This window comes from Taklimakanibacter deserti (assembly GCA_003574785.1).
The window spans coordinates 1-56,475 of sequence record QORU01000019.1 but is presented as its reverse complement, the minus strand read 5'-3'; the positions used below and the strand labels follow the sequence as shown (position 1 = coordinate 56,475).

Genomic DNA, 56,475 nt, shown 5'->3' with positions numbered 1-56,475 from the left:
CACCTGGATGTCGGGATATTGCTTGAGCACGTCGTTGAAGCCGCCGCCGCGCAATTGCGCGACGTTCTGGGCGAGATTGCCGGTGATCTCCAGCACCTTGCCCTTGGGCGCGCCATGTTTGGCCTTGAGGAATTCGACCGTAGCCTCGCCCGACTGCTTGCCGGCGAGATAGTTGTCGGAAAGGACAACCATGTCGATCTCGCAGCCCTGCGGCGCGCGGTCGATGGTGTAGAAGGGGATGTTGGCCTCCTTCGCCGCCTTGACCGCCTGGCATACGCCCGCCGAGTCGTCCGGAACCGCCACGATGGCGGAGACCTTCTGGGCGATGAAGTCATTGATGTCGTTGAGCTGCTTCTGGGCGTCGCCGCCCGAGGTGGTGGTCACGACCTCCCACCCCTTGGCCTTGCCGGCATTGACGAGGCCGGCCTGGATCTGCGCCTGCGCGCCGACGAGGCCGGGTGCCGAATAGCCGATGGTCACCTTGTCCTGAGCCGCGGCCGCCAATGTCATGGCGGCGCCGAGAAGAAGGCTCGCGGCGAGTATTCGCGTCACTGCTTTCATGGAATCCTCCCAATTCGTCCCTTTTCGCCGGGTTCTGGGCCCAGTCCGGGACGGCGGAACAGTAGTTGACTTGCACAAGTTTGGCAATCAGCATGTTATGTAGTTAGGTTGTTATACCAATAAGGAGTGACAGACCGATGGGAGAGCGCAAGGAAGTGGCGATTGGCATGGTCGGTTGCGGCTTCTATGCGCAGAACCATCTCCATGCCTGGTCGGATTTGGCACCCGAGGGCGCCCTGCTCACGGCGGTGTGCGACCGCGACCCCGAGAAAGCGCTAGCCGCCGGCACCCGGTTCGGCGTGCCTCACTTCACCGACATGGCGCGCATGCTGGATGAGGTGAAGATCGATCTCGTCGACATCGCAACCCGCATGGACAGCCACAAGGAGCTCGCCCAGATCGCCGCGGCGCGGGGCGTCGGCGCCGTCGTGCAGAAACCGCTCGCGCCCAATTGGGAGGACTGCGTCGCGATCGTCGAAGAGGCGAAGCGGCGCGGCGCCTGGCTCGCCGTGCACGAGAATTTCCGCTTCGCGACAGCCATGCGCAACGTGAAGAAAGTACTGGCGCAAGGAACGATCGGCCGGCCGACATGGGCGAGGCTCTCCTGGCGCACCGGCTTCGACGTCTATCGCGGCCAGCCCTATCTCGCCGAAGAACAGAGGCTGGTGGTCCAGGATGTGGGTATCCATGTCCTCGACCTCGCCCGCTATTTCCTGGGCGAAGTGGAGCATCTAACTTGCGAGACGCAGAAGCGAAATCCGAAGATCAAAGCGGAGGACACCGCCACCATCATGATGCGCCATGTGTCGGGCGCGGTCTCGCTCGTCGAGGCGACCTATGCCGCACGCCGCGGCGATGACCCCTTTCCCGAGACGCTCATCGAGATCGAGGGCGATGGTGGCTCGCTCATCGTGAGCAAGGGCGAGAAGATGAAAGTCACGACGCAGGGGCTGACCTTCGAAGATGAGATCGGCGGACCGCTTCTCGCCTGGACGAGCCGACCCTGGCATGTATCGCAGGAGGCCGTGCTGCACACCAACCGCCATATGTTTGAGCGCTTCCGCGACGGGCTTGCCGCCGACACCTCGGGCGAGGACAATCTCAAGACCTATGCCCTGGTCGAGGCGGCCTATGAGTCCGCCCGCACGCGCCAGGCGGTGAAACCGCGCAGGTGAGGATCACCCGCGCCCGCGCCACTGCTGGCAATGGCGATAAGTATCCTCAATCCAGTATCTCGCGGCTGGCGGATTGTCCTCGGCAATGCAGAGAGATGCTCTCGATGTCGGCCTTGGCTTTTGGCCGAAGGCGAAAGCTCACGACCGAGTCCAGCCTGGGATTTTAGCCTCAAAGCTTTTCCGTAACTGAGCGAACGCTTCTTCGCCATCGCTCGCCGGTCCGCTCGCTATGCCTTCATCCCATAGCCGGCGAAGCTCTTCGATTGCCTGCTCGCGCTGTGCTCTGCGGAACTTCCATTCGCGCAATGCTTCCCGCACCACTTCGCTTACGGACGCATATTCACCGCTTTCAACAGCCTCGCGCATCGCCGTAGCCATTTCCGGCGTGACGGCCACGCTGACTTTCTCGACATTCGCCATCGCCGGTTCTCCTTTCAGAGTAGGCAAGTTTACTACCAATCGCAAGATGGATGCCGTTTGGGATTATTCAACGGGTTCTGGCACTCTTCTCGATCAGCGCGATGAGCCCCTGCAGCAGGGCCGTAGGACTGGGCGGGCAGCCGCGAATATGGAGATCGACCGGTACCACCTTCGACACGCCCCCGATACAGGCATAGCTTTCGCCGAAAATTCCGCCATCGAGCGCGCAGGTCCCGACCGAGACGACCCATTTCGGACTGGGCGTCGCATTGTAAGTACGCTCCAGCGCCTCACGCATATTGTGGGTGACAGGTCCGGTCACCAGCAGCACATCGGCATGGCGGGGCGAGGCCACGAATTTGAGGCCGAAGCGCTCGAGATCATAGAACACATTGTTCAGCGCATGGATCTCGAGCTCGCAGCCATTGCACGAGCCGGCATCGACATGGCGGATCGACAGGCTGCGGCCGAGCGCGCGGCGCGCCATATCGTCGAAGGACCGCGCGAGCTGGGCGAGCGCCAGGTCCTCCACTTGCGGCGCCGCTTCCGTCAAAGCCGGGCTCAGCAGATTCTTGAACAGGAGCTTGCGCATGATCGTCAGGGCCTCACATGTCGACGCCCGAATAGGAGCAGTTGAAGGATTTGTTGCATAGCGGGAAGTCGGCGACGATGTTGCCCTCGATCGCGGCCTCGAGCAGCGGCCACTGGAACCAGGACGGATCGCGCAAATGCGCCGCAGCGACCGTGGCGTCGGGATTGAGCCTGACCCAGGCCAGGACATCGCCGCGGAATCCTTCCGTCAGCGATACGCCTTCACGAGCCCCTCGCGCCCGCTTCACGCCCCTCATGTCGAACCGGATCGCGCCATCGCTGAGATGGTCCAGGATCTGGCCGATGATCGCGAGGCTCTGCCCGACCTCCTCGATGCGGATCCATACGCGCGCATCCACATCACCGTCTTCGCGCAGCGAAATGTCGAATTTGACCTGCCCATAGGGCGCGTAACCCGGCCAGCGCCGCGCGTCGAACTCGCGGCCGGAAGCGCGGCCGACAAAACCGCCGGCGCCATATTGGCGCGCAAGCTCGGGTGACAGAATACCCGTGCTCACGGTGCGGTCCTGGAGCGAAGTGGTTTCGTCATAGAGTTCCACGAGCTCGGGGAAAGTGCCCTTGACGGTGGCGATCAGAGAGCGGATCCGGTCCCCACCGCCGTCGGTGATGTCGCTGGCGATCCCACCCGGCACCACGCAATCCATCATCAGGCGATGGCCGAAACAGGCATTGGCGACGCGCAGGACATGCTCGCGCAAGGCGCCGAAATGCGCATGCAGCAGCGAGAAGGAGGCATCATTGGCGATGGCGCCGATATCGCCGAAATGATTGGCGAGGCGCTCGAGCTCGGCCATCACGGCACGCAGATATACGGCGCGCTGCGGCACGTCGATGCCGAAAGCCTGCTCCACCGCTTGCGCGAAGGCGAGCGCATAGGCCACCGTGCTGTCGCCGGAGAGGCGTCCCGCGAGACGGGCCGCCTGATCGAGCGTGGCACCCCGCAGCAGCGCATCGACGCCCTTATGCACATAGCCCAGGCGCTCTTCGAGACGGACGACCGTTTCGCCATTGGCATGGAAGCGGAAATGTCCCGGCTCGATGATGCCGGCATGGACCGGCCCGACCGGAATCTGATGCAACGGCCGTCCCTCGGCCGGATGGAAGACATAATCGACACCGTCTGCCGGCACCTTGATCGCCGGCGCCAGAGGATGCCGGACACCCCAGCGTCCATGATCGAGCCAGGGCCGCGGATCGGGACAATCCTCGGGCTCGAGGCCATGGAGGTCGCGTAAGGCACGCTCGAGCCGCAAAGCGGGCGGATGCGTCGCGCCGACCGAGGGGAAGCGCCGGTCGGGACAGGCGAGGCTCACGACGAGAAGCGCGTTCGCTGCCACATCGGCGAGCCCCATATGAACCGCTTCGCCGTCGCTCCACAGCCCCAACAGCGTCGCCTCGCCGGAAGCGAGCCCGGCAATGGCATCGCGCCAGACATCGCTGTCGACCACGACGCGCGGCCAGGGCCGGTGGAGCTTGATCGCCTTCCCCCTCTGCGCCAGCGCTGCAATGAAGCTCATGACCCGTCTCCTCTAGCCCAAGAGCCGCGCGACATTCTGGAACCAGGCGACAAGCGGTCCCGGCAAATAGATGCCGGCAACGAGCACCAGTGCGAGATGCGCGAAGAGCGGCACATAGGACGCCTTCACCCGCGTGACATCGCCCGAGGCCTCACCGAAAGCCGCTTCGCTCATCCTCAAGAGCAACGCGCCAAAGGCGATGAGAAGGCCGATCACCACCAGGACGGCGAGGATAGGCTCGCGCGCGAAGGTCGAGCTCACGATGAGGAATTCGGTCATGAACAGGCCGAGCGGCGGCAGTCCGGCAATCGCCACGACACCGAGCACGAGCCCCCAGCCGAGGACGGGATGGCTTTCAGTCAGGCCGCGAATCTTGGTCAGATCCTGCGTGCCTTTGGCCTGGGCGATATGGCCAACGGTGAAGAAGATCGCCGACTTGGTCAGGCTGTGCAGTGTCATATGCAAGAGGCCGGCGAAATTGGCGAGTGGCCCGCCCATGCCGAAAGCGAAAGTGATGAGGCCCATATGCTCGATCGACGAATAGGCGAAGAGCCGCTTGATGTCGCGGCGGCGATAGAGCATGAGGCCTGCGAAAATCAGCGAGATGAGGCCGAGCGTCACCATCAGCGGCCCCGGGGCAATGGCGCCCGGATTGGCCGCGAGCAGCATCTTGAAGCGCAGCACGGCATAAAGCGCGACATTGAGCAGCAATCCGGACAGCACCGCCGAGATCGGCGTCGGACCTTCGGCATGGGCGTCGGGCAGCCAGGCATGCAATGGCGCCAACCCCACCTTGGTGCCATAGCCCAGCATGAGGAAGATGAAAGCGACATTGAGCAGTTCCGGGCTGAATTCCTTGGCCCGCACGATGAGCGCCGTCCACACCATGGCGTCCTGGCCTTCGCCGATCACCGGCCGCGCCGCCATATAGACCAGAATGGTGCCGAACAGCGCCAGCGCGATGCCGACGCTGCCGAGAATGAAATATTTCCACGCCGCCTCGAGCGCCGCCGGCGTGCGGTAGATGCCGACCATCAGCACGGTGGTCAGCGTCGCCAGTTCGACCGCCACCCACATCAGCCCGATATTGTTGGCGAGAAGGCCCAGATTCATCGCGAACATCAGCGACTGATACATCGCGTGATAGAAGCGCAGATAAGTGGGCGTGAGCTTGCCCGTCTCGATCTCGTGCTCGATATAGCTGGCGCTGAAGGCGCTGGTGGTGAAGCCGACGAAGGTCCCGAGCACCACGAAGACGACATTGAGGTCGTCGACAAAGAGATAGTCACCGGGGGCCGGCCGTACGACGAACAATGACAGCGAAGCGAGAAAGGTGAGGAGCGCCGCCAGGACATTGAGGCGCGACGTCAGGCGGTAGCCGGGCAAGAGCGCCAATATCGCCGCCGACAGTGCCGGGATGGCGAGCAAGGCCGTCATCGGCGTGAACTCCACCGCCGTCATGGCCGTTCTCCGCGTGATTCATCGAGCGCGTGGACATCGACGGAATCGAAGCGCTCGCGGATGCGGAACAGGAAGACGCCGATCACGATGAGGGCGACGAGCACCGAGAAGGCGACGCTGATCTCGACGACGAGCGGCATGCCCTTGGCGCCCGTGGCTGCCAGGATCAACCCATTCTCGAGCGACATGAAGCCGACGATCTGACTCACCGCATTGCGCCGCGTGACCATCATCAGGAGGCCGAGGAGGACGACCGACAGGGCGAAGGCCAGGTCCTCGCGCGCCAAGGGATCGGCGGCGGCGGTAGCCCGCAGCATCACCACCATCGCCAGGGCGACGAGGCCCATCCCGAACAGCATGGTGAGGCCGATGCCGCCCACCGTCTCGATATTGCGATGGATGCCGAGCCGGACGACGACGCGGCGCAGCACCAGGGGGATGATGATGGCCTTGAGCACGAGGGCGATCGCCGCGGTCACATAAAGATGCGGCGCCGCCTGGACATGCGCCTGCCAGGCGACGGAGGCGGCGAGCACCAAAGCCTGCAGCGCGAAGACATTGAGCAGGCTGAACATCCGGTCCTGATAGAGCAGCATGAAGCTGACCAGCACCATGAAGCCGGCGAGCATATGAGCGAAATCGAGAACAAACCTGTCCATCAGAAGGTCCGTGACACGAAAAGGAGCAAGGTGCCGAGGAGACCCAGCATCAAGGCGGCGCCCAGGAACTCCGGCACGCGGAAGACCCGCATCTTGGCGATCGAGGTCTCGAAGAGCACCAGGAGGAAGCCGCCGATGGCGAGCTTGATGACATAGGCGGCAACGCCCAGGGCATAATCGACAGGCCCGCCGCCTGCCTGCGCCATGCCCCAGGGAAAGAAGATCGCGGCGATCAGCGAGATGTACAGCAGGAGCTTCAAGGCGGCGGCGAATTCGATCACGGCGAGATGGCGGCCGGAATATTCGAGCAGCATCGCCTCATGCACCATGGTGAGCTCGAGATGGGTGGCGGGATTGTCGACCGGGATGCGGGTATTCTCGGCAAGGGCCACGATGATCAGCGCCACCAGAGCAAGCGCAAGCGACACGCGCAGGCTGGCATGGGAGAAGACGAAATTCGCTACGTCCGAAAGCTGCGTCGTTCCGGCGACGAGCGCCAGGGTGAAGACGATCATGATCATTGCCGGCTCGGCGAGAGAGGCGAACAGCATTTCGCGGCTCGAGCCGATGCCGCCGAAGCTGGTGCCGACATCCATGCCGGCAAGCGCCAGGAAGAAGCGCACCGATCCCAGAAGTGCGGTGATGACGATGAGGTCGCCGGTCCAGCTGAATTCGAGCCCGATCGCGAAAGTCGGCACGAGCGACGCCGCCACCCAGGTCGCGGCGAAGATCATGTAGGGTGCCGAGCGGAAGAGCCATGAGGCGTTGTCGGCCAGCACTACCTCCTTGCGCAAAAGGCGCAGGAGATCGCGATAGGGCTGGATGACGGGCGGACCCTTGCGGCGCAAGAGATCGGCCTTGACCCAGCGGGTGAAGCCGAGGAGCAGCGGTGCCAGGCCGAGCACCAGTAGCATCTGCAGCCCTTGCAGGAGGAGATCGCGCATCATGACCATATCGCGACCACCAGGAGCAGGCTGACCAGCGCACCGAAGACCAGGCTCAGATAACGGCGGATGGTGAGGAACTGCAGAGCGTTGAACTTTTCGCCGGCATAGCCGATGCCCTGCGCGATGGGCGCATAGATCGTCTCCCATAGGATGTCGCGCAAGCTCACCTCGAGCCGGGCCGGTCTTGGATCGCCGGGCCGCGGCATCGTCACCTTCTCGCGTGCCCGGAAAGCGACGTCGCCGAAAACCCGACGCAAGGGCTGGGCAAAGCTGTCGCCGCTATATTGCGTGAAGGGGCTCGCCAGCGGAAAGCCGCAGTCCCAGGCAGGGCCGCGGCGCGTGGCGCGCGAGGCCAGGCGATGGATGGCCTGCACGGTGAAGAGCGTTGCGAACGTGATGAAAGCGAAGATCAGGAGACCGTTGTAGGAGCTGCGGCTCTGCTCGACCGGCACGATCGAGAGCCACGGTATGGCGGCTTGCACGGGCATGGACTGGCCGACGATTTGCCGCGCCACGGGCGCCAGCCAATCGATGACATAGCCCGGCAGCACACCCGCCAGGAGGCAGAGGCCGAGAGCCACGAACATCGCCGTCAAGGATAGGCGATCGGTCTCATGGGCTTGGGCGGCAGCGTCCGATCGCGGCCGGCCGAGGAAGCTGATGCCGAAGGCGCGGACATAGCAGGCAGCCGACAGCGCTGCGGCGAGCGCCAGCATCGCGCCGACAGCTGGAATGGTGAGCTTGAGCCCCCATTGCGGCAGGTTCGGACTGCCGAGGATCGCCTGCAGGATGAGCCATTCCGAGGCGAAACCGTTGAGCGGCGGCAAGGCCGAAATGGCGAGACAGCCTCCCAGGAACAGGAATGCCGTCTGCGGCATGCGCCGGATGAGGCCGCCGAGCTTCTCGATGCTGCGCTCGCCGGTTGCGTTCAAGACGGCGCCGGCCCCGAAAAAGAGCAAGGATTTGAACAGCGAATGATTGAGAGCATGGAACAAGGCGGCCGTGAATGACAGAGCGGCGAGCCCGGCCATGCCGTTCGCCTCGAAGGCGAGAGCAAGGCCTAGGCCGATGAAGATGATGCCGATATTCTCGACCGTGCTGTAGGCCAGGAGACGCTTGAGATCGCGCTGGACGATGGCATTGAGGACACCGAGCACGGCGCTCAAGGCTGCGGGAATGAGCACCACGATGGCCCACCACCAGGCGGGAGTCCCTAGAAGATCGAAGACGATTCTGACGAAGCCATAGATCGCGACCTTGGTCATGACACCGCTCATCAGAGCGGAGACATGGCTCGGTGCCGCGGGATGGGCGAGCGGGAGCCAGACATGAAGCGGCACCAGGCCCGACTTGGACCCTGCCCCCAACAGAACCAGGATGAGGACGAGACCCGGAAGCCAGGAGGCATGAACCGCGATCCGCATGTCGGCAAAGGCATAGCCGCCCGCCGGTCCCGCCAGCAGGCCGAAGGCGAGGAGCAGCGCCAAGGTGCCGAAGCTCGCCATCACCAGATAGACATAGCCGGCGTGCCGGTTCTCGCTGTCGCGATGATGCGCCATCACCAGCGCCCAGGAAGTGAGCGACATGAACTCCCAGGCAAAGAGGAAGCTGAAGGCATCAGCCGAGAGAAGGACGAGATTCATGCCGGCAAGGAAGGCCGCATAGAACGGCAGGACGCGCTGCGGCGCTTGCTCATGGCGGCCATAGCCCAAGGCATAGAGGCTCGTGAGCGCCGCGCCGAGATTGATGACGACCAGGAAGAAGGCCGAAAGGAAGTCGATGCGGAAATGCGCGCCGATCCACGGGAGGCCGACAGGCAAATGCATCTCAGCTGGCGGGGCCGCACTGTCGAGCAGCTGGCCGCCCGCCATCACCAGAATGATCGCGCATATGACGAAGCATCCGCCATAGACCAGGCCGCTCGCCCATGACGGCCGGCTGCGGGTCAGGACAGCCAGCAAGGCGATGACGAGCAGAGCCGCCACACAGGCCAACACGACCGACACATTGTTCATGTGTTGCCCATGCCCTACGTCCTCAAGCGAACCCCGCGGCCGCCGGTCTGACTCACGGCGCCGTCGCCGATCAGTTCGATGCCGGCCTCGTTCAGGGCCGCGATGAGTTTGGTGAGAGATTCGACATTGCCGCGGACGACGCCTTCGCTCGCCTCCATGCGCTGGATGGTCGGAAGCGAGAGATCGGCCATTTCGGCGAGCTTGCGCTGGTCGATCCCCAACATCGCGCGCGCAGCCCTGAGTTGTCCCGCAGTCATCATGCCTGAGACATCTGATATAATGTTCCAAACATCATATCAGATAGAACAGGCATCTGTCACTACCCTGTCGTCACAAGGGTGGCTGGCGGCCGACGCATGGCGGACCACTCTTATTATTATGTGAGATCCCGGGGGAGGCTCAGATCCAGCTTTCGAGCCTGGTGTTCATCACAAGCTCGGCCACCGAGGCGGTGTTGGGGAGCCGGAGCAGGAAAGAGACCGTCTCGCCAATGGTCGCGGGCGATATCCGGTTGGCCGAGGGCGTGACGCCCGGAACCGCGGCGACGAAATCGGTGTCGACGGCGCCCGGACACAGAGCGGTGACGCGCACGCCCTTTTCCCAGCCGGCGAATTTCGCGGCATGGGTTAGAGCCAGCACGGCATGCTTGGTCATCGCATAGGCGACCGATACGGTGTCGCGATAGCGCTTGCCGTCGGTCGAGGCGATATTGATGATGCGGCCATTGCCCGATTTCTCGAGATGAGGCAGCGCCATGCGGATCAGACGGTACGGCGCCTTGACATTCACCGCCCACATCTCGTCGAGCACGCTCTCATCGCCGCTGCGCAAATCCAAAGGCCGCAAGATGCCGGCATTGTTGATCAAGGCATCGATCCGGCCGAAATGGGCCAAGGTCGCCTCGATCCATAAGGCCGCCGTTTCCGGCTGCGCCGCGTCGAAATGATGAATGAGCGTCTGGGCGGAATCCAATTCCGCCAGATCTTGGGGCCGCCGCACACCTAGCGACAGGAAATAACCCTCTCGGAGCAGGCGCTGCGCAATGGCGCGCCCGATGCCGCGCGAGGCGCCCGAGATCATGACCACCCTGCCCTCGGGTCTCAGCATCTCGTCTCTGGGCGGTTGCTCGACCATGGTCTCAGAACAGCCCCTGATAGACGCCGCCGTCATTGACGATGTTCTGCCCCGTCATATAGCCGTTCTGGGCGCTGCACAGGAAGGCGATGAGATCGCCGCATTCCTTTGGGCTCGCGAAACGGCCGGCTGGCGTGCTCTTGAGACGGTCGGCGACGATCGCCTCATAGGTCGTGTTGCCGCGCGCCGCATGGGCATGAAGATTGGTCTGCAGCGCATCGGTGTCGAAGAAGCCCGGCAGCACGCTGTTGATTACGACATTATGTGCGACCAGCTCCCGCACCATCGACGCGATGGCGCCCGCCAGCGCCAGCCGGGCAGCGTGGCTATGGCCGAAATTCACTTGCGGAAACTTGATGAAGCTCACCGAGATATTCACAATCCGGCCGAATTTGCGCTCGCACATGCCGGGCACGATGGCGCGGATGAGTTCGAGTGCCGCATAGAAATGCGCTTCCATCCATTCGTCCCAGTCGGCGCGGCTCAGGTCACGAAAATTGTCTGGCGTCTGCCGCTTGCCCGGATTGGTGATGAGTATGTCGGGATCGGGACAGGCCTTGAGCACGGCCGCGCGGCCTTCGGGCGTCGTGACGTCGGCGGCGATGACATCGACCTTGACGCCGGTCTCACCGCGGATTTCGGCGGCAGTCTTTTCCAGCGTTTCGAGATGGCGCGCGATGAGTGTCACATCGACACCCTCGCCCGCCAGCGCGCGCGCCGCCGCGCGGCCGAGCCCCTTGCTGCCGCCCGAGACCAGGGCATGTCGCCCTTTGATACCGAGATCCATGATCGCCTTCCTTAAAGCAGGCCGAGCTCGACCAAGCCCTTCTTTAACCCATGAAGCGGCTCACCTTCGAGGGCCCGCAGCGGCGCGCGCGGTCGGCCGCCGCCCGGCAGGCCCTGCATGTCCATCGCCGCCTTGGTCGCCGGGTAGAGCGTGCGGCCACCCGAGGTGCAGAGATCGGTGAGCTTGCGACCCAGCGCCTGCAGGCGCCTGGCTTCGGCTTTGTCGCCGCGCTTCGGAGCGTTGTAGAGATCGAGCCCGCCCGGCGACCACATATTGGGAAAGCAGTCGATCGTACCGTCGGCGCCGAGCTCGACCGCCGGCACGCCGAAGACCGAGGATGGGCCGCAAAAGACCCTGAGCTTCTGGTGCGCCGCGAGATAGGTCGCATAATAATTGTTCCAGTCGCCGGAGCTTTCCTTCACCGCCACCACCTTGTCGAGCCCGGCAAGGCGCGCGACCAGTGCCGGGCTCAAGGCGTTCACCGCATTGCCCGGGATATTGTAGAGGATGATCGGCAGGCCGACGGCCTTGCTCACATCGGCATAATGCGCGTGGATCTCATCATCCGTCAGCTTGACGAAGTAAGGCGGCAGGATTAGCGCCCCGTCTGAGCCCGCCTTCTCGGCGGCAAGGGTCAGCGCCACTGTCTCCGCCACCGTGACAGCACCCGTGCCGACGATGAGGGTGCCCTGTCCCGCCATTGCCTCCTTGGCGACCACGAACAGCCGCTTGCGCTCGTCATGGTTCAGGGCCCAAAACTCGCCGGTGCAGCCGCCGACAACGACACCGGTCGAGCCCGCTTTCATCAGCCGCTCGACATTCTCGGCGAATTCCGCTTCGTCGATGCGCCCGTCATCGTGAAAGGGTGTGGTGATGGCGGGCATCGGCCCTGACCAATTGACGCTCGTTCTATCCATGACTGTTGAGTCTCCGGCCGCTGACTTGATCAAACACGTGAATATTGTCGCGGCGCAATTCGAAAGGCACGGTCTCGCCCGCTTTGAGCCGCCTGTCGCCCGGCACGCGGGCGGTGAAAGTGACGCCGCCCGCATTCAGCGTGACGATCGATTCATGACCGGTCGGCTCGACGATGCGGATCAGCGCTTTGTCGTCGCCCGTCCCGATCAGGACATCCTCCGGCCGCACACCCACGGTAACCTTCTCCGAAGCCTGTTTGAGATCGAGCGCCCGCAACGGCAATGCGATCGCGAGCTCACCCACATGCAGTACGTGCCGCTGATTGTCCATTGCGACGGCGCCCTCGACCAGCGTCATGGCGGGTGTTCCGATGAAGCTCGCCACGAAGCGGTTGGCCGGCCGGTGATAGATCTCGGCCGGCGTGTCGAATTGCTGCAATTCGCCGCCCTGCATCACCGCGATGCGCGTCGACATGGTCATCGCCTCGAGCTGGTCATGGGTGACATAGACCATCGTCTTGCCGAGGCGGCGATGCAACTCGATCAATTCGGCCCGCATATGGGCCCTGAGCTTGGCGTCGAGATTGGACAGGGGCTCATCGAGCAGGAAGACCTTGGGCTCGCGCACCAGAGCGCGCCCCAGCGCCACGCGCTGCTGCTGGCCGCCCGAGAGCTGCCGGGGCTTACGGTCGAGGAGCGGTCCCAGCTGCAGCAGGTCTGCCACCGCTTTCACCTTGGCCGGGCGTTCGGCCTTGGGCACACCGCGCTTGAGCAAAGGGTAAGCGATGTTCTCGGCCACCGTCATATGCGGATAGAGCGCATAGGACTGGAACACCATGGCGATATCGCGCGCCGCCGGCGGCTGGTCGTTGACCACCCGATCGCCAATGAGGATGCGCCCGCCCGACGGCTGCTCGAGGCCCGCCAGCATGCGCAAGGTCGTCGTCTTGCCGCAGCCCGAGGGACCGAGAAGCGAGACGAACTCGCCGGAGCCGATGGCGAGATCGAGCGCCGGGATCGCCACCACGGATCCGAAAGCTTTACGGACTTTGTCGAAGGTTACGGCGACCAAGAACGATCCTTTCGTTGTTCAGCCCTTGACCCCGCCGGCGCCGAAGCCGCGGGTGAGATGGCTCTGCAGGAAGGTGAAGATGATGATGAGCGGGATGCTCATCATCACGGAGGCCGCCATCAAGAGCGACCATTCGATGTTGAAGGAGGTGATGAGCATGTTCATGACGCCCGTGGTGAGCGGGCGCGCCTGGTCGGAATTCACCAGCACCAGGGCATAGAGATATTCGTTCCAGGCGAGGATGAAGGTGAAGAGTGCCGTCGAGATGATGCCGGGCAGCGCCTGCGGCAGGACGACATCCATGAAGGCACCGATGCGGCTCGCGCCGTCGACGAGCGCCGCCGATTCGAGGTCTTCCGGGATTCCCGCCATGAAGGAGCGCAACAGCCAGAGCGCATAAGGCAGCGCGAAGGTCGTATAGGCGATGACGAGGCTCGGCAGCGTATTGGCGAGGCCGATCTTCACCATCAGCAGATAGAGCGGCAGGATCAGCACCACCGACGGCAGGAGATAGGTGAAGAGCACCAGCGTCGCCAGCGTCTCGCGCCCCCTATAGGTGAAGCGCACCAGGCTGTAGGCGCCGAGCGTCCCGATCAGCACCACGAGTGTGGTGGTCGAGACGGCGAGGATCATGGAGTTGCCGAAATAGCGCAGGAACGGCGTCTCCCACAGCATGCGCGCATAATGCTCGAAGGTGATGCCCTTGGGGATGAGCGACGGCGGTATGCGGATGAGCTCGCTTTGCGGGCGCAGCGACGTCACCACCATCCAGATGAGCGGGAAGGAGATGACGAGGACCAGCGCCCAGGCCAGGAGATTGACGGCAATGGTCCTGATGGACTGGCGCGCGGTCATGCCGGCCGCTCCCGCGCGCGATGCAGATAGATCAGCATGAAAGCCAGCATGATCAGCATCATGGCCACCGCATAGGCGGCCGCCATGCCCATCCGGTTGAGGCCGAAGGCCTCCTGATAGACGATGAGCGGCAAAGTGCGGGTGTTGTTCAAGGGCCCGCCGCCGGTCAGGAGGAAGATGAGGTCGAATTCCTTGAAGTCCCAAATGGTGCGCAGCAGGATGACGATCGTCAGCACGTCCCTGAGCTGCGGCAGAGTGATGTCGAAGAAGCGACCGATCGGCCCTGCCCCGTCCATGGTCGCCGCCTCATAGAGCTGCTCGGGGATCGTCTGCAGGCGCGCCAGCACGGCGATGACCACGAAGGGGAAGAATTTCCAGGCGCCGACGGCGATGACGCTCACCATGGCATTGGGCATGCTGCCCAGAAAGTCGAGCGGCATGTCGATGATGCCGATCTTGATGAGAATGAAGCTCAGTATGCCGTAGAGGTCGTTGAAGATCCAGCGCCAGGCCAGCACCGCCACCACGGTCGAGATGAAATAGGGAAACAGCACCAGGCTCCTGGCGAGCGAGCGCAGGAAGATGTTCTGGTTGAGGATGACCGCCATCGCCACGCCGAAGACGATCTGCAGGAAGAGCGTGCCCGCCGTCCAGATCAGCGTGACGAAGAGCGAGAACCAGAAGGTGCCGGAGCCGAAGACCTGGGCATAATTGTCGAGGCCGACCCAGTTGCCTTGCAAGGTCGGCGTATAGATCGAGAACAGCGACAGATAGATGGCAAAGAATAGCGGATAGACGATGACCGCGCTCAGGACCAGCACGGTCGGCGCGATCAGCAGGAGACCCAATAGGCTGTAGCGTCTCTCGAGCGAGAGAGAGGCCTTCGGGAGGCCGTCCCCCCGAAGGCTAGTCTGGCTGTCAGTCATTGCATCAAAACGATAGCACGTTATCCAGGTTTCCCCCTCGCCCGTGCGCTAGCATGGGAGAGGGTGGCCGAAGGCCGGGTGAGGGCTCTTTGTCTCAGCAAGGAAGGCTCGTTGAGATCAGAGCACACTGCGCGAAAGAGCCCTCATCCGCGCTTCGCGCACCTTCTCCCATTGCTTCGCAACGGGAGAAGGGGAAGTTGTTGATCAGCCCTTCATCAGGCCTTCGAGCTTCTTGGCGGTGTCGCCGACCACCTGCTTTGGATCCTCGCCATTGAGCACCGCGCGCTGCACCAGCTCGGCTATGACATTGCTGGCGATGATCTCATTGGCCTTGAGATTGGGCTTGTGCTTCTCGGTCTCGTAGCCGAGATTCTTGCCGCCGGCCGCCGCCTTGGCCATCAGTTCGACATCGGCCTTGTGCTTCTGGATGATGGGATCGGCGAGATAGGCCGGATCCTCGGCAATGGTCTTGAGCACCGGCAGGACGTGGCCCGGTGCCGCATGGAGCTGCGGGATATAGCCCTTGGGCTCGAACAGGAAGGCGGCGAAAGCCTTGCTCTCCGGCAGATTGGCGACGCCCTTCGGAATGAAGACCGAGGGGAAGTCGTTGAAGGTCCAGCTCGCCACGTCCTTGGATATGGTCGGATAGGTGACGCAGGTGACCTGGTCGGCGATCTCGGGATTCTGCTTGGTGACATTGGCGAGCACGCGCCCGGCATAGATGCCGGTCGCCGTGGCGCCCGACACGAAAGCGGTGAGGCTCTCGCCCCAGCTATAGCCGGTGGCGCCGGGCGGGCAGAATTCGCGCATCGACTTGTAGAATTCGATCGCGTCATAGGTCGGCTTGCCATCGATCGCGACAGCAAGATCGGGCGAGAAGACATCGCCGCCGGCGCGATGGATGAAGCCGATGAAGATCAGCGAGGTCATGCTGTTGAGGCCATAGGGCAAGGGCGCGCCATAGATGCCGCCGCCCTGCATCTTCTGGCAGGCTGTCCTGAGCTCGTCCCAGGTTTCCGGCGCCTTGTCGATGCCGGCCTTCTGCAGGAGATCGCGGCGCAGCCACAGCATGTCGGCCGCGGTATTGCCGATCGGCGTGCCGCAATAATGACCGTCGGCGGTCTTGTAGACGTCATTGGCGCCGGGGAAATAATTGGCCGGGCCAATGGCGTTGATGACGTCGTCCATCGGCTCGAGCAATCCTTGCCCATAATAATTCTGCGCGGCGAAGGACGGCAGATGGGTGACGATATTGGGCAATTGCTTCGATGAGAAGGCGGCAGCGAACTGCGCCGGATAGCCTTCATCGGATGTCGCCTCGAACAGCACTTTCACATCGGGATGAGCCGCCTCGAAGGTCGCGATCTGCGCCTGATACATCTTGAGCTGATCGGGCGAGGCCTGCGGCGACCACCAGCGCAAGGTGATGGGATCGCCGGCACGCGCGCCGCTTGCGAAGGATGCCGCACCTGCCGCCAGAGCGGCGCCACCAACAGTTTTCAAGAGGCCGCGGCGCGAAAGGGCTCGGCCGGCCGGATGTGTCTGAGTCATGGGCTGTTCCTCACCTGTCTGGAGCAATTATTCGTATTTCGCACTAATGTTCGCAATCTGGCACCCACTCCCCGACATTGCAAGCGAAACCTGCGCCAACTCACGAAGGGCTGGCGAAACGGTCGGGCGAATAGGGCTTCAGATCCTCGTCCGGCTGCTTTCCGGTCATCGCCTGCGCCACGAGATGAGCCGAGTAAGGCCCGAGCGTGTAGCCGGCATCGCCCGGAATGGCGGCGAAGAGGCCAGGAATTGCCTCGACCGCGCCGAGCACGCCCTTGCCGTCGACGGCGGTGTTGATGCCGGCCCAGTTGCGGATGACATGCAGAGGTGCCAAGCGCGGCACGATATGGCGGGCGAGCGCCAGATTGCCGATGATGCTTTCGAGCTCGACCGTCGGATGGCGCCTCTCCCCCACAAGATGCGCGGGCCACCCGCCGCCAATGACGATCTGCCCAGTGCCGAACTGTTTCAACGTGATCATGCGGTCGGCATGCTGCACCAGATGGCCGATCAACGGCGCCGTCGCTTCGGTAATGTTCATATGCAGCGGCTCGGCTTCTGCCGGAACGTTGATCCCCAGCATCGCCGCCAAGGGCTTGCTGCCCGATGCGGCGGCAAGCACGACTCGCCCCGCCTTGATCGAGCCCCTCACCGTGGAGACCGCAAACGCCGGACCGGCGCGCGCGATCCTGTCGACCGTCGCGCCGGCGATCACCTTGACGCCCGAAGCCAGAAGCCAGCGATGAATGGCGGCGTTGCACAAAAGCGGATTGAGCTTGCCTTCATTGAAGCAGAGCTCGGCGCCCACCACCGCCGGCCCGAAATAGGGCGCGATGCGGTCGAGCGCGGTGCGGTCGAGAATATCGACATCGAGCCCTAATGCGCGCTCGCGCCTCGCCTTCAACTCGAGGAAGTCGAGCTGGTCCCGGCTTTCCGCCACCATGAGACCGCCGGTGAGCTTCAGATCGAAATCGGCGCCGAGCTTACGCTCGAAAGCCTGCCAGAAGGCGACGGCCTTGGGATAGAGCGGCAATTGCCGTTCCATGCCCGGCACGTTCTGCGGATAGAGCCGCATGAAACGGCTCTGCAACTGGACATGGAGGCTGCCGGCATTGGCGTTCGTGCCGCCGATGCGGCCATCGTCGATGAGGGCGACGCCCAAGCCTTCCTCGGCCAGGAAGCCCGCAAGGCATGACCCGACAATGCCGCCGCCAATGACGGCGACATCGATCTCTTCGGGCGGAGAATGACGCATGCTCAGCCGACGAGATCGGCGATGCTGACCGGGCGCGCTGGCGGCCGTGGCGCAAACCCTGAAAATTCAGCGCGCGCGCGGCCGCAGCGCTCGGCCAGCATGGCATCGAGAATCGGCGCGCAATAGCGGCCCTGGCAGCGTCCCATGCCGAGGCGGGTGCGCCGCTTGACGGCGCCGATCGCTTGCAGATCCTCGGCGAGCGCCGTCTCGATCTCAGCCAAGCTCACTTCTTCGCAGCGGCAAATGAGCGTGTCGGACCGGGCGAGCTTCGCCGTCCATGGCGAGGCACGATAGATGTGCCACAAAGCGCGCTGGAAGCGGCGATGGCGCGCGAGATTGGAAGCCGCCTTGGCGCGCAGATCGGCCGCTTGCGTGGTGAGCGCATGTCCCAAAGCGGCAGCGGCGGCGAGCCCCGAAAGCGTGCCTTGCGCCAAAGCGATGCGCACCCCGCCGAGGCCGGTGCAGTCGCCGAGCGCATAGACATGGGCGATGTCGGTAAGTCCATTGGCGTCGCAGCGCGTCACCAGCTGCCGGCGCTCGGGATCGTAGTCGTGACCGGCGCCCAGCATCCGCAGCAATTCATTCGACGGCTCGAAGCCATAGCCGAGGCACAGGACATCGACATCGAACACCTCATCGGAATCGAGCCGGACCCTGAGGCCGGCCTCGATCTTCTCGACGCCGGCGACGACCGTGCCATGCACCATGCGGGCCTTCCCGGCGCGGCGCGCCCAATCATAGCGCAAGCCGTCCCGCACCAGGCCGGGTGCATCGAGAAGCATGGTGAGGAGAGCGCCGAGCGCGCTCAGGCCCGGACGCGGTGCGGCCTCGACCACGGCCGCGACCTCGGCGCCGCCGGCAATGAGCTCCGCCGCCAATTGCAGATTGAGCGGTCCGTTGCCGGCGATGAGCACGCGTTTGCCCGGCAGGCGGCGCGCCATGCGCCACAAGGTCTGCGCCGCTCCCGTCGTCATCACACCGGGCAGCGTCCAGCCGGGCACCGGCCAGCCGCGCTCATAGGCGCCGGTGGCGATGATCGTCGCTTTGGGCTCGAAGCGTACCGTGCGGCCGGCGACGCTCGCGGCGTAGTCATTGGGGGCAAAGGCGCCCCAGACGGTGACGCCCGAGCGCAGCTCGACACCCAGCGAGCGCGCCGCAGCGATGAGTTCTGCCCCTTCGCGATGCTGCGCGTCAGGCTCGGCAACCTCGCCGCCTTCGACCGCCAGTTGCTTGAAAAATTGTCCGCCGGCATGCGCCCGCTCGTCGACGACCGTGACCTCGGCGCCGGCGCGGCGCGCCGCGATCGCCGCCGCGAGGCCGCCGGGTCCCGCACCGATGATCAGAAGCTCCGGCCGCTCCACCGCGATGTCATCGACGGTGACGGGCGGCTTGCCCTCGGGCGCTGCCGCGGCCAGCGGGCGTGCATGCGCCTCGCGCCGCACCTCGAGCGGACGGTCGATGACCGTCATGCAGGCGCGCTGATTGGGCTTGCCGTCGACTTCGACGAGACAGTCCTGGCATATGCCCATGCCGCAGAAGACCGAGCGCTCGGCACCTTGCCGGGTCGTGCGCAACGTCGTGATGCCATGGGCGATGAGCGCCGCGGCCAGGCTTTCGCCAGCCTGCGCGGCAATGCGTTCACCCTCGAAATCGATATGGATGGTCTGGCTCATCGCGCCCCGGAAATGATTTTTTGCGTTCGTAGCACGAACTTGTGTACACTCAACAGCGGCAATTTCGATTCATGATGGGAAATGGCAATGACGGGGCTTCTCGACGGCCGGGTTGCATTGATCACGGGCGGGACGCGCGGTCTCGGACGCGCCATCGCCCAGCGTTTCGCCGAGGAAGGCTGCCGCGGCGCGCTGGTCGATCTTTCCGATGCCAAGACGGAAGGCGATCCGCCTTCGGGCTTCACCGCGATCGCGGGCGATGTCGGCGATGAAGCCTCGCTCGCGGCAGCGGTGAAAGACACGCTTGCCGCCTTCGGCAGGCTCGACATCGTCATCGCCAATGCCGGCCTCGTTCCGCCCTGGCGCGAGACCGAGTCGCTCGACATGGCCGAATGGGATCGCGTCATGGCCGTCAATGTGCGTGGCATCGCGCTCACCCTCAAGCACACGGTGCCGGCGTTGAAGCAGAATGGCGGCGCCATCGTCGCCATGGCTTCGATCAATGCCTTCGCCGCCCATCCGCGCCAGATGCTCTATACGGCGAGCAAGCATGCGGTCCTCGGCATCGTCAGGGCGGCGGCCCGCGACCTCGGCCGCTATGGCATCCGCGTCAATGCCGTGGCGCCCGGCCCGATCGCGACGAATGCGCTGATCGAGCGTATCCGCAATCGCGCACTCGGCGGCCCGTCGGAGGAAGACGCCTTCGCGGCACTCGCCCAGGAGACGGCGCTCGGCCGCCTCGCCACCGCCGATGAGGTGGCCAAGGCCACGCTCTTCCTCGCCAGCGATCTCGCCAGCGGCATCAGCGGCGAATTGCTTCCGGTCGATGCGGGCCTCCCATAGGCTTCCGGTTTGAAGTATACACAGTGTATACTCAATTCGATCGCTGACAAGGAGCCTTAGATGTTCGAACTCACCGACAAGACCGTGCTCGTCACCGGCGCCTCGAAGGGCATCGGGGCGGCGATCGTCGCCGGCCTGGGCCAGGCCGGTGCCAATGTCATCGCCCACTATGGCAGCGACGCCCACGGCGCCCGTGAAGCGACATCGGCCATCCCGTCTGCCCGGGTGAAGCTCATTGGCGCCGATCTCGCCCAGAAGGCTGATGTCGATCGGCTGTGGACGGAAGCCTCGGGCTGGAAAGGGCGCATCGACGTCCTCGTCAACAATGCCGCCGTCATGCGGCTCAAGGGCGGCATCGAGGATGAGGAAGCGGTGTGGGACGAGGTCTGGGACGAGGCGCTCAAGGTCAATGTGCTGGCCCCTGCCCGGCTGATGCGCCATGCGGTCAGGCACTATCTCTCTTCGGGCGGCGGCATATTGGTGACGATCTCGAGCTGGGCGGCGCAGCGCGGTCCCGGCAATCCGGCACTCCTCGCTTATGCCGCCTCCAAGGGCGCCGTGCTCGCCGCCACCAAGGCGATCGCGCGCAACTATGCCAAGAACAATGTCCTCGCTTATGTCGTGGCGCCCGGCGTGGTGCGCACGCGGCTTTCGGAGCAAGCCGCCGCAGCGGCCGGTGGCGAAGCCGCCTTCACCGCCGCGCTCACCATGGGTGAATGGGTGCCGCCCGACGACATCGCAAGCCTGGTCACCTTCCTCGCCAGCGGTTCCTGCAAGCATCTGAGCGGCGCTACGCTCGACGTCAACGGCGCGAGCTATATCCGGTAGGGGGTTGTCGGTTAGACTTGACAATTTGTCAGGTTTAACCTACACGGCTTCGTGGCCACTTTCATCAGAACCCAGGCTTTCGACGACTGGCTGGAAAGCCTGAAGGACCAGCAGGCCCGGACACGCATCGCCGCCCGCATCTTTCGGTTTGAGGAAACCGGACATCCCGGCGATACCAAGCCGGTAGGTGAAGCTGTTCGCGAAATGCGCTTCGATTTCAGCCCCGGTTATCGGGTGTATTACATCGTGCTGAAGCGCACCGTCATTCTGCTGGGCGGCAGCAAGTCCACGCAAGTTACCGATATCGAGACTGCGAAGCAGTTTGCCAGCTACTGGAAAGGTCAAAAGCTATGAGCAACGCAAAGAAGGAAATGCCCGCCGGCGCGGCACTCTCTCCCTTTGACGCCGCAGACTATCTCCACTCTCCCGAGGACGTCACCGCATTCCTCGAAGCCGTGCTTGAGGACTATGACGGCGATTCTCGGGTCATCGTGAAGGCGCTGGGTGTCGCTGCCAGGGCACTGGGCATGCAAAAGATCGCCAAGGAAACTGGCCTCAATCGCGAAGGACTCTATCAGGCTCTGTCCGGCAAAGGCAATCCGAGCTTTGACACTGTGCTCAAGGTCATGAATGCCGTTGGCGTCGAATTCCGACCAAAGCCCATAATCCGCAGCAGCCGGCCTGCAAGCAGTCGCCGTATCCGCAAAGCCAAGGCCAGCCGGAAACAGATCCGCACCCGCCGGACCCCGGCAAAAGCGAAGAAGCGCTCTCAGTCCTCCAGCACTAAAGCGCGGCGCTCGAGATAGAAGGCATATTGCTTCGGCAGCACGCCATAGGGATTGGCGAGGCCGAGGGCGCGCGCCGCGTGATAGACCCAGTTCGGATCGGCAAGCGTCTCGCGCGCCACCGCGATCAGATCGGCCTGCTCCGCTTTGAGTATGGCTTCGGCCTGGGGCCCGTCGATAATGGCGCCCACCGCCATGGTCGGCAGCCGGGTTTCGCGGCGGATCACCTCGGCCAACGGAACCTGGAAGCCGCGCTTCAGCTTGCGCCCCGACAGAGTGACCGAGCCCGAAATGCCGCCCGATGAGCAATCGACGACATCGACGCCGCGCTCCTTGAGCGCGCGCGCAAGAGCGATGCTGTCTTCGATGGTCAAGCCGCCATCGACACCGTCAATGGCGGACAAGCGATAAAACAGCGGCTTATCCCCGGGCCACACGCGACGCACCGCTTCCGTCACCCTGAGCGGCAGGCGCATGCGCTTCTCGAGGCTGCCGCCATAGGCATCGCTGCGGCGGTTGGAGATGGGTGAGAAGAAGGAGTGAAGCAGATAGCCGTGGGCGCCATGCAGCTCGAGAATCTCGAAGCCCGCCGCGAGAGCCCGTCGGGCGGCGGCGGCGAACAGTGCGATGATGTCTTCGATCTCGTCGGGCTTCAGCTCGCGCGGAACGGGATAGCCGTCCTTCTCGGCGATTGCACTCGGTCCGATCGTCGGCCAGGGCTTCTCGTCACCGTCGACCGGCAGGGGCTGCGCCCCGTCCCAGGGCCTCGCCATGCTGGCGCGGCGGCCGGCATGGCCGATCTGGATTCCGGGCATCACGCCATGGGCGCGATGGAGGTCGACGACGCGTTTCAGGCCTTCAATCTGCCCATCCTCCCAGATGCCTGTGCAGCCCGGCGTGATGCGGCCGTCGCGCGCGACCGCCGTCGCCTCGACAAAGACGCACGCAAATCCGCCGAGCGCGAAACGGCTGTGATGGGCGAGATGCCAGTCCTGCATATAGCCGTCGATCGCCATGTATTGGCACATGGGCGACACCACGGCACGGTTCCTGAGCACCGTTTCCCGGATGCGAAACGGGGTGAACAGCAGAGGGGCGGTCAATTGCGATCTTACCTGTCTGTCATTCGGCGGCGATGCCGGCCGGCCTCGATCCGCTTTCGATCTTGTCGACCAAGGCGTCCATCTCGCGAATGACGGCCATGACCTTCGCCACCCGCGCCTCGCCTTCCGAGCCCAGTTCGGCGAAGGTCGTCAGCGGTGCGCGCACGTCGCCGACCGGATAGCCCTGGGCCGCCGCCAGCGCCTTGGAATAGCACTGATGGCCATAGGTCGGGTGGCCCTCCTGGATGATCGCATAGATGCGGTTGATCAGCCGCTCGATCTTCTTGGCGTCCTCCCAGCGCTTCTCGGCGCACCAGTCGCAAATGACGGTCGAGGCGCGCGGGATGTAATTGCCATAGGGGTTCACATAGCCGACGGCGCCATAGAGATAGGATTCGACGATGCGCTGCCCGGCGAAGACATTCATGACACCTTGCGTCTCTTCGACGATGTCATAGACGCGCGCCATGTCCTGGCTCGCTTCCTTGATGTAGCGGATCTGCTCAAAACTCCGCGTCAGGCGGCCGACGAGCTTGGCCGGCATGTCGACATTGGACGTATAGGGGTTGTTGTAGAGCATGATCGGGATCGAGACCTTCTCGCAGATCGCCTGGTAATAGGCGAAGATCTCATCCTCGGTCGGGGTGTAATAATAAGGCGGGATGATCATCAGCCCGTCGGCGCCGAGCTTCTCGGCCTCGACACTGTAGCGCACGGCATTGGGCGTATAGGCGTTCATCGAGCCGACCAGCACATGCATGCGCTTGTCGACATATTTGACCGTCTCCTCGACGAACATGGTGCGCTCATCGTCGGTCAGCGTCAGGAACTCGCCGGTGGTGCCCAAGATGATGATGCCGGGAACGCGTTCCTTGAGCTGCCAGTCGATGAACCGCTTCCAGGCGGGGATATCGATCGCCTTGCCGCCCTCTGTGAACGGCGTGATCGTCACCCCATAGCTTCCGCGAAAATGCTGCGCCATTCTTGGCCTCCGATTGCTGGATAAGGGCCGGAAATCCGGCGTATTTTCTGTTTCCTGCGTGTCGACATGATGTTAACATGAAGTATACAAGATCGCAAAGCCGTTGCAGCAGCAAATTCACAATCGATCGGCCAAAACGGACGTCCTGGTGATCGGCGGCGGCATCGCCGGCACGGCCACCGCCTATTTTCTTGCCCGCGAGGGCGTCGACGTCACCCTGATCGAGGAACACGACCTCGGCACGCTCGCCTCCGGCTCCAATGCCGGAAGCCTCCATGCGCAGATACCGCATCATGAATTCGTGACCGAAGGTGACGCTTGGGCAAAGGGTTTCGCGCCGGTCATCCCGCTGATGCTCGAATCGATCGCGCTGTGGCAGGCGCTCGAAAAGGAGCTAGCCTGCGATTTCGAGCTCGCCCTTCCGGGCGGGCTGCTGGTCGCCGAGACCGAGGCGCAATTGCGAGATATCCGCCGCAAGGCCGAGCTCGAGATCCGGCATGGGCTCGCGACCGAGATTCTGGGGCCCGAGGCGCTCAAGGCGATGGCGCCCTATATTTCCCGGCGCATGGCGGGTGCCGCCTTCTGTCCGAGCGAAGGCAAGATCAATCCGCTCATTGCCGCACCCGCTCTCGCCCGCGCCGCAGCCGAAGCCGGCGTTTCCATCCGGCGGCGCACCCGGCTCGAGGCGCTCAAGGCGGATGGTTCTGATTTCGTCGCGGCGACGAGCAAAGGCGAGATCAAGGCCAAACGCGTCGTCAATTGCGCCGGCGCCAATGCCGGAAGGATCGCCCAGATGCTGGGCTTCGATCTCGACATCCAGGGCTATCCGATCCAGGTCAATGTCACCGAGCCGGTGGCGCCGCTCGTCAGGCATCTGGTCTATTTCGCCGGCGAGAAGCTGACGCTCAAGCAGACGCGGCATGGCAGCTTCCTCATCGGCGGCGGCTGGCCGGCGCAGTGGGACGTGCGCCATCAGCGCCTGGCGGTAAACCCCTCTTCCCTCTTCGCCAATCTCAAGACCGCCGTCACCGTGGTGCCGGCCCTCACCCAAGTGCAGGTGCTGCGCACCTGGCCCGCCATGGTCAATGGCACGGCGGACTGGCGCCCGGTCCTCGGTCCGATGCCGAAAATGCCGGGCTTCTTCATGTGCGTATTTCCCTGGATGGGCCTGACGGCCGGCCCCGCCTCGGCCCGCCTCGTCGCCGATGCCGTGCTCGGCCGGAAGCCACCTGAGAGGTTCGCGCAGTTCTTCGCCTGAGGCGGTTTCCTTGCAAGCTGCCTTGCGATATTTGATATGAGACTGATGGAGAAAGCGGTTGCAAAAACGCGCCCCGACCAAGACGAACGCCAAACCCGCCGGCAAGCGCCGGGCCCGCAGGCCCCGCGGCACCGGAGCCACTTTCGTCTATGACAGCCTGAAAGCGAAGATCCTCAATCTCGAGCTGAAGCCCGGAACGCTGCTCGACGAGACGGAGCTGAGCCGCGAATTCCATCTGTCGCGCTCGCCGGTGCGCGAATCCTTGATCCGCCTGTCGGCCGAGGGCCTGGTCGAGACGCCGCGCAACCGCACCTCGATGGTGTCGCAGTTCGATTTCGCCACCTTGCCCGCCTATTTCGACGCCATGCAGCTCCTCTATCGTCTGAGTGCCCGGCTCGCCGCCCTGCACCGCACGCAAGCGCAATTGAGCCATCTGAAGGAGATCGAGCGCGCGCTCGAGACGGCGCATAAGGAAATGGACGTGATGGGCATCGTCCGCCTCAACCGCGAATTCCACGCGCTGATCGCGGAAATGGGCGGCAATCCCTTCATCTCGAGCTGGATGCGCAGCCTTCTCGACCAGGGCCAGCGCGTCTTCCGCATGTATCTGCACCATTTCCACGACCGCGTGCCGCTGCCCAAGCTCAACCAGCATCTCGCCATGATCGCGGCCATCGAGAAAGGCGACGCTGCGGCCGCGGAACAGGCCGGCAAGGCCGATGCCGATACGCTGATCGACGAGGTCGTGCAGATCCTCGGCCAATTGCCGACCTCGCAACTGGCTCTCGACCTCGGCAGCACGAAGTAGCCGCCGTGTCTACCAATGACCATTGATTTGTTTCCACCTAGTCGAGCTTTTGTGTGACTGCTTCAGCGGGACGGGCAAAGACAGCTTCCATCTCGCGGCGGACACGCACGGCTTCAAGCGTCGGATCGAACTCGACATCTTCCCACAGCAACGGCATTCCGTGCTTGACAGGCTTGAGGACTTTCACCTGGTGGGCAAGTCCCAACGGGAAGGCACCTATGGCAAGACTAGTCTCGGCGGGCATGAGCTTGCCGACCACCGTGTAGCCTCCTTCGCCATCGAGGATCTCGCCAGACCTGAGGTCGCGCTTGGCGGTGGCGACCGCATCTGCCCTAAATGCCGTCGCGCATCCGGTCGGCTCACCACGCAGGCCAACCGCCGCCACGGAGATGCCTAGCTCCAATCCAATCATGTGCCAGCGCTTGTAGAGCGCTCCATAGCGACCGCTCGGATCGGTGATCATGCCATATTCCCCAAAGCAGCGGCGCACATACTCGCTATCGCCTTCGAACACGACAAAGACGCCCCATCGCAAATTGTCGGGTATCTGGCGACCGTCTCTTTCGAGAGAGGAAAGCACCTCGACCTGGCCTTTGCAGTGGAGCTGCCCGCCTTCGGATTTCGGCCGGCAAACAGACGGAATGCTGGTCAGTGAGCTCGGCGGATATTCAAGCCCATTCGGTGGCGGCGCCAGGCCGGTCGCATTGCAGACGGCGGCGCTTTCAATGGAGGGCTTCGATCCATCCAGGAACGAGTTGAACATCCGCGGGTTAAGGCCGCCCAGCCGCGCCTGCTCCTCCGTCAGGCCATAGTGATCCCACACCGTGTCGGGCGTCGAAGCTGCAAAATGCGGCAGCCACTTGTGCCCGCGCCCTGCTGAAACAACAGCGAAGCCGGCTGTACGAGCCCAGTCGACGAGGTCGCAGATCAGCGCCGGTTGATCGCCGTAAGCCAGGCTATAGATGACACCCGCTTCAACCGCTTTGCGTGCAAGAAGCGGTCCGCAAAATGCGTCGGCCTCAACGGTGACATTGATCACATGCTTCTTGGCGGTAAACGCCTTCAATATGTGCCGCACCGCGGCCAGGGGATTGCCGGTCACCTCCACGATGATATCGATCGCTGGGTGAGAGATCATGTCGTCCGGATCATCGCCAACATAGGTGCCGCCGGTCCGAACAGCATGATCGAGGCTCTCGGCGGCGTACCGTTCGGGAGCCCAACCGGTATTCGCCAGCACTTCCCGCGCCCTTGGGACAGATAAATCCACCAGACCTACCAGATGGATTCCCGGTGTTCGCCTGGCCTGAGCCAGATACATGGACCCGAATTTGCCCGCACCGATGACACCGATCCGAAGCGGCTGCCCCAAGGATTCCCGTTGAAGCAACTTACGATGCAAATTCATACTGTTAACTCCCATATGACAGCCGTAACCGGATGCCTATCACTTTGTTGGCGCTCCAAGCCTGCAGATTCGCCGCGCGCCTCTAATCTTCTTTGATTCTCTCGAGCACTTAAACCCATTCGAGCACATCGCAATCCCGTCACACTTGTAACTCCCATCGCTCGATGCCGGCCACCTAATCTATCTCATGACCAACTCACATGAGGAGGAAAGAGCAATGAAGAAGCACATCACCGGGACACGCAAACAGTGGCTCGCCGCGCGGATCGAGCTGCTCAGGGCGGAGAAGGAGCTCTCGCGCAAGAGCGACGAGCTGGCACGGCTAAGGCAGGAGCTGCCGTGGGTTCGGATCGACAAGGAGTATCGATTCGAGACCAATGAGGGCAGCGCCTCGCTTGCCGACCTCTTCCAAGGGCGCTCGCAGCTCCTCGTCTATCACTTCATGTTCGGCTATGGAGCCCGACTCACCGACGAGCGCCAGGGATGCACCGGATGCTCGCTCGTCGCCGATCACTTCGACTGTGTCATCCCCCATTTGAACGGCCGCGACATTACCCTCGTTTGTGCGTCGATCGCTCCGCTCAAGGAGCTCCAGGGCTACAAGCGGCAAATGGGCTGGCGATTCCCGTGGGTTTCCTCGCTCGTGAGCGACTTCAGCTACGACTTCGGCGCCGCCTTCACGGAGGCGCAGCAGAGAAACGGCGCCGACTACAATTACCGGCACGTCGACGAGCCTGAGCCGCAGAAGGAGGGTATGAGCGTCTTCGCGCTCCAGGACGGCGCCGTCCACCACACCTACTCGACCTATGCCCGTGGCGTCGAGGCCCTGATGGGGACCTACCATTTCCTCGACCTCGCGCCATGGAGCAGGAATGAAGATGAACTCGAGTACCCCCAAGAATGGTGGCGCCGCCACGACGAGTATGGCGGACAACAAGGAGACATGGGCACGTTATGACGTGGGAGGTGTCAACGCTAATGCCGCAGGATCTTCCCGAAGAACTCGCGAGCCCGCTCCGTCTTCGGACGGTCGATGAGCTCGCGGGGGGCGCCGGTCTCGACGATCTTGCCCTTGTCCATCATCACCACCTTTGAGGCGACCTCGCGCACGAAGGCCATTTCGTGGCTGACGATCACCATGGTCATGCCTTCGGCGGCAAGGCCTCTCACCGCATCGAGCACTTCGTTCACCAATTCCGGATCGAGAGCGGAGGTCACTTCATCGAGCAGCAGGATTTCGGGCTTGAGCGCCAGCGCGCGAGCGATGGCGACACGCTGCTGCTGGCCGCCCGACAGCTGGTCGGGATAGGCGGCGTGCTTCTCGGCAAGGCCCATGCGGGCGAGGATGCGGCGCCCCTCTTCTTCCGCCTCGCGCCTCGGGCGGCCCTTGATCTCGACCGGTGCGATCGTGATGTTGCGCAGCACATTCATGTTCTGGAACAGGTTATATTGCTGGAAGACGATGGCCATGCGGTCGCGCGCCGCCCGGACGCTCGCCTTGCTGTGATAGTCGATCTCGCGGCCATCGACCTTGACGGCGCCGGCCGTCGGCAGCGTCAATCCCATGAGCACGCGCAGCAAGGTCGACTTGCCGGAGCCCGACGGCCCGACCAGGCAGACGACCTCGCCCTTCTCGACGGAAAGGCTGACTCCCGACAGGACTTTGAGATGAGCGTAGTCAGCGCTGAGGTTTATGATGTCGAGATGCGGCAAGACGTTTCTCCAGCCAGGCGCCGAGGCGCGTCAGGGGATAGGACATGAGGAAATAAAGCAGGGCGATCGTCCCGAAGACAAGGATGCCGGAGAAGCCCATATTGTTCAGCTCCTTGCCGCGGAAGGTGAGCTCGAAGACGCCGACCTGCGAGACGAGCGAGGTATCCTTGATGAAGCTGATCATGAAGGCAACGGCAGGCGGGATGATGACCGGCCAGGATTGCGGCATGATCACCCGGGTCAGCGTCTTCCAGCGGCTGAAATTCATCGCCAGCGCCGCCTCGATCTGCTGGCGCGGCACCGATTCGAAGCCGCCGCGGATGATCTCGGCGGTATAGGCGGTCGAATAGATGCAGATGGCGACGACGGCGATCAGAAAGAGCGAAGCATTGTCGACGAAGACGGCGATGAAGAACAGCACCAGATAGGTGATGACCAGGAAGGGGATGCGGCGGAAGATCTCGACATAGATGATCGCCAGAAGCCGCAAAGGCGCCGCCCACCAGCCCGGCGTCTGGCGCAGATAGACCAGGAGGAATGCGAGCAGGAAGCCGAGGGTGCAGCCGATGAAAGTCAAAGCCAGCGTCATCCCCACGCCCTGCGCCAGGAAGGCCAGGTTCTCTGGGCTAAAGAATCTCGGCAGTTCCCTGATGAGCCGCTCGAGCATCAGAAGATCTTCGCCTTGACGCGGAAGGCCCAGCGCCCGATGAGCGCCAGCGAGATGCTGGCGATGAGCGTCAGCACCACATAGATGCAGGCCGCGACGATGAACATCTCGAGCCAGCGGTAATTCTCGGTCGAGAGATTGATGGCCTCGCCGGTGAGCTCATTGACGCCGACCACGGCGCCGATCGACGTGCCCATGACCAGGATGACGATGAAGAAATTGGCGATCGCCGGATAGATGGTCTTGGCGATATGGGGCACGATCACATAGCGGATCTGCTGCGGCAGCGAGAAGCCCAGGGTCTCGGCCGCCTCGAGCTCGGTCGCCCTCACCGACAGGAAGCCGGCGCGCATGATCTCGGTGAGGTAAGCGCCGGCATTCAAGGTGAGTCCGATCAGCACGCAAGTGATGTTGCTCCAGCGGATGCCGAATTCCGGCAGGCCGAAATAGAGGAAATAGATCTGGATGAGCGCCGGGGTGTTGGTGAAGAACACCACATAGGCCTGCGCCAGCCAGCGGACCGGGCGGCTGCCGAAGGTCTTGAGCGCGGCAAAGAACAGTCCGATCAGCGCCCCGCCCCAGAAGGTGATGACGCCGAGCTCGAAAGTGAGCAGCGCGCCTTGCAGGAGCTGAGGCAGGCCGTCGAGCGCCACGCCGAACTGGAATGTGTAATTCATCCCCTGTCGCCCATAATAGGCGCGGCGGGCCTCCGGTGACGGAAGCCCGCCGCCTCATCATCGTTCATATCAGAAATACGGGTTGGGCGTGATCTTGACCAGCATCGGGGTGCCGTACCACTTTTCCCAGGCCTGGTTGACGGCGCCGCCGCTATGCAGGTTATAGAGCACGATGTTGAGCGCATCGCGCAGCGGATAGTTGCCGCGCTGAACGCCGATGGCGCAATAGGCGACATCGATCGGGTTCGGCAGCGTCTTCCACTTCACATCGGGAAAATTCTTGGTCTGCGCCATGAAGAAATCGATGTTCTCGATGATGGCGTCGGCCCGGCCCTGCGCCACCAGGCGGACCGTGTCGGCGATCGTGTCGACCAGTTCCACCTTGGCGTTCGGCAGTTCCTTCTTGAGATAGTCGACCGTCCAGTTGCCGCGCATATTGGCGAGCGTGTATTTCGAGTCGTTGAAGCCTTTCCAGTCATCGAGCGTGATGGCTTCGGTGGTCAGCACCGCCAGCACTTCGGTGTGCAGCGGCACGGTATATTCGATGAGCTTGGCGCGCTCGGAATTGCGGGTGAGCGCCCCCAGCGACAGGTCGATCTTGTCGGCGACGAGGTAAGGCACGCGCTGCGCCGTCTCGGTCGGGACCCACTCCACCTTCACCTTCAGCGCTTCCGCCAGCTTGTTGCCGATATCGATGTCGAAGCCTTCCCATTCGCCGCTGGCATTGCGGGTGCTCATGGGCGGGAAATTCGGGTTGATCCCGATGCGGATCGTCCCTTCCTTGATGATGTCGTCGAGCGAGCGTGCCTCGGCCATGCCGACCATCGCGACAACGGCCAAGAGCGCCGCCACGCAGCGCAAGAATATGCCCTTCAGCATTATGTACCCTCCCTGTGGAACCGAGGCGGGCTCAGGCCCGCTCGCGACGGCAGCTTACGAGGATGCCGGCTTGAACTAATGTTCGCGCAACGCAGCGCCTTAGTCAACAGTATACTAGAAGTATGCAAACTTTCTCGGGCGCTTTCGGGCCGATTTCAGCAGTTCGCGAGGCGCACATTTCACCCTCGCCCCTCGAAGAGGGGAGAGGGTGGGGCCCATTGCGCAGCAATGGGAGGGTGAGGGGCCTCTCGCTGATTTTCTGAACTCAAACTCGTTGTCGGCATCCATGCCCCTCACCCCTCCCGCCGCTTCGCGTCGGGTCCCTCCCCTCTCCCCGCTGCGCTGCGCTTGCGGGGCGAGGGTGTTCACTTTCACGCGGCGGCGATGCGCATCACCATTTCCTCATCGGGTCCGACCACGATGCGCCAGAATCCGGCAAGCTCCCGGTCGAGCCCGGCATCGCCCGTGTCGACCAGGAGGCGCCTGTCGGGCAGTGCCAGGAGCTTCTCCTGCGCGGCGATGACGGTGATCCCTACTTTGCCCGCCTGGCGGATCACCGAAGGGGATATTTCCTGATTGCCCCTCCCGAAGACATAGCCCTGCCCGCCAATGACACCGACGATGATGCCGAGCTTCCACCCTTCGGCCGCGGCGAGGATCGCCCGCTCATCGGCATCTGTGGCGATGAGGCGACCGCCAGCCACAAGATCGGTGCCGAGCAATGTTCCCTTGAAGCCCAGAGCCTCCAGGATCTTTTTCGTCGTCCGGCCGGGGCCAATGGCATAGAGGCGTTGCGGATCGAGCTTTCCCGCGAGCGCCCGCGCCGCCTCGTCCACCGCCGCCTCGTTCAGGGACATGCTGCGCGCCTTGGCGTTCTGCAGGAGCCGCGGAATATGCGGCACCCTGGCATAGCCATAGAGACGCGGCGAGATCGCGCCCTCGCGCCGCAAATCCTCATCGATGTCCATGACCTCGGACAGCCGGTATTGCGTACGCGCCGGGTCAGCCTGCGCCGCGAGCCCGCTCACGATCTCGCCGGCCGCCTCGGGAGAGGTGGCGAAGACCGCCGACTGCATCTTGACGCCGGCCGGAATGCCCAACAGCGGCACGCGGTCTCCAACCACATCGAATATGTCACGCGCCGTGCCGTCGCCGCCGGCGAAGAGAATAAGGTCGGCGCCCTTCCGCATCATCTCGAGTGCCGCCGCCTTGGTGTCGCGTGCATCGGTCACCGGACTCTTGGGCGTGGAAACCAGCTCGGACAGGAAACCCGAACGCGCCGCAGCCTCATGTCCCATCGCGCCATGGCCGGTCATCAGCAGAACGAGCGGATGCCGCTTCGCCTCCAGCCGGTTAAGAGCCCGCACCGTCTTCTCGCCCGCAAGCGGCACGGCGCCGCGCCGCAGCGCCTCCTCGGCAAGGCCGTCCGTGCCTTTGAGGCCGACGCGGCCGCCAAGGCCCGCCACCGGATTGACGATGAGGCCGAGGCTGAAGCGGCGCTTCACGCTTTCCGTTTTTCCCATCCGTGCTTGGCCAGGATGTCGTGGCTGGCGATGATGTCGCCATCGGGATCATTGCCGGGCTGCATGGCGTCGGTGATGATCTCGAGCACGGTATAGCCGTCATAGCCGATATCGGCGAGCGCCTTCGCGGCAGGCGCCGGATCGACGATGCCGGTGCCGAGCCGGTCATGCTTGAAATCGCCGAAGCCCGAATCGGAGATATGGACGTTCTTCACGCGCGAGCCCAGCTTGCGGATGGCGGCGCCGTAATCTTCCTTGATATAGGCGGAATTGCAGATGTCGAAATTGATCCCGACCGAAGGATCGATCGCATCGGCGACCTTCAGCATGTCATCGGCGGTCGGCAGGAAGGTGAAGGGCACATTCTCGAGGATGATCTCGACGCCCGAGCCCTTGGCGAACTGCACGAGCTCAGCCATGCCCTCGATGAACCAGTCGCGCATCCACTTGTGAGGCGGATTGATGAGGCTGTTGACCGGCCCCGGGATGGCGCAGACAAAAGGGCAGTTCCAGTCGCTCGCGAGCTCGATCGCCTCGCGATAGCGGTCGAGCGTATAGCGGCGCATCAGCCGGTCGACGGAATTGGGATTGTTGTCGAGCAGCGGGTAGCAGAAGGAGGAGATGGTGAGGCCGTCGCCGTCGAGGCGCGCGGCGATGTCCTTGCGCTCCTTCGGCGTCAGATCGGCCGGCCAGCAATGCGGCGGGAAGATCATCATCTCGATGGCGCGATAGCCGAGCGAGGCGATGTGATCGATCGCTCCCTTGCCGGAATGCGAATAGAGGTAGGGAAAGGTCGATACGGCGACTTTGAAATGGCTCACGAGGCTTGGTCCCCTGAAGGAGATGGTCATTCGGCGGCGTAAGTGGAGCGTGCGGAAGCATCCCCGCTTTGCTCATGCTTGCGCAAATAGGCCCGCCAGGTGATCGCCCATTTCTGGGGATCGTCGAGCCAGTCCGACTTGATCTGCCGGATCGCCTGCTTGTGCGGCGCCGACTTCACCAGTTCCGCATCGGCATAGGCTTCTTCGGAGATCTTGGCGATGACGTCGATCCAGTAATCGAGATCCTCCTTGGAATACATCTCGCCGGCCTCGGGCGTGAAGGGCTCGGGCACGACCCAGGGCTCATGGCTCATCCAATAGGGATCGATGCCATAATCGGCCATGCGATTGGCGACCTCGACGGTGCCGACACCGGTATCTTCCTTGAGCTTGCCGAGGCTCCAGCGCGTCATCTCCATGCGATGCTTGGTGATGTGCGGGTTGGAGCGCGTGAGGCCCGGGATCTTGGCGAGCCGGTGATCCATGTAGTTATTGGCGAGCACGGATATGTCAGAGGCCTCGTCGATGCCGTCGCGGCCCATGGCGAGGAGCCAGGCATAGGCCTTGATGACCTGCGGCACATTGCCGAAGAACTCGCGCACCTTACCGGCGCTCTTCTTGCTGCCGTAATCGAGGCGATAGCCCTTCTTGTCCTTCACCACGACAGGCTTGGGCAGGAAAGGTGCCAGCTTTGCCGAGCAGCCATAGGCGCCGACCGCCGGCCCGCCGCCGCCCTTCGGCGCGCCGAAAGTCTTGTGCAGCATGAACATGCAGGCATCGAAGCCGAGCTCGCGCGCCCTGATCTTGCCCATCACGCCGTTGAAATTGGCATGATCGTAGAAGGCGAGGCCGCCCGCCTCATGCACGATCCGCACCCATTCCTTGATGTTGGGATTGTAGATGCCCATGTCGTCGGGATTGTTGATGAACAGGGCCGCGGTGCGCTCGGAGACCGCCGCCTTCAGCGCCTCGGTCGCGGGATAGCCCTCCTCATCGAGATTGAGGGTGATCACCTTGAAGCCGGCCGCCGCCGCGGTCGCGGCATTGCACGGATGCGCCTGGATCGAGGTGATGATCTCGTTGCGCCGGCCCAATTCGCCGCGTGACTGGTGATAGGCGCGGGTGACCACGCAATTGGTGTAAGCGGCGTCCGCCCCGCCGCCCGCCTGGAAGATGAACTGATCCATGCCGGACAGTTCCCTAAGTCCCAAGTCGAACTCATGGATCGCTTCCAATATGCCCTGCATGCTGTCATCGGGCTGCAGCGGATGCATGTCGGCGACGAAGGGTCTTTGCGCCAAGGCCTCGCTCACCCGCGCATTGTATTTCATCGTGCAGGTGCCGAAGAGGCTGATATTGATCATGCCCTGCGTCTCTTGCGCCAGATGCAGATAGTGGCGCTGCACCTCGGGCTCGGAGAGCTCGGGCAGTTTGGGCGCCTTCCTGCGCGCGAGCTTCTTCGGAACGAGATCCTTGGCCTCGCCCACCACCTTGACGGCGGCCGCCTCTGGCTTGGCGAAGACCTGGCCGCGACGCCCGGCATAGCCCAGTTGCATGACCAGCGGCTCGTCCCAGCGGGCGGCGTGATAATCCCTGAGCTCTTTCTCGTTCTTCTTCGCCTTGGTCATGACTTCACCGCTCGTTCAATGGCCTGCGCCAGTCTCTCGATATCGTCCAACTCATGGATCTCGGTCACGCAGTACAGCGCGCTTTGCTTGAGCTTCGGTATCTCGGCCGACAGGTCCTTGCCGCCGAAGATGCCCTCTCTGCGCAGCGCTTTGTTGACCTGCGCCACGGTCTTTCCCGTCCGCGAGAAGTCGACGACGAATTCCTTGAAGAAGCCGGCCTGGAACGGGACTTTGACACCCTTGATCCGGGACAGGCGCTTCGCCGCGACATGCGCATTGGTGATGATGAGGTTGCCCAGCTCGCGAAAACCTTCGGGACCCAGAAGCGACATATAGACCGCATTGGCGATGGCCCAGAGATAGACCGAATTGCCGGTCCAGTCCTTGCCCTTCTCGCGCATGCCGTAAGAGGTCTGATGCGCGCTGGCGAGGCCGAAGCCGAATTGCCCGGGCTTCGTCGTCTCGGTCAGGCTGATGAGGAAGCCGTTATATTCGCGCACATAGCGGGCCTCGTCGCGCGACGCGATGAAGCCGCCGACACCGCCGCCGCAATTCATGTGAATGCCGAGCGGCTGGCTCGGGCCCACGACGATATCGGCGCCGAACTCGGCCGGCGGATCGACAATGCCGAGGGTCAGCGGATCAACGCCGACGATGGTCTCCGCCCCATTTCGTCGCGCGAGATCGGCGATCGCCGCGGCATTGGTCTCGAACAGGCCCAGATAGGATGGCGTCTCGAAATAGACCGCCGCCGTTTCCTTCGATATCTTGCGCTTGAGGTCGTCGAGGTCGATGAGCCCGGTCTTGAGATCGACCTTCACGTGCAGGATCTTGATATGGCCCGGCATATCGACGGGCTCGCAGTAATTCTCGACGACCGAGAGGCGCTCGGGATCGAAGATCTCGGCGATGATCACTTGCCGGCGGCCGGTCATGCGCGACGCCATGCGCAAGGCATGACCGATGGCGCAGCCCCAGGAATAGACCGGCAGGCCCACCACATCCATATTGAGCAATTCGCCGAGCTGGCTCGCATATTCGAACCAAGCCTGGTTGCGCCCGACATCGGACTGGGGCGAGCCCCAGACATTGGTCAGGAATTCGTTGCGCCCGACGATCTCATCCACCACCGCCGGCACATGATGCTGCCAGCAGCCGGCGCCGAGGAAATTGAGATTGTCTTCGCAGCTCTCATTCTGGGAGAGGATCGAGGTCAAGTGCCGGCGCAGTGCCGCTTCCGACTTGATGCCCGGCGGCAGCTTGAGCGGCGTCTTGAGCCGATGCTCCTTCGGGATCTGCTCGAACAGTTCCGCGATCGACTTGACCCCGATCTCGGCCAGCATCTCCTTCTTGATGGAGGCGATCGAATTCCCCATCCATGGATGGCCGCCTGTCTCGCTCATATCGACTTCTCTCCCTGTTCTCTTTGTTTGCGCATGATCTTTTTCGGAAAACCGGTATCCACTTTTCCGGATCATGCGCTATCAGGCGGCTTGCCATTGCCGCTCGCGCGTCAATTCGTCTTTAACTTCGTCCGCCGCCTTGCGCACGGTCTCGACGCAGCGATCGATCTGCGCCGTTGTCGTCACGAAAGGCGGCGAGAAGGATATCGTATCGGCCGCCGGCAAAGCGCGCACGATCACGCCTAAGGCAAAAGCCTTCTTCGCGATCCTTGCCGCGACTTTCAATTGTGGAGCGAAAGCCCGTGGCTTGCCAGTGTTTTCGGCGACGAATTCGACCGCGGCGACAAGCCCCATGCCGCGCAATTCGCCCAGCATCGGATGGCCGGCAAAGGCCTCGGCCAGGCGCTCGCGCATATATTTGCCAAGCTCCGTCGCCCGCTTGATCAGCCGCTCGCGCTCGATGAGCGCCAGGTTCTCGAGCGCCACGGCGGCAGCGACGGGATGCGAGGAATAGGTGAAGCCGTGGCCAAAAGCGCCATACTGGGCGCTGCCTTCGACCAGCACCGTCCAGATCCTCTCGGAGACGAGGCAGCCCGAGAGCGGCACATAGGCTGAGGTGATGCCCTTGGCGATGGTCATCAGATCGGGCTCGATCCCCAGCACCTCGCAGCCGAAATTCCGGCCCAGCCGGCCAAAGCCGCTGATCACCTCATCGGCAATGAGCAATACGTCATGGTGCTTGAGGATTTTCTGGATGGCCGGGAAATAGCCTTCCGGCGGAACGATGACGCCGCCCGCCCCTTGCACCGGCTCGGCGATGAAGGCGCCGACCGTTTCTGGCCCCTCTTTGAGGATCGTCTGCTCGAGCTCGGTGGCGAGCTTGCGGACGAAGTCCTCATCGCTCATGCCGGGCTCCGCCTCCCACAGGCGATAGGGCGGCGAGACATGGCGCACCATCGGCAGCGGCAGGTCGAAGCCCTTATGGAGATTGTCGAAGCCGGTGAGGCTCGCCGACATCACGGTCACGCCATGATAACCGCGCCTCCGCGAGATGATCTTCTTCTTGTGCGGCAGGCCGCGCAGGTTGTTGTAGTACCAGACAAGCTTGACCTGCGTGTCATTGGCGTCAGAGCCGCTATTGCCGAAGAAGACCTTCGACATCCGCCCCGGCGCCATCTTGATCAGCTTCTCCGACAGGACGGCCGGCGCATCGGTGCCGAGGCCTGAGAAGGAATGATAATAAGAGAGCTTCTCCGTCTGCCGCTTCATGCAGTCGGCAAGCTCTGGCCGGCCATAGCCGACATTGGCGCACCACAGCCCCGCCATGGCATCGATATATTCCTTGCCATGGCTGTCGCGCAGGACAGCGCCCTTGCCCTCGACGATGATGCCGGGCGAACCCTGCTGATGATCGGCGAGCACCGTGAAAGGATGCAGGACAAAGCGCCGGTCCAATTCTTCGAGATGAGAGGCGTAGTCGAGATCGACCCTGTCCATGATCATGCATTCTCTGTGTATGGAAGCTGTGCGCGAGCGGGACTATACGATATTCGCACTAATGTTCGTCAAGGAGTTTCTGCACGCGGGGTGAGCGGCCGCCGGAAATGCCGCATTGCCGGGGTTGTGTGCTGTCGATCCGCTGCCGATTGCACGGCTTCCGAACAAATGTTAGATGGTGAGGCAATCACTCGCATCAGCCGATCCCCGTCAAGGTCACTCGATTTTGGCGAGAGGGAGATGTTGCAACCGATCTAGCAGAGCCTTCGTCGCGGCGGTCAGGCCAGATTCAACGACAAGAGCTCCAGGGGAGATACAGGGAGATCATGAGAGATCGCGAAAGCGCGGATCCTGACTATGTGCAATCCTTCGTCAGGGGACTGGATGTCATTCGCGCCTTCAGCCGTTTCCGGCCGCGCATGACCTTGAGCGAGGTGGCGGAAGAGACGCAGATGACGCGCGCCGCGGCGCGCCGCTTCCTGCTCACTCTGGTCAAGGAGAACTACGCCCAGACCGACGGCAAATATTTCGAGCTCCGGCCCAAGGTGCTCGATCTCGGCTTCGCCTATCTCGCCTCGATGACGCTGTGGGACATCGCCGAGCCGATCATGCGCAGCGTCGTCGAGAAGACCCAGGAATCCTGCTCCATGGCGGTGCTCGATGATCTCGAGATCGTCTATGTCGCGCGCGTCCCGACCAACCGCGTGATGACGATCGGCCTGAGCGTCGGCAGCCGGCTGCCGGCCTATTGCACCTCGATGGGCCGCGTCCTCCTCGCGGCCCTGCCGGAAGAGGCGCTGGCCAAGCAATTGAGCAAGATCACGCCGGAAAAGCTCACCCCGCAGACGATCACCAGTAAGGTCAAATTGCGCGATGAACTGCGCGACGTGGCGCGGCAAGGCTGGTCGCTGGTCGATCAGGAGCTCGAGGCGGGCTTGCGCTCGCTCGCCGTGCCGATCCGCAGCCGCTCAGGTGCTGTGGCGGCGGCGATGAATCTCGGCTGCCATGCCGGGCGCGTCAGCATCGAAACCATGACCGACAAATTCCTCCCCATCCTGCAGGAGGCGAGCGTGCGCATCACCTCCTCGCTCCCGGCCTGACGGAAAATGACTCGCGAGAATATCGCCGTCATCGGCGCCGGCAGCATCGGCCTCGCCTGGGCCATCGCCTTCGCGCGCGCCGGACTTGAGGTGCGCCTGTTCGATCCGCAGGAAGAGCCCCTCAAACAGGCCATGAGCGCCATCGCCCAGCGCCTCGAGCGCTTGCGGGAATTCGCCCTCATCGACGAGGCACCCCCGACCATCGCGGCCCGCATCAAGATTTGCGGCGAGACGGAAGCGGTCCGAGATGCCGTGCATGTCCAGGAAAACGCGCCGGAAAATCTCGAGCTCAAGCGCCGCCTCATGCGGCGGCTCGACCAGGTGATGGACAAAACGGCGACGCTCGCGAGCTCGACCTCGGCCATTCCCGCCGCGCAATGGGCGGATGATCTCCCTGGCCGGGGGCGCTGCCTGGTTATCCATCCGGCCAACCCGCCCTATCTGATTCCGGTGGTGGAACTGGTCCCGGCCGGCTTCACGCAACCGGAGACGCTCGAACGGGCGCGCGATCTCATGATCAGGACCGGCCTCAAGCCGGTCGTCGTCAGGAAGGAGATCGAAGGCTTCGTCTTCAACCGGCTGCAAGGCGCCCTCCTGCGCGAGGCCTATTGCCTGGTCAGGGACGATGTCGCCTCGGTCGAGGACATCGACACGATCGTGCGCGAAGGTCTGGGCTTGCGCTGGTCCTTCATGGGGCCCTTCGAAACCGCCGAGCTCAATACAAAAGGCGGCATCGAGGCGCATGCGGAGCGTATGGGCCCGGCCTATCGACGCATGGGCGCCGAGCGGGGCCAGGACGATCCCTGGACGCCTGATCTGGTGGCGAAGGTGGCAAGCGAAAGACGGGCCCTTCTGCCGCTCGAGGACTGGCCGGAACGCGTGCTGTGGCGCGACGAGATGCTGATGCGGCTTCTCGCCTTCAAGCGCCGGCACGGCCGCTGATCCGATCCGACAATCGTCTGACTTGTCATCCTTCCCAATATGTTCGTATAACGCATAATTGTTCTAAACAAGACAGAGCAACCAATGTCTTCGCCCTGCATCATCTCCGTCGCGATCACCGGGTCGCTGCCGCGCAAGGAGAACAATCCGGCCGTTCCCATCAGCATTGCGGAGCAGGTCGAATCCACCCATGCCGCCTATGAAGCGGGGGCAGCGCTCGTCCATTTGCATGTCAGGAATGACGACCAGACGCCGACCTCGAACCCTGAGCGTTTCGCGCAGGTCCAGGCCGGCATCGCCAGGCACTGCCCGGGGATGATCATCCAATTCTCGACCGGCGGGCGCTCCGGTAACGGCCTCGAGCGCGGCGGCATGCTGCATTTGCGGCCCGACATGGCCTCGCTCGCGACGGGCTCCTGCAACTTCCCCTCGATCATCTATATGAACCCGCCTGATCTCATCCTTCATCTGGCGGAGCAGATGAAGACCTATGCGATCAAGCCCGAGATCGAGGTGTTCGATCTCTCCATGCTCTACCAGGCGCTGCGGCTCGCCGATGAGGGGATGATCCCGAAGCCCCTGCATGTGCAATTCGTCTTCGGCATCAAGAACTGCATGCCGGCGGTCTGGCAAGTGCTGGAATTCCAGGTGGCGGAGCTGAAACGCCTCATGCCGGAGGCGACCTGGGCCGCCGCCGGCATCGGCCGGCATCAGCTCGAGCTCAATCACTGGGCCCTCAAGCTCAACGGCCATTGCCGCACCGGGCTCGAAGACAATGTGCGCTATGATGGCTCGCGCCTTGCCGCCAGCAATGCCGAGCTGGTCGGGCGCGTCGCCGAGCTCTGCGGTCAATATGACCGCCACCCGGCGAGCCCGAGCGAAGCGCGGACGCTGCTCCGCCTCAGGCCGGCTGCTTGATCCCCATTTCCGCCATGTCTTCGTAACGATTGCCGATCCGGGGATGCATCCGCCCGCCGGTCGCGGCGCCGATTGCCACGACGATCTCGTTCTCGCACGGCGCGTCGGTGATCGTGAAATGCAGCGTTATGTAATGCGACCGCAATCCCGTATCCGTCTTATGGGTCATGGGGATCATGATCGCGCTGCCGGCGGGCCCACGAATATTGGTGAAGCTCAGATAGGCCGTTCCGCCGGCGGCCTCACGAAAGGGGTTGCCGAATCTGAGCGTGTGGATCAAAGCGGAAGCGTGCTCGATCTCGCCCCCCGTGCCGACGACCGCGGCCTTGCCATAAGCTTCCACACTCTCTTTGCCGCCGCAGAGACGGATGAGAGGATCGACCAGCGTCTCCACCAGCTGCGGCGCAAAGGCGGAGATATCCTGCTTCAGCTCCGACTTGAATGCGCCATGCCAGGGATTGCTCACGACCGCGGCGATGCCCGCCATCAGCACGGGCTTTCCAGCCTTGCCGCCCTCGATGAAGGTTTCCTCGCTATGGGTGACGACCTTGCGAATGTTCAATGTCATTTTGATTCCTGGTTTTACTCGGTTGTGAACGTGCATCCGTTCCGGACGCCTACCGCATGGGCGAAAAGTCCGTGGGCAGGAGGATCCTGTTCTCCATCGTTTCGATCGTGGGCGAGAGCCGCTTGGTGAACTCCTGCCATGCGGGCGTTTCGGCCAGGCGGGCGCGGCGCCGGGCGCGATCCTCCAGATCCGCATATCGCCACAGGATCACCACATGCGAGAGCGGGCCGATCTCGGTCACGAAATAACCGACGAGGCCGCCCAGGATCGGCGCCTGGATGGCAAGCCCCTCCTCGCGCACGAGCTCAAGATAGGTCCGCAATTGATCGGTGCGGATCTTGTAGATTCGCTCCTCGATGATCATGCGGGCTTCGGGCTTTCCGCGGCCTCGGCCGCCATCACCCGGCGCGCGATGCGGAAACATTCGACGCCGGCCGGAATGCCGCAATAGACGGCGATCTGGATGAGCGCCGCGCGCAGCTCTTCCACGGTCAGGCCGTTGCGCAGGGCCCCGGCGAAGTGCAGCTCGAACTCCTCCATCCGGCCCGAGGCCGCGAGCATGCCGAGGTTGAGGAGGCTGCGCTGCTGGCGCGACAGCGCCTCGTCGGTCCAGCAGGTGCCCCAGCAGAATTCCGTGACCAGTTCCTGGAACGGCCGGTTGAAATCCGTCGCATTGTTGATGGCCTTATCGACATAGGCGTCGCCGAGTACCGCCTTCCTGACCTTCAGGCCCGCTTCGTAGCGCTCATTGTCCATGGGTCATCTGCCTCCCTTCGACACCTTCTAGGAAGCCGCTCATGACGCAGGCGACGTCTTCAGGGCATTCGGTGAGAATGGAATGCCGCATCCTGGGGAAGATATGGAGCCGCGCTGCCGGAATGCGCTCCGCCATGAGCCTCGCCATGCGCGTGTTGGAGCCGATATCGTCTTCGCCGGTCGCCACCAGGGTGGGCAGGCGGATATCGGGCAGACGGTCGGCCAGATCGCTCTCGGCCAGCACGCGGTAGGCCGCAGCATAGGCTTTGGGGTCGTTCTGCTTGCTGCGCTCGTTCAGTTCCGCGATGAGCCGCGGATTGCGGGCGCGGAACTCATCGGTGAACCAGCGGGCGACCGAATTCTCGAAATGCTGGCCCGGTATCCCGTCGGCGACGATCGCCAGCCGCTCGCGCACCCGTCGCTTCTCGTCCTCGGTGCGGCCCGCCACCGTCGACAAGAGGATGACGCTGTGAAGGCGCTCAGGGTAGGACAGCGCGAAGCCTTGAGCGACCAGACCACCCAGCGAAAATCCGGCAAGGTGGCAGCGCTCGACGCCAAGCTTGTCGAGGAGGCCCCGTGCATCCATGACGAAATCATCCAGCGCGTAAGGGCCTGCGGGCTTGCTCGATTCCCCGTGCCCTCTCAGGTCGAAGGCGATGGTGCGGTAACTCGACTTGAGTGCCGCGACGACGCCGTCCCAATCCTCATGCTCGCTGCCGACGCCATGGATCAATAGCAAATCGGGTCCTGCCCCGCTCACGCTGTAGCGCAGGCGCACAGATCCGACCTCGGCAAAGTCCGTCACCTTGTTCACATCACCCTCCAACTCAATCGCGTTGCTTCTCGGCCAGGGCATTGGCCTGTGATTCATGCCACATGACCGACACTTCATCGCCGAGTGACACCTTGTGCCCACCTTCCGTCTGCGCCTGCTGCAAGGCACGGATCTCGGTGCCGTCCGGCATCTTCAGGACATATTTGCTGGATTGTCCGAGATAGATAATGTCCGTGACCTTGCCCTTGAGCGTGTTGTGCGCCACGCCATTATGACCATTGGCGAAGAAGCTGATCCGCTCCGGGCGCACCGCGACGACCGCCCTGTCGCCGGCTTTCAGGCGGCTGGTATTCGAAGCCCTGAGTGGTCCGTTCTGGCTGTCGAGCAGGCAGCAGTCGCCGCGCACTTCCCTGACGGTCGCGCCGAAGAAATTGGAATCGCCCAGGAAACCGGCGACGAACTGGGTGGTGGGCTTTTCATAGAGCTCGTGCGCCGACCCGATCTGCTCGATGAGCCCCTTGTTGAAGACGGCGATCCGATCGCTCATGACCAGCGCCTCTTCCTGATCATGCGTGACATAAAGGATGGAGGTTTTCAGCTCGCGATGCAGCCGCGTGATCTCGAGTTGCATCTGCTCGCGGAGCTTGCGGTCGAGCGCGCCCAGGGGCTCGTCCATCAGCAGCAATGGCGGCTTGAAGACGATCGCGCGGGCGAGCGCCACGCGCTGCTGCTGGCCGCCCGACAATTCCGCCGGAAAGCGCTTGGCCATCTCCGGCAGGCCGACAAGCTCCAGGGCCTCGCCGACTCGCCTCTTGACCTCCGATCCTGGAAGTTTTCGCATTTCCAGCGGGAAGGCGACATTGCCGGCCACCGTCATATGGGGAAAGAGCGCATAATGCTGGAACACCATGCCGATATTCCGGCGATAGGGCGGCAGCGGATCGAGCGGCTCGCCGTTCAGGTATATCGAGCCCGAGGACGGATTCTGCAGCCCCGCCACCATGGCGAGAGTCGTCGTCTTTCCCGATCCCGAAGGTCCGAGGAAGGTGAGGAACTCGCCTTCGCGCAATTCGAGATCGACCCGCTCCACGGCGACGATATCGCCATAGGTCTTGCGGACGTCCTTGAGGACGAGCGGCGAGGACTGGCTCAATGTCGGCGTCTTGCAGCCGTCAGTGGTGTTCTTCATCAGCGGTCAACCCTCCGATCGCCCCCGCGATCAATCATGAACTGCGCCACCAGGGCGGAGAGGCAAAAGAGCAGCAGGATCGAAGCGACGGCGGCAATCGTCGGATCGACGGCGCCACGGACATTCGACCACATCTGGACGGTGATCGGACGCACCGCCGGCGTGCTTATGAACATCGAAACCACCAGCTCGTCGAATGAGATGACCACCGCGAACAGAAGTCCGGACAGGATACCCGGCAGGATGAGCGGCAAGGTCACGCGCCTGAAGCTCACCCAGGGTGTGGCGCCAAGTGTGGCGGCGGCTCCTTCCAATCGCTGATCGATCACCGAAAGCGCGCCCGAGACGGTTGCGAAGACGAAGGGAACCGTCAGCACCGTATGAGCGGCGATCAGCCCGGCGAGCGTGCCGAAGAGCCCGAGGGAGCGAAAGGCGCCGAACATGCCGACCGCCGTGATGATGACCGGCACGATGATCGGCGACATGATGAGGCCGGCAATGATTGACTTGCCCCTGAATTCGGAGCGCGACATGCCGAAGGCTGCCGCCGTGCCGATGACCGTCGCCAGGATGGCGGTCGGGATCAGGATCTTGATGCTGGTCAGCAGCGAGCCATACCACACCGGATTGCCGAACAGGCTTTCATACCATTGCAGCGAGAGCCCGGGCGGCGGAAAGGTGAGGAAGGGTGCCGAGCTGAAGGAGAGGATGACGACGATGACCAGGGGCGCGATGACATAGACGACCGCAAGCCCGCACATCAGGAGCCTGCCCCATCGCCACCATATGCCTGTGCCGCCGCTCGAGCTCATATGCATGGCTACCTCCCCATCACCGATCGCACGCTGACGAAGCGCTGGACGACAGCGAGACAGATGCAGGTGCCGACGAGGAGCACGACGGCGAGGGCGCCGGCCAGGCCCCAGTTCCCCATATTGCCGATCTGCTGCTGGATGAGCTGGGCGATCATCGTGTCGCCGGGGCCGCCGAGGAGCGCCGGCGTCACGTAGTAGCCAAGCGCACTGATGAAGACCAGCATGGTGCCGGTCACGAGGCCCGGCAAAGTCAATGGCAAATAGACCCGGAGAAAATTGCGCACCGGCGGTGCGCCGAGAGTTGCCGCCGCCGATGGAAGACTTTTGTCGATGCGGGTCATGACGGAATAAAGCGGAAAGACCATGAAAGGCAGAAGCACCTGGACCATTCCGGTCAGCACGCCGAAACGGTTGAAGATGAGCGCGACCGGCTCGGCGATGATGCCGAAGCTGACCAGGCTCTGATTGACCAGGCCCTGCTTCTGCAGCAGCACCATCCAGGCGAACGACCTGACGAGCAGGCTCGTCCAGAATGGAATGAGAACGATGAAGATCAGCAGGCGGCGCGCACGGGCGCCGGTATTCGCCATGGTGTAGGCCAGCGGATAGCCGATCAGCGCGCACAGGACGGCCGTGCTGGCGCTGATGACGATCGTGTTCCACAGGACGCGCAAATAGACCGGCCGCTCGACCAGTGCCACGAAGTTCGCAATGCTCGGGCTCGGGAAGGTCACGCTCTTCAGCAGCAGCCAGAACACCGGCCAGACGAAAAACACGCCCAGCAAAAGGCATGCCGGAACAATCAGCCAAGCATATCCAATCCGCATAGCTATCTCTCCGGCATGCCCTTGCGGGTCTAGGACAGTTTCCACTCTTCCCAGCGCTCGGAGATTTTCTCCAGGTTCTTCTCCCAGAAAGCCCCGTCGATGACAAAGCCCTTGGCGGCATTCTCCGGGCTGGTGGCGAGCCACGGCACGATCTTCTGATCGATCGTGGCAAAGGCCTCCTTGTTGGTCGGCGAGTAGGCAATCATGTTGGCAAGCTTCGCCTGGTTCTCGGCGACCGTCATCTCGTCGATCAGGCCAAGGGCGGTCTCGATATTCTTGGCGCCGCGCGGAATCACCAGATAGTCGATCGACTGTATATTCTGGTTCCAGTCGACCGCGATCTGGCCGCCCTTCTGGGCCGCGTCATAGGCGCGGCCGTTCAGGATCATGCCGCAGGTCACCTCGCCGTCGATGAAGAGCTGCTGCGACTGCGAGTTCGTATCCCACAGGATGAGCTTGTCCTTGATCGAGCTGAGCTTCTTGAGCGCCCGGTCGATGCCCTCATCGGTGGCGAGGACCTCATAGAGCTTGTCCACCGGAACGCCGTCGGCCAGGGCCGCGACCTCGAGTGTCGCGTTCGGCGAGTTGCCCGGCAGCGTCCGGGTCCCGGGGAATTTGGCCAGATCGAACACCTCGGCCCAGGACTTGGGATGGGTCCCGTCCTTGAAGGTCTTGGTGCTGTAGCCGATATTGTAGGACCAGACGATGTCGCCGATGCCGTATTCGTTGCGATAGCGCTCATCGACCCGCGCGACATTGATCTTGGTCAGGTCGAGCTTCTCGAACAGGTTATTCTTGATGCCGTTGAATAGGAACTCGTGGGTGATGTCGCCGACATCCCACACCGAATCTCCGGCTTCGACCATGGCGCGGAACTTCGCTTCGTCCATCGGCCCGTCCTGGACGACATTGGCGCCGGTCTTCTGGGCAAAGGGATCGCAGTAGCAGACCTTCTGCGCATCCTGATAGGCACCGCCCCAGCTGGCGAAGACGACGGACTTGCCGTCGAATTTTCCCGCCGCCCGGGCCTTGGGCGAAATGCCTGCCAGGCCCGCCGCCAGAGCGGCACTGCCGCCCAAGGCCAGCATATCGCGCCGGGAAAGCTTCTTGCCGGCGAGCAGGTCCATCAGTTCTTTTCGATTGTTCAGGCATAGTCTCCTCCTTGTATGTTGCTTGCTATTGTTAGTCGTCGATCAGGCGGTTGCCTGGCGAGGCGTCTTCTCCGGGCGCCGTTCGTCAAAGGCAGGCATCACTCGTTCAATGAAAAGCTCGAGCGAGCGTGCGGTCTCAGCCCAGGGCAGACCGAGATTGGCCCCGTAGCAGAAGAGATCGACCTTCGCGTCCTCATAGAGCCGCAGCTTCTCGATCACTTCATCCGGCGTTCCGAACAGCAGGCTCTCATGCAGCTGCGCCGAGTCATAGGCAGCGCTGTTCGAAATCTGTGACATGTCGATCGGCTGGGTGAAGCCGTTGCGCACGACGCCGTTCGTCTGGAAGAGATTCTCGAAATGCCGTCCGTCGAGGATCGCGGCGTCGACCGGGCGGCGCCATTCCTCGCGGCGCTCATAGACGAAGGCCGCCCGCATCATCATGAAGCGCGGCCGTTTGATGCTGGGATTGTCGGCCAGCGATTTGTGGAACTTGTCCGACAGGATCTTTATCTCGGCCGGCGGGCGCGACAGAGGCGTCGACATGATGTGGGCGCCGTTCTTGATCGCCCAGTCATAGGTTCCGGGATCGCGCGCCGCCACCCATATGGGCGGATGCGGGTGCTGGATCGGCTTCGGCACCGAGGTCGAGGTGGGGAACTGCCAGAGTTCGCCCTGATGGGCGTAATCGCCTGCCCACAGCTTTTTGACGACCGGAAGTATCTCCTTCAGATAAGCGATGCCGCCTTGCTGCTGGATGCCGCCCGCCATGCGGTCGAATTCGTATTGGAAGGCGCCGCGAGCGATGCCGAGTTCCAGCCGGCCGCCGCTCAGCACGTCGAGGAGCGCTGCTTCGCCGGCGAGGCGGATGGGGTGCCAGTAGGGCGCCACGATCGTCGCCGTCCCCAGCCTGATCTTGCTGGTGTTGAGCGCCCATTGGGTGAGCTGCAGGAAGGGATTGGGCGCGACCGTCAGCTCGATCGTATGATGCTCGGCGGCGAAGGCGACTTCGAAGCCGCCCTGCTCCGCGATTTGAACAAGCTTCAGCGTCTGCTCGGCGATCTCCCGCATGTCCTCTTGCGGGTCGACGCGATGCATATTGACGGCAATGGCGAACTTCACTGGTTCCTCCCGAGAACTTATTTGAGCCGCATGACGAAGGGGTCGTGAGTCTTGCCGGAGTAGTCGACTACGACGCTCTTCAGGCGCGAGAGTGTCCGGATGGCTTCGAAACCGCCGAGCTTGCCGTAGCCGCTATTCTTGAAACCGCCCGAAGGGGACATGTAGGAGGCGGAGCGGTAGGTATTGATCCACACCGTGCCGGCATCGACCTCCCTGGCGAAGCGCAGCGCCCTGTCGATGTCTTTCGTCCAGATGCCGGCGGCGAGGCCATAATCCGTGTCGTTGGCCAGATGCATCAGCTCGTCTTCGGACCGGAATTTCATGATCGCCAGCACCGGGCCGAAGATCTCGTCGCGCGCGATGCGCATGTCGTTCTTCACATCGGTGAAGATGGTCGGCTCGAAATACCAGCCGCCCGCGAGGTCGGGACGCGGCGGCGGGTTGCCGCCGAAGGCGATCGCCGCGCCATCGGCCGATCCGAAGCCCACATACTGGGCCACCTTTTCGAGCTGCGCCTTGAGCGCAAGCGGGCCGAGCTCGGTTTCCTCGGCTTCCGGATCGCCGATCGTGATCTTCTTGGCGCGATCGATCAGGCGATCGACGATCTCGTCATGAATGTCCTCATGGACGAAGCAGCGCGATCCCGCGATGCAGGTCTGTCCGGCGGCCGCGAATATGCCGGACACGACACCGGTTGCGGCGCGATCCGGATCGGCATCGGCAAAGACCACATGAGGCGACTTGCCGCCGAGCTCCAGCGTCGATTGCGCCAGGTGGCTTGCGGCGTTCATCGCCACCTTGCGCCCCGTCACCGTGCCGCCGGTGAAGGCGATCTTGGCGACGCCACGATGCTTGGTCAGCGCGTCTCCCGCCGTGTGGCCATAGCCCGTGACCACATTGTAGACGCCCGCCGGGAAACCTGCCTCTTCGATGAGCTCGGCAAGCGCCAGGGCCGAAGCCGATGTATGCTCGGAAGGCTTGACGACCACCGTGTTGCCGATCGCCAATGACGGCGCCAGCGTGCTGGTGAGCAGCATCAGGGGCGAATTCCACGGCACGATGATGCCGACGACGCCGATCGGCTCGCGTGTGGTGAAATTCAGTATGTCGAGCTTGTTGACCGGGACGACCGATCCCTCGATCTTGTCGGCCATGCCGGCAAAATACTGATAGCTGTCGGGCATCGCCTGTGCCTGCGCCCGCATTTCCTTGAGCAGCTTGCCATTGTCGCGGGTCTCGAGCCGGCCGATCTGCTCGGCGTTCTTGGCGATGAGCTCGGCGAGACGGCGCATCAGGACACCACGCTCGGTCTGGGTGATCCGCCGCCAGGCCGGATCGACAAGCGCCGCCTGGGCCGCCTTGACCGCGGCGTCGATGTCCTTCTCATCGCCGTCGGCCGCCTGGTACCAGACCTTGCCGGTGGCCGGATCATAGCTGTCGAGATAGCGGGCCGAATGCGGCGCCACCCACTCGCCGCCGATGTAATGCTCCGTCCGTTTGCCGGCGATATTCTCTACTGTCGTCTTCATGTTCCTGATCCATCGTCGAATTGTGCGGTGTAGGAGTCCCAGTTTCGCGGCGGATCCTGCTCGAGCCGCGCAACCCGCGGCTCATTGAGGACGTCGCTATAGATGCTGAATTGATCGAGCTTGCGGTCGCGGAAGAAGCGCTTGAGCAATGCCTGGCATTCCCTGGGCTCGAGCTCGTCCCAGGGAACTTCCGCCTCCGAGCACAGGCGGACCTGCTTCGATTCCTCGACCGGTTTGTTCAAGGTGCCGCGATAGACGATCGCCACACCGTTTTCGCCGGCGATCTCGAAGACCGAATAGAGAAAGGTGATTTCAACCTTGGCGCCCATGTTCTTGAGCGCGTCGTTGAGCGTCACGAGCTCACCACTGCTCGCACCCGTCTGAACCGCCTCCGGAAGCCGCCAGGCGCCATATTGCGTGCGATGGAGCAGGACGCGCCCTTCATAGTCGGCGACGCAGCTGACAATGACATTATGGCCCGGTGGCCGCGCGACGGCAGCCTGCTGGACGCTGACCGATATATAGCTGCCCTGACCATAGACCAGCGGGCGCCCGGCACAGCTCTCGAAGCAGGCGACCCTGCCGATCAGGATGATGTGATCGCCGGCCTCGATGCGCTCATGCACAATGCAGTCGAAAGCGGCCAGGCTGCCCGCGATCCGCGGCGCACCGGTGAAACCGGAGGACCACTCGACCCTTTCGAACTTGTCCGGGGATTTGCTGGCGAATATGTCCGAATACCGGCGCTGGTCTTCGTGCAGCACATTGACCGAAAAGCCGCTGCATCGGCGAAAGGCGTCGCAGCTCTGCGCCGTCTCGGCGATGCAGACGAGCACCAGCGGCGGATCGAGGGAAACGGAGGTGAAGGAATTGACCGTCAGCCCGCGCGGCCTTCCGACCTCATCCATGGCCGTCACGATCGTAACTCCGGTGACGAAGTTCCCGAACGCGCGTCGGAGCGCCAGCTTGTCGACAACCGATCTGTCCACGGCAACCCTGTTTCCAAGTTTCGTTGGACGATAACGGGGTTGCCGCCCTCCTTCTTGCGATGAATCAGAGGAAGAGGCGGTCTTTCCTTCGTAGAAATCGATGGAAGGTCATTACCCTCAGCCTGAGGTGCGACCCCGGCCTTGAGCCGGGGGAGCCTCGAAGGCTTAGTGCAGCAGTCTCGCTCTATCCTGAAGGATGCTTCGAGGCCCGGCTTCGCCGGGCACCTCAGCATGAGGGACGTCAAGAGATGCGGCCGAACTACTTACCCGACATTTTGATCAGCAGGGCCCTGAGCCTCAGTGCAAGAGAGACGGAAAAGCGGCTGTCCTCGCTCTCCAGATCGAGGCCGAACAGCTCCTTCAACCGATCCATCCTGTAGCGCAAAGTAGAGACGTGGATTTTCAGGAGCTCGGCCGTCGCCTGATAGCGGCAGCCGCGATCGATGAAGGCTTCCGCCGTCTGCATCAGCTGGGTCTTGTTGTCCTTGTCATAGGTTTCGATCTGGCCAAGGGTCTGATCGATGAATGTCGTGGCGACATGCTGGTCCAACCCGGACAGCAACACGGCGAAGGGGCCAAAATCCTGCTGGGACACGAGGCCCCGCCGGCCAAAAATCCTCCCCAGCGACAACAGCCTTCCGCAATGGTCGCGCGCCGATTGATAATCCTCGAGGCGCGCGCAGACAGGACTGAGCGTGAAGACCGGGTCGACTTCGAAGTACCATTTTACCGCATCGATCAGTTGCCGGCCCGCCGTGATGACGCGCGCATTCCCGTCCGCCGGCGGATTGGGGAGATAAACGACCAATGCGCCGGCATGATAGACCAGCACCGCATTGGGGAATGACTGATTGAGCGAGCGCTTGAAGGTCCTCGGCGCCGGATAGGGCTTGTGCCGGGCGGAATGGGGCGAGCCGCCCCTGATATCGACGATGAGAAGCTGTGCCGGGACCGATAGATCGAGCCCCAGGCGCGCGGCGCGATTGTGGATCTGCTCGTCCTTCTGCCAGCCGCCCTCGAAGAGGCGCGTGAACAGTTCGGTCGTCTGATAGTCATGCGACTGCTGCTGGATATGCGCCCGCATCAGCTGGACGCTCAAGGCGAACTTGACCTCCATGGCGACCAGGAAATCGAGCTTGTCGAGCCCCCTTGCCCGCGGAAATACGATGATGCCGCCGACCGTCTCGCCATCGATCAGCAAGGGCTCGACATAGGCGTCGCTTTCGAAGGATTTGTCCGGCGTCGCAAGGCTTATGCGCTTCATCTCGCGGAAGTCGGAGGGCTTGGTCTGCAGCATCATCTGGATGAGCTGGCGTGCCGCCGGGCCGCGCACGAATTCGGCCCATTCGCGATCACCGAAATTCATCACATCGGGCGACAAGGTGACGTGAAAACTGTCGGCCGTGAGATCCACGATCACAATCGGGTCCGGCAGGATGGTTTCCACCATGCCGGCGATGATCTCCATCGAATTGCCGTGCAGGACGCGGTCGAGGAGGCTCGAATTGATTTCCAGCACCCGCTCCAGCCTGCTGCTCAAAGCCCGCTCATTGTGCAAGGACTTGCCCTTGTCGACGGCAAGCCCGGCCAGATGGCTGATGGTGACCAGGAAGTCGAGCTCATCGGGGGCCACCGTCACGCATTTCTCGGAATTCACGTCGAGAACCATTTCGCGGCCCTGCATGTCGGTGCAGCCGAGCGGCAGCAGGACCACCGTGTGATAGCCGCGCGCGCGTGAATCGGCCCGGTAGCCGGGATATTCCTCGCTGATCTGGGCGTCTTCGATAACGACCGGCTGCTTGGTCGATACGACCTTCAGGCACGGGCTCGTGGCAAGTTCCCATTGCTGTGCCAGGCCATTGCGGCCGGCGGGCTCCAGCCCATAGGTCGAAACCAGGACGGAGTAGCCGATCGTGCGATCGACGGCCATGATGCCGCTATAGTTCCAGATCGTGTGATGGCAGACGGCAAAGACGATGCGCTCGAAGATCGCGCCGACATCGCTTCCGGCATTCACCAGGCTGATGATCTCGCGGATTTTCTGAAGCCTGACGGCATTCGAGCCTTCATCCAGCGAAAGCCCGAGCGCGAGTCCGGGATTGCTCAGCGGTGGAGATGCGTCGACACCGGATGCCTGCTTCATGGGCTTCTCCATAGCTGCGCACAAAATGGCAAGTCAACCGGGCGGCTAAGCGCGATAAGAGATCTTGACTTTGCGGGCCAAAGCGTGCGTTGGGATTTATCAGCATCGGCAACTGCGTAACCGATGTCCGATCCGCGCTTCCGTTCCGAGTATTAGCACAAGCTGAAGGAGGATATTCTGAGAAGGTCCCGTAAGGCCTCCTCCCGTTTCAGCGCAGAAAATTCCCTGCTTCGAGGCGTTAACTCATTGATGTAATTAGGCCGGGTTCGGATTTTGCAAAATTCCCTGATAATCCCTGAAAATCCCTGAATCCGCCCGAAGCGGATCGCCTGCGCCCGTTTGAAATTTTTCCTGGCATGTCGCTAGTCGAGATCACGCCCGGCGATCTTCGCCGTCATGCGGGTGACGGCGACCCGGCCCATCTGCCAGACCAGCACGAAGATGATGCTGGCGATGATCGACAGCACCGAGACCGCCGGAACCATCGGCGCGTAATTGGTCGCCATGCGCGAATAGAGCCATTCCGGCAATGTCGTATCGACGCCCGTCGTATAGGCCGAGAGCGGCATGTTGCTCCAGGACAGGAGGAAGGCGAACAAGGCGCCCGACGACAGGCCGGGCAGGATCTGCGGCAAGGTAATGCGGAAGAAGGCCTGGAGCCGGCTGGCGCCCAGGTCGAAGGCCGCCTCCTCCTGGGCGCGGTCGAGACCATAGACGCGGATCGAGACGATGAGCGTCACGATGGGCACGATCCATACGGCATGGGTGAAGACCGCCGTCTTCCAGCTCAGATTGATCCCAAAGGCGCTCAGCGTGACGAGGGCTGCGAGGCCGAGCACCGATTGCGGGAAGAACACCGGCAGCAGGAGCAGCCTTTGATAGAGCTTGCGGCCCGACCAGTCATAGCGGGCGAAAGCGAGCGCGCCCGGAACGGCGATGATGACCGAGAGCAGCGCCACGAAGACGGCGATCTTGAGCGACGTCATCTGCAGATCGTAGGTCTGGTCGAGCCCCAAGGCCTGGCGATAAGGCTCGAGCGTCCAGGTGCTGTGGGGAAAGCGCAAATAGCGGGTGTTCGCGAGCGAGGCGAGGATGATCGAGACGATCGGCAGATAGAGCAGGACGAGGACGACCACCGTCCAGATCTTCCGTCCCCTCTCGGCTTGCTCCGGCCTCATCGTCCCCTCCTCACCGCGAGAACAGCCGGTCGATATTCAACCGGGAGATCAGGGGGAAGACGAGTGCTGCCGTGATGACGCAAAGGACGGTGGCAAGGGCCGAGCCCAGCGGCCAATCCTGCGCATAGTTGAAGCGCTGCTCGATGGCGTGGACGACCGGCACCGCGGACTGCCCGCCCAATATATGGGCCTCGGTGGTGGCGCCGAGCGCCAGGACGAAGACCAGAAGGCTGCCGATGATGATGCCGGGCGAGGCCACCGGCAATTCGATATAGCGAAGCTGCTGCCAGGGACTGGCGCCCAGATCCTGGGCCGCTTCGAGCTGGTCCCGCGGCACCAGCGACAGGCCGAGCACCATGGGGAAGAGCGCGAAGGGCAGATAGATGTAGAACAGCCCGAGCAGCGTCGCCAACGGCGTGAACAGGACGCTGCCGATATTGAGGCCAAACAGATATTGGATCGTGCCGGCGAGGATGCCGCCGCGCGGCATGAGAAAGAGATGCGCGCCGAACAGGCGTACGCTTTCGGCGATGAAGACCGGGACGGCGATAAGCACCGAGACGGTGACGGCGAAGCGCCGCGAGCTCCTGACCAGCGCTTTGGCGATCGGCCAGGAAATGAGGCCGGTCGCGATCGTCGTCGCGGTGGCGAAGAAGATCGACCAGGCGAAAGGCCGCCAATAGCTTTCGCGGAACGCCGTCAGGTAATTCTCGAACGTCGGCGGGCTGGCGAGCCCGAAGGTTCGCGGCGGCATGAAGCTCGTATAAAGGACGAACAGCAAAGGCAGCAGGAAACCCGCCACCAGCAGCAATGCCGGCGGCAGCATGAGGGCAAGGCCGGTCCTTTGCTCGCGCGTCATCATGGCGCCTCACCCTGGACGCTGACCGCATCGGCCCAGTCGAATCCGACCCGCACCACGGCCCCCGGCTCCGGCACGGCCATGTCGGGCGACAATTCGACGATGAAGGTCCGCTCATCGCGGCGCAAATGAACGTGGGTGCGCGAGCCGAGGAGGTAGAAGTTGAAGCATGTGGCGTCGAACTCGACATCGGCGCGTCTGCCCTTGTCGAGGAGCCGCAGCCGCTCGGGCCGCAGCATGATCGAGGAATACGGGCCGGCACGGAAAGCTTGGGCGACCGGAGCGCCTATGCCCTCGATCACACGATTGCCGTTGCCGTCCACGGCCACGGGAAGCAAGTTCACTTGCCCCATGAACTCGGCGACGAAGCGGGTCGAGGGCGCGTTATAGATCGACAAAGGATCGCCGAGCTGGACGATCTCGCCGTCACGCATGACGGCGATGCGGTCCGACATCACCATCGCCTCTTCCAGGCTGTGGGTGATATAGACGAAGGTCTTGCCGGTCTCGCGGTTGAGATCCTTCATTTCCATTTCGAGGATCTTGCGCAGGCGATAGTCTATCGCCGACAAGGGCTCGTCGAAGAAGAGGATGTCGGGGTCGGAAGCGAGTGCCCGCGCCAAAGCGACGCGCTGGCGCTCGCCGCCCGAGCAGCGCAGGACCGACTTGCCGTAGAATTCCTGCGGCAGGCGCACCAGCGCCATCAATTCGCGGGCGCGCTCGCGCCGCGCCTTGCGGTCGGCGCCCCTGACGGTCAGGGCGAATTCGATATTCTCGCCCACCGTCATGTGGTTGAAGAGCGCCAGCGACTGGAACACCATGCAAGTGGGCCGCCGGTTCGCCGGCATGTCGTTGATGCGCGTGCCGCGCAGCAGGATGTCGCCGGCGCTCGGCGTCTCGAGACCGGCGAGCATGCGGATCAGCGTGCTCTTGCCGCTGCCCGAGGGCCCCACGATGGTGAAGAGCTCGCCCTCTCTTATGTCGAGGGTGACGTCCTTGACGGCGGCCTTGTTGCCGAAGGTGCGCGAGATATTGCGCAATGAAAGGATAGTCTCGGTCTTCGTCATGTCACGCTGGCGGCAGGCAAATAGTTAGTTTTGAAGGGTGCAAGTTCCGGCCGCCATCTCCATCATTCCCCTTCTCCCGCGCGCAGCGTGGGAGAAGAAGATTCAATGGGGCGGACGACGAGGGTAAGATGCCCATCGTTGTCCACACATCTGATGGAGCGTGACCCCCATGCAAAGTGATATGAGCAAA

Annotated in this window: 56 protein-coding genes (1 of these 56 only partly in view); 11 read left to right on the top strand and 45 right to left on the bottom strand. The window is 63.0% G+C overall.

Translation table 11 applies throughout. The features are described from left to right. Positions 1-561, bottom strand: partial view of a sugar ABC transporter substrate-binding protein gene (locus DS839_RS30880; protein ID WP_119274389.1) — the 5' portion only. It extends 489 nt beyond the left edge of the window; only the first 561 of its 1,050 coding nucleotides appear in the window; the start codon lies at positions 559-561; its stop codon lies off the left edge, out of view. A gap of 137 nt (positions 562-698) precedes the next feature. Between DS839_RS30880 and DS839_RS30875 the strand changes: the two genes are divergently transcribed. Beyond that, positions 699-1,736: a Gfo/Idh/MocA family protein gene (locus DS839_RS30875; protein ID WP_119274388.1), complete on the top strand. Its 1,038-nt coding sequence runs from the start codon at positions 699-701 to the stop codon at positions 1,734-1,736. Between the two features lie 138 nt (positions 1,737-1,874). Here DS839_RS30875 and DS839_RS30870 read toward each other — a convergent pair whose 3' ends face one another. The 17 genes from DS839_RS30870 to DS839_RS30790 form a co-directional block, all read right to left on the bottom strand. Next, a complete protein-coding gene (locus tag DS839_RS30870) occupies positions 1,875-2,156 on the bottom strand; it encodes a type II toxin-antitoxin system ParD family antitoxin (RefSeq protein WP_119274387.1) in 282 nt (93 codons plus the stop codon). Positions 2,157-2,223: 67 nt separating this feature from the next. Next, positions 2,224-2,748: an NADH-quinone oxidoreductase subunit B family protein gene (locus DS839_RS30865; protein WP_119274386.1), complete on the bottom strand. Its 525-nt coding sequence runs from the start codon at positions 2,746-2,748 to the stop codon at positions 2,224-2,226. A gap of 13 nt (positions 2,749-2,761) precedes the next feature. Continuing rightward, the gene (locus DS839_RS30860) at positions 2,762-4,285 is read right to left on the bottom strand and encodes a hydrogenase large subunit (protein ID WP_119274385.1); all 1,524 of its coding nucleotides are present in this window, start codon (positions 4,283-4,285) and stop codon (positions 2,762-2,764) included. Between the two features lie 12 nt (positions 4,286-4,297). Then, positions 4,298-5,746, bottom strand: a complete 1,449-nt coding sequence (locus tag DS839_RS30855; RefSeq protein WP_119274384.1) for a hydrogenase 4 subunit F — start codon at positions 5,744-5,746, stop codon at positions 4,298-4,300. Continuing rightward, entirely contained in the window at positions 5,743-6,405 is a 663-nt protein-coding gene (locus DS839_RS30850) for a hydrogenase-4 component E (protein WP_119274383.1), read from the bottom strand. Before DS839_RS30850 ends, DS839_RS30855 begins: the two co-directional genes overlap by 4 nt. Beyond that, entirely contained in the window at positions 6,405-7,358 is a 954-nt protein-coding gene (locus DS839_RS30845) for a respiratory chain complex I subunit 1 family protein (RefSeq protein ID WP_119274382.1), read from the bottom strand. The genes DS839_RS30850 and DS839_RS30845 overlap by 1 nt, the downstream gene beginning before the upstream one ends. Next, complete coding sequence (hyfB, locus tag DS839_RS30840; protein WP_119274381.1) at positions 7,349-9,367, bottom strand: hydrogenase 4 subunit B; 2,019 nt, start codon at positions 9,365-9,367, stop codon at positions 7,349-7,351. The genes DS839_RS30845 and hyfB overlap by 10 nt, the downstream gene beginning before the upstream one ends. A 14-nt stretch (positions 9,368-9,381) precedes the next feature. After that, entirely contained in the window at positions 9,382-9,627 is a 246-nt protein-coding gene (locus DS839_RS30835; protein ID WP_119274380.1) for a helix-turn-helix domain-containing protein, read from the bottom strand. A 139-nt stretch (positions 9,628-9,766) separates the two neighbouring features. Beyond that, complete coding sequence (locus DS839_RS30830) at positions 9,767-10,474, bottom strand: SDR family NAD(P)-dependent oxidoreductase (RefSeq protein WP_119274471.1); 708 nt, start codon at positions 10,472-10,474, stop codon at positions 9,767-9,769. A gap of 31 nt (positions 10,475-10,505) precedes the next feature. Further along, positions 10,506-11,288, bottom strand: coding sequence for an SDR family oxidoreductase (locus DS839_RS30825; RefSeq protein ID WP_119274379.1), 783 nt, complete (start codon positions 11,286-11,288; stop codon positions 10,506-10,508). A gap of 11 nt (positions 11,289-11,299) precedes the next feature. Further along, positions 11,300-12,205, bottom strand: coding sequence for a dihydrodipicolinate synthase family protein (locus DS839_RS30820; RefSeq protein ID WP_119274378.1), 906 nt, complete (start codon positions 12,203-12,205; stop codon positions 11,300-11,302). Beyond that, positions 12,198-13,277, bottom strand: coding sequence for an ABC transporter ATP-binding protein (locus DS839_RS30815; RefSeq protein ID WP_119274377.1), 1,080 nt, complete (start codon positions 13,275-13,277; stop codon positions 12,198-12,200). The genes DS839_RS30820 and DS839_RS30815 overlap by 8 nt, the downstream gene beginning before the upstream one ends. 18 nt (positions 13,278-13,295) lie before the next feature. Then, positions 13,296-14,132 carry a carbohydrate ABC transporter permease gene (locus DS839_RS30810; protein ID WP_119274376.1) on the bottom strand — a complete coding sequence of 279 codons (837 nt, stop codon included), beginning with the start codon at positions 14,130-14,132 and terminating at the stop codon, positions 13,296-13,298. Further along, on the bottom strand, positions 14,129-15,058 hold the full coding sequence (locus DS839_RS30805) for a carbohydrate ABC transporter permease (RefSeq protein WP_119274375.1): 930 nt from the start codon (positions 15,056-15,058) through the stop codon (positions 14,129-14,131). Before DS839_RS30805 ends, DS839_RS30810 begins: the two co-directional genes overlap by 4 nt. A gap of 204 nt (positions 15,059-15,262) precedes the next feature. Next, positions 15,263-16,609, bottom strand: a complete 1,347-nt coding sequence (locus DS839_RS30800; RefSeq protein ID WP_119274374.1) for an ABC transporter substrate-binding protein — start codon at positions 16,607-16,609, stop codon at positions 15,263-15,265. Positions 16,610-16,709: 100 nt separating this feature from the next. Beyond that, a complete protein-coding gene (locus DS839_RS30795) occupies positions 16,710-17,864 on the bottom strand; it encodes an NAD(P)/FAD-dependent oxidoreductase (protein WP_119274373.1) in 1,155 nt (384 codons plus the stop codon). 2 nt (positions 17,865-17,866) lie between these two features. Continuing rightward, positions 17,867-19,537: an FAD-dependent oxidoreductase gene (locus DS839_RS30790; RefSeq protein WP_119274372.1), complete on the bottom strand. Its 1,671-nt coding sequence runs from the start codon at positions 19,535-19,537 to the stop codon at positions 17,867-17,869. An 87-nt stretch (positions 19,538-19,624) separates the two neighbouring features. Between DS839_RS30790 and DS839_RS30785 the strand changes: the two genes are divergently transcribed. Genes DS839_RS30785 through DS839_RS30770 form a run of 4 tightly spaced genes read left to right on the top strand, consistent with a single transcriptional unit; the run spans position 19,625 to position 22,014 of the window. Next, positions 19,625-20,380 carry an SDR family NAD(P)-dependent oxidoreductase gene (locus DS839_RS30785; protein ID WP_162918915.1) on the top strand — a complete coding sequence of 252 codons (756 nt, stop codon included), beginning with the start codon at positions 19,625-19,627 and terminating at the stop codon, positions 20,378-20,380. A gap of 60 nt (positions 20,381-20,440) precedes the next feature. Continuing rightward, entirely contained in the window at positions 20,441-21,208 is a 768-nt protein-coding gene (locus tag DS839_RS30780) for an SDR family NAD(P)-dependent oxidoreductase (protein WP_119274370.1), read from the top strand. Between the two features lie 51 nt (positions 21,209-21,259). Further along, positions 21,260-21,562, top strand: a complete 303-nt coding sequence (locus DS839_RS30775) for a type II toxin-antitoxin system RelE/ParE family toxin (protein WP_119274369.1) — start codon at positions 21,260-21,262, stop codon at positions 21,560-21,562. Next, entirely contained in the window at positions 21,559-22,014 is a 456-nt protein-coding gene (locus tag DS839_RS30770) for an addiction module antidote protein (protein WP_368912019.1), read from the top strand. The genes DS839_RS30775 and DS839_RS30770 overlap by 4 nt, the downstream gene beginning before the upstream one ends. Here the strand turns inward: DS839_RS30770 and DS839_RS30765 are convergent. Continuing rightward, positions 21,978-23,096, bottom strand: a complete 1,119-nt coding sequence (locus DS839_RS30765; RefSeq protein ID WP_119274368.1) for an NADH:flavin oxidoreductase/NADH oxidase — start codon at positions 23,094-23,096, stop codon at positions 21,978-21,980. The two genes, DS839_RS30770 and DS839_RS30765, sit on opposite strands and share 37 nt — an antisense overlap. Positions 23,097-23,115: 19 nt before the next feature. Next, the gene (locus tag DS839_RS30760; RefSeq protein ID WP_119274367.1) at positions 23,116-24,078 is read right to left on the bottom strand and encodes a dihydrodipicolinate synthase family protein; all 963 of its coding nucleotides are present in this window, start codon (positions 24,076-24,078) and stop codon (positions 23,116-23,118) included. A 103-nt stretch (positions 24,079-24,181) separates the two neighbouring features. Here DS839_RS30760 and DS839_RS30755 point away from each other — a divergent pair, with 103 nt between their 5' ends. Both DS839_RS30755 and DS839_RS30750 read left to right on the top strand, forming a co-directional pair. Next, on the top strand, positions 24,182-25,336 hold the full coding sequence (locus DS839_RS30755) for an NAD(P)/FAD-dependent oxidoreductase (RefSeq protein WP_162918914.1): 1,155 nt from the start codon (positions 24,182-24,184) through the stop codon (positions 25,334-25,336). A 58-nt stretch (positions 25,337-25,394) separates the two neighbouring features. Continuing rightward, a complete protein-coding gene (locus tag DS839_RS30750; RefSeq protein ID WP_119274365.1) occupies positions 25,395-26,144 on the top strand; it encodes a GntR family transcriptional regulator in 750 nt (249 codons plus the stop codon). 37 nt (positions 26,145-26,181) lie between these two features. Here the strand turns inward: DS839_RS30750 and DS839_RS30745 are convergent, their stop codons facing one another. Beyond that, positions 26,182-27,552 carry an NAD(P)H-dependent oxidoreductase gene (locus tag DS839_RS30745; RefSeq protein WP_119274364.1) on the bottom strand — a complete coding sequence of 457 codons (1,371 nt, stop codon included), beginning with the start codon at positions 27,550-27,552 and terminating at the stop codon, positions 26,182-26,184. Between the two features lie 217 nt (positions 27,553-27,769). Between DS839_RS30745 and DS839_RS30740 the strand changes: the two genes are divergently transcribed. After that, positions 27,770-28,510 (top strand): DUF899 domain-containing protein, encoded by a 741-nt coding sequence (locus tag DS839_RS30740; RefSeq protein ID WP_119274363.1) that lies wholly within the window; start codon positions 27,770-27,772, stop codon positions 28,508-28,510. A gap of 17 nt (positions 28,511-28,527) precedes the next feature. On the opposite strand, the gene DS839_RS30735 is transcribed toward DS839_RS30740, so the two are convergent. The 9 genes from DS839_RS30735 to DS839_RS30695 all read right to left on the bottom strand — a co-directional run bounded on the left by DS839_RS30735 (position 28,528) and on the right by DS839_RS30695 (position 38,366). Further along, positions 28,528-29,265, bottom strand: coding sequence for an amino acid ABC transporter ATP-binding protein (locus DS839_RS30735; RefSeq protein ID WP_119274362.1), 738 nt, complete (start codon positions 29,263-29,265; stop codon positions 28,528-28,530). Next, positions 29,231-29,932 (bottom strand): amino acid ABC transporter permease, encoded by a 702-nt coding sequence (locus DS839_RS30730; protein WP_119274469.1) that lies wholly within the window; start codon positions 29,930-29,932, stop codon positions 29,231-29,233. The genes DS839_RS30735 and DS839_RS30730 overlap by 35 nt, the downstream gene beginning before the upstream one ends. Next, positions 29,932-30,609 carry an amino acid ABC transporter permease gene (locus DS839_RS30725; protein WP_119274361.1) on the bottom strand — a complete coding sequence of 226 codons (678 nt, stop codon included), beginning with the start codon at positions 30,607-30,609 and terminating at the stop codon, positions 29,932-29,934. The genes DS839_RS30730 and DS839_RS30725 overlap by 1 nt, the downstream gene beginning before the upstream one ends. Positions 30,610-30,678: 69 nt before the next feature. Then, positions 30,679-31,488: a transporter substrate-binding domain-containing protein gene (locus tag DS839_RS30720; RefSeq protein WP_119274360.1), complete on the bottom strand. Its 810-nt coding sequence runs from the start codon at positions 31,486-31,488 to the stop codon at positions 30,679-30,681. A gap of 371 nt (positions 31,489-31,859) precedes the next feature. After that, on the bottom strand, positions 31,860-32,993 hold the full coding sequence (locus tag DS839_RS30715; protein ID WP_368912018.1) for an ATP-NAD kinase family protein: 1,134 nt from the start codon (positions 32,991-32,993) through the stop codon (positions 31,860-31,862). Beyond that, complete coding sequence (locus DS839_RS30710) at positions 32,990-33,832, bottom strand: sugar phosphate isomerase/epimerase family protein (RefSeq protein ID WP_162918913.1); 843 nt, start codon at positions 33,830-33,832, stop codon at positions 32,990-32,992. Before DS839_RS30710 ends, DS839_RS30715 begins: the two co-directional genes overlap by 4 nt. A 26-nt stretch (positions 33,833-33,858) precedes the next feature. Next, positions 33,859-35,460: an aminomethyl-transferring glycine dehydrogenase subunit GcvPB gene (gene gcvPB, locus DS839_RS30705; RefSeq protein WP_119274357.1), complete on the bottom strand. Its 1,602-nt coding sequence runs from the start codon at positions 35,458-35,460 to the stop codon at positions 33,859-33,861. Continuing rightward, positions 35,457-36,863 carry an aminomethyl-transferring glycine dehydrogenase subunit GcvPA gene (gcvPA, locus tag DS839_RS30700; protein ID WP_119274356.1) on the bottom strand — a complete coding sequence of 469 codons (1,407 nt, stop codon included), beginning with the start codon at positions 36,861-36,863 and terminating at the stop codon, positions 35,457-35,459. Before gcvPA ends, gcvPB begins: the two co-directional genes overlap by 4 nt. 81 nt (positions 36,864-36,944) lie before the next feature. Beyond that, positions 36,945-38,366, bottom strand: a complete 1,422-nt coding sequence (locus tag DS839_RS30695) for an aminotransferase (protein WP_368912017.1) — start codon at positions 38,364-38,366, stop codon at positions 36,945-36,947. A 320-nt stretch (positions 38,367-38,686) separates the two neighbouring features. On the opposite strand from DS839_RS30695, the gene DS839_RS30690 reads away from it, so the two are divergent. From DS839_RS30690 to DS839_RS30680, 3 genes are all read left to right on the top strand, one after another. Further along, positions 38,687-39,460: an IclR family transcriptional regulator domain-containing protein gene (locus tag DS839_RS30690; RefSeq protein WP_119274355.1), complete on the top strand. Its 774-nt coding sequence runs from the start codon at positions 38,687-38,689 to the stop codon at positions 39,458-39,460. Between the two features lie 6 nt (positions 39,461-39,466). Then, positions 39,467-40,402 carry a 3-hydroxyacyl-CoA dehydrogenase gene (locus DS839_RS30685; protein ID WP_119274354.1) on the top strand — a complete coding sequence of 312 codons (936 nt, stop codon included), beginning with the start codon at positions 39,467-39,469 and terminating at the stop codon, positions 40,400-40,402. A gap of 84 nt (positions 40,403-40,486) precedes the next feature. Then, positions 40,487-41,320, top strand: a complete 834-nt coding sequence (locus DS839_RS30680) for a 3-oxoadipate:acetyl-CoA acetyltransferase (protein WP_119274353.1) — start codon at positions 40,487-40,489, stop codon at positions 41,318-41,320. Here the strand turns inward: DS839_RS30680 and DS839_RS30675 are convergent. From DS839_RS30675 to DS839_RS30605, 15 genes are all read right to left on the bottom strand, one after another. After that, complete coding sequence (locus DS839_RS30675) at positions 41,304-41,888, bottom strand: amino acid synthesis family protein (protein ID WP_119274352.1); 585 nt, start codon at positions 41,886-41,888, stop codon at positions 41,304-41,306. The genes DS839_RS30680 and DS839_RS30675 overlap by 17 nt on opposite strands. A 49-nt stretch (positions 41,889-41,937) precedes the next feature. Beyond that, the gene (locus DS839_RS30670) at positions 41,938-42,252 is read right to left on the bottom strand and encodes an NIPSNAP family protein (protein WP_119274351.1); all 315 of its coding nucleotides are present in this window, start codon (positions 42,250-42,252) and stop codon (positions 41,938-41,940) included. Then, entirely contained in the window at positions 42,249-42,644 is a 396-nt protein-coding gene (locus DS839_RS30665; protein WP_119274350.1) for a carboxymuconolactone decarboxylase family protein, read from the bottom strand. The genes DS839_RS30670 and DS839_RS30665 overlap by 4 nt, the downstream gene beginning before the upstream one ends. Next, positions 42,634-43,458, bottom strand: coding sequence for an alpha/beta fold hydrolase (locus DS839_RS30660; RefSeq protein ID WP_368912016.1), 825 nt, complete (start codon positions 43,456-43,458; stop codon positions 42,634-42,636). The genes DS839_RS30665 and DS839_RS30660 overlap by 11 nt, the downstream gene beginning before the upstream one ends. Positions 43,459-43,471: 13 nt before the next feature. After that, positions 43,472-44,608: an ABC transporter ATP-binding protein gene (locus tag DS839_RS30655; RefSeq protein WP_119274348.1), complete on the bottom strand. Its 1,137-nt coding sequence runs from the start codon at positions 44,606-44,608 to the stop codon at positions 43,472-43,474. Further along, on the bottom strand, positions 44,608-45,426 hold the full coding sequence (locus DS839_RS30650) for an ABC transporter permease (RefSeq protein ID WP_119274347.1): 819 nt from the start codon (positions 45,424-45,426) through the stop codon (positions 44,608-44,610). Before DS839_RS30650 ends, DS839_RS30655 begins: the two co-directional genes overlap by 1 nt. 2 nt (positions 45,427-45,428) lie before the next feature. Then, positions 45,429-46,250, bottom strand: a complete 822-nt coding sequence (locus tag DS839_RS30645; protein WP_119274346.1) for an ABC transporter permease — start codon at positions 46,248-46,250, stop codon at positions 45,429-45,431. A gap of 29 nt (positions 46,251-46,279) precedes the next feature. Further along, positions 46,280-47,377 carry an ABC transporter substrate-binding protein gene (locus tag DS839_RS30640; RefSeq protein WP_119274345.1) on the bottom strand — a complete coding sequence of 366 codons (1,098 nt, stop codon included), beginning with the start codon at positions 47,375-47,377 and terminating at the stop codon, positions 46,280-46,282. Positions 47,378-47,443: 66 nt separating this feature from the next. After that, on the bottom strand, positions 47,444-48,520 hold the full coding sequence (locus DS839_RS30635; RefSeq protein ID WP_119274344.1) for an LLM class flavin-dependent oxidoreductase: 1,077 nt from the start codon (positions 48,518-48,520) through the stop codon (positions 47,444-47,446). 17 nt (positions 48,521-48,537) lie between these two features. After that, entirely contained in the window at positions 48,538-50,049 is a 1,512-nt protein-coding gene (locus DS839_RS30630) for an aldehyde dehydrogenase (protein ID WP_119274343.1), read from the bottom strand. Continuing rightward, on the bottom strand, positions 50,046-51,038 hold the full coding sequence (locus DS839_RS30625; RefSeq protein ID WP_119274342.1) for a flavin reductase: 993 nt from the start codon (positions 51,036-51,038) through the stop codon (positions 50,046-50,048). The genes DS839_RS30630 and DS839_RS30625 overlap by 4 nt, the downstream gene beginning before the upstream one ends. A 259-nt stretch (positions 51,039-51,297) precedes the next feature. After that, a complete protein-coding gene (locus tag DS839_RS30620; RefSeq protein ID WP_162918912.1) occupies positions 51,298-53,181 on the bottom strand; it encodes a helix-turn-helix domain-containing protein in 1,884 nt (627 codons plus the stop codon). Between the two features lie 362 nt (positions 53,182-53,543). After that, entirely contained in the window at positions 53,544-54,359 is an 816-nt protein-coding gene (locus DS839_RS30615) for an ABC transporter permease (RefSeq protein ID WP_119274340.1), read from the bottom strand. A gap of 10 nt (positions 54,360-54,369) precedes the next feature. Next, positions 54,370-55,221 (bottom strand): ABC transporter permease, encoded by an 852-nt coding sequence (locus tag DS839_RS30610; protein WP_119274339.1) that lies wholly within the window; start codon positions 55,219-55,221, stop codon positions 54,370-54,372. Next, entirely contained in the window at positions 55,218-56,285 is a 1,068-nt protein-coding gene (locus DS839_RS30605) for an ABC transporter ATP-binding protein (protein WP_119274338.1), read from the bottom strand. The genes DS839_RS30610 and DS839_RS30605 overlap by 4 nt, the downstream gene beginning before the upstream one ends. Between the last annotated feature and the right edge of the window lie 190 nt (positions 56,286-56,475).

Excerpts from the sequence above, each read along its gene's own strand:
- DS839_RS30740 (WP_119274363.1), top strand. The coding sequence starts at position 27,770 with ATGAAGAAGCACATCACCGGGACACGCAAACAGTGGCTCGCCGCGCGG.
- DS839_RS30745 (WP_119274364.1), bottom strand. The coding sequence starts at position 27,552 with ATGAATTTGCATCGTAAGTTGCTTCAACGGGAATCCTTGGGGCAGCCG.
- DS839_RS30670 (WP_119274351.1), bottom strand. The coding sequence starts at position 42,252 with ATGATCATCGAGGAGCGAATCTACAAGATCCGCACCGATCAATTGCGG.
- DS839_RS30850 (WP_119274383.1), bottom strand. The coding sequence starts at position 6,405 with ATGGACAGGTTTGTTCTCGATTTCGCTCATATGCTCGCCGGCTTCATG.
- DS839_RS30680 (WP_119274353.1), top strand. The coding sequence starts at position 40,487 with ATGTCTTCGCCCTGCATCATCTCCGTCGCGATCACCGGGTCGCTGCCG.
- DS839_RS30610 (WP_119274339.1), bottom strand. The coding sequence starts at position 55,221 with ATGATGACGCGCGAGCAAAGGACCGGCCTTGCCCTCATGCTGCCGCCG.
- DS839_RS30650 (WP_119274347.1), bottom strand. The coding sequence starts at position 45,426 with ATGCATATGAGCTCGAGCGGCGGCACAGGCATATGGTGGCGATGGGGC.
- DS839_RS30820 (WP_119274378.1), bottom strand. The coding sequence starts at position 12,205 with ATGGATAGAACGAGCGTCAATTGGTCAGGGCCGATGCCCGCCATCACC.
- DS839_RS30805 (WP_119274375.1), bottom strand. The coding sequence starts at position 15,058 with ATGACTGACAGCCAGACTAGCCTTCGGGGGGACGGCCTCCCGAAGGCC.
- DS839_RS30875 (WP_119274388.1), top strand. The coding sequence starts at position 699 with ATGGGAGAGCGCAAGGAAGTGGCGATTGGCATGGTCGGTTGCGGCTTC.
- DS839_RS30605 (WP_119274338.1), bottom strand. The coding sequence starts at position 56,285 with ATGACGAAGACCGAGACTATCCTTTCATTGCGCAATATCTCGCGCACC.
- DS839_RS30795 (WP_119274373.1), bottom strand. The coding sequence starts at position 17,864 with ATGCGTCATTCTCCGCCCGAAGAGATCGATGTCGCCGTCATTGGCGGC.
- DS839_RS30630 (WP_119274343.1), bottom strand. The coding sequence starts at position 50,049 with ATGAAGACGACAGTAGAGAATATCGCCGGCAAACGGACGGAGCATTAC.
- DS839_RS30785 (WP_162918915.1), top strand. The coding sequence starts at position 19,625 with ATGACGGGGCTTCTCGACGGCCGGGTTGCATTGATCACGGGCGGGACG.
- DS839_RS30620 (WP_162918912.1), bottom strand. The coding sequence starts at position 53,181 with ATGAAGCAGGCATCCGGTGTCGACGCATCTCCACCGCTGAGCAATCCC.
- DS839_RS30780 (WP_119274370.1), top strand. The coding sequence starts at position 20,441 with ATGTTCGAACTCACCGACAAGACCGTGCTCGTCACCGGCGCCTCGAAG.
- gcvPB (WP_119274357.1), bottom strand. The coding sequence starts at position 35,460 with ATGACCAAGGCGAAGAAGAACGAGAAAGAGCTCAGGGATTATCACGCC.
- DS839_RS30770 (WP_368912019.1), top strand. The coding sequence starts at position 21,559 with ATGAGCAACGCAAAGAAGGAAATGCCCGCCGGCGCGGCACTCTCTCCC.
- DS839_RS30645 (WP_119274346.1), bottom strand. The coding sequence starts at position 46,250 with ATGCGGATTGGATATGCTTGGCTGATTGTTCCGGCATGCCTTTTGCTG.
- DS839_RS30845 (WP_119274382.1), bottom strand. The coding sequence starts at position 7,358 with ATGGTCATGATGCGCGATCTCCTCCTGCAAGGGCTGCAGATGCTACTG.
- DS839_RS30800 (WP_119274374.1), bottom strand. The coding sequence starts at position 16,609 with ATGACTCAGACACATCCGGCCGGCCGAGCCCTTTCGCGCCGCGGCCTC.
- DS839_RS30855 (WP_119274384.1), bottom strand. The coding sequence starts at position 5,746 with ATGACGGCGGTGGAGTTCACGCCGATGACGGCCTTGCTCGCCATCCCG.
- DS839_RS30615 (WP_119274340.1), bottom strand. The coding sequence starts at position 54,359 with ATGAGGCCGGAGCAAGCCGAGAGGGGACGGAAGATCTGGACGGTGGTC.
- DS839_RS30835 (WP_119274380.1), bottom strand. The coding sequence starts at position 9,627 with ATGATGACTGCGGGACAACTCAGGGCTGCGCGCGCGATGTTGGGGATC.
- DS839_RS30760 (WP_119274367.1), bottom strand. The coding sequence starts at position 24,078 with ATGGCGCAGCATTTTCGCGGAAGCTATGGGGTGACGATCACGCCGTTC.
- DS839_RS30870 (WP_119274387.1), bottom strand. The coding sequence starts at position 2,156 with ATGGCGAATGTCGAGAAAGTCAGCGTGGCCGTCACGCCGGAAATGGCT.
- DS839_RS30695 (WP_368912017.1), bottom strand. The coding sequence starts at position 38,366 with ATGATCATGGACAGGGTCGATCTCGACTACGCCTCTCATCTCGAAGAA.
- hyfB (WP_119274381.1), bottom strand. The coding sequence starts at position 9,367 with ATGAACAATGTGTCGGTCGTGTTGGCCTGTGTGGCGGCTCTGCTCGTC.
- DS839_RS30675 (WP_119274352.1), bottom strand. The coding sequence starts at position 41,888 with ATGACATTGAACATTCGCAAGGTCGTCACCCATAGCGAGGAAACCTTC.
- DS839_RS30725 (WP_119274361.1), bottom strand. The coding sequence starts at position 30,609 with ATGAATTACACATTCCAGTTCGGCGTGGCGCTCGACGGCCTGCCTCAG.
- DS839_RS30690 (WP_119274355.1), top strand. The coding sequence starts at position 38,687 with ATGAGAGATCGCGAAAGCGCGGATCCTGACTATGTGCAATCCTTCGTC.
- DS839_RS30810 (WP_119274376.1), bottom strand. The coding sequence starts at position 14,132 with ATGACCGCGCGCCAGTCCATCAGGACCATTGCCGTCAATCTCCTGGCC.
- DS839_RS30825 (WP_119274379.1), bottom strand. The coding sequence starts at position 11,288 with ATGGATCTCGGTATCAAAGGGCGACATGCCCTGGTCTCGGGCGGCAGC.
- DS839_RS30720 (WP_119274360.1), bottom strand. The coding sequence starts at position 31,488 with ATGCTGAAGGGCATATTCTTGCGCTGCGTGGCGGCGCTCTTGGCCGTT.
- DS839_RS30655 (WP_119274348.1), bottom strand. The coding sequence starts at position 44,608 with ATGAAGAACACCACTGACGGCTGCAAGACGCCGACATTGAGCCAGTCC.
- DS839_RS30865 (WP_119274386.1), bottom strand. The coding sequence starts at position 2,748 with ATGCGCAAGCTCCTGTTCAAGAATCTGCTGAGCCCGGCTTTGACGGAA.
- DS839_RS30830 (WP_119274471.1), bottom strand. The coding sequence starts at position 10,474 with ATGCTGAGACCCGAGGGCAGGGTGGTCATGATCTCGGGCGCCTCGCGC.
- DS839_RS30860 (WP_119274385.1), bottom strand. The coding sequence starts at position 4,285 with ATGAGCTTCATTGCAGCGCTGGCGCAGAGGGGGAAGGCGATCAAGCTC.
- DS839_RS30790 (WP_119274372.1), bottom strand. The coding sequence starts at position 19,537 with ATGAGCCAGACCATCCATATCGATTTCGAGGGTGAACGCATTGCCGCG.
- DS839_RS30640 (WP_119274345.1), bottom strand. The coding sequence starts at position 47,377 with ATGGACCTGCTCGCCGGCAAGAAGCTTTCCCGGCGCGATATGCTGGCC.
- gcvPA (WP_119274356.1), bottom strand. The coding sequence starts at position 36,863 with ATGAGCGAGACAGGCGGCCATCCATGGATGGGGAATTCGATCGCCTCC.
- DS839_RS30730 (WP_119274469.1), bottom strand. The coding sequence starts at position 29,932 with ATGCTCGAGCGGCTCATCAGGGAACTGCCGAGATTCTTTAGCCCAGAG.
- DS839_RS30665 (WP_119274350.1), bottom strand. The coding sequence starts at position 42,644 with ATGGACAATGAGCGCTACGAAGCGGGCCTGAAGGTCAGGAAGGCGGTA.
- DS839_RS30685 (WP_119274354.1), top strand. The coding sequence starts at position 39,467 with ATGACTCGCGAGAATATCGCCGTCATCGGCGCCGGCAGCATCGGCCTC.